Source organism: Ruminococcus sp. AF17-1AC, assembly GCF_003461385.1.
GTDB lineage: Bacteria > Bacillota > Clostridia > Oscillospirales > Ruminococcaceae > Hominimerdicola > Hominimerdicola aceti.
Genome location: NZ_QTWZ01000011.1, coordinates 1 through 57,671, shown reverse-complemented (window position 1 = coordinate 57,671; position 57,671 = coordinate 1). Strand labels below are relative to the sequence as shown.

Sequence of the window (57,671 nt, the reverse complement as noted above, 5' to 3'; positions counted from 1 at the left end):
CACTATTGCAAAAAAAGCTTTACTGAAAACCTGTGCTACTGACAACGTGATTATAAACAAAATAAAGGAGTACAGCCCATTATTGAGCAGTACTCCTTTTGAAAAACTAAACTATTTCTCTTAGAAGCTTAACAGCCTCTGGCATATCGTTTGCCTTAAACGCATATGTTCCCGTTACTAAAGTGTCTGCACCCGATTCTTTAAGCAAACCGGCAGTTTCGAGATTTACGCCACCGTCAACCTGAAGTCTAATATCCCTTTCCGTCTGGTCAATTAGATATCTCACTTCGCTTATTTTTTCAAGAGTGTCAGGAATAAACTTTTGACCGCCAAAACCTGGGTTTACTGTCATAACGAGTACCATATCAACAGATTTAAGAAATGGCTGGATCGCACTTACAGGTGTTGCAGGCTTAATGGAGATACCTGCCTTGATCCCCCTCGAATGTATTTTGTCAATAACAGCTTGCGGATCATCAGCCGCCTCATAATGAAAAGTTATAAGGTCAGCTCCAAGATCTGCGTAGTTATCAATATATCTGATAGGATCACAAATCATGAGATGAACGTCTACTGGAACAGTTATGCTTTTGCCCACACTTTTCAAAAGCGGTTCGCCAAAACTTATATTTCTCACAAACATTCCGTCCATGACATCATAATGAATCCAGTCAACACCAGCGTCCTCAGCACGCTTTATCTCGAACGCAAGGTTTGAAAAGTCGCAGGCAAGCAGCGACGCAGAAACGATAATATCCAATTGAAAACCTCCGTTAATTCAATATTTTCCCACTTAATATTGTCCTATAATTTCAATTTCTATTATACAACACCACTGGGGCATTGTCAAGCTTGTTCGTCAAGAGTTAATGTATAAGCTGGAATAAATTCATCAAGAAAAACATTTGCTTCAGGAATATTCATTGCGACAATAGCTTCAAGTGTAGATTTTTCTGCTGATGCAAAATCAGTATTTCCCATTTGTCTTTCTTCAAGGCACTTTATAAGTGCAGAAAGCTTATCAGCCGCTTTAACAAGAGTCCATGCTTCTTCTTCCTGTGGAGTTTTACAGAAAAGCGGCTCAAAGTCCTCTTTCAGATCATCAGGAAGATAAGACACCAGAGTATTTTTGGCTTTCTGCTCGATCTCATCATATGCGCCCTTTATCTCATGGCTGTAATATTTTATGGGCGTAGGCAAGTCACCTGTGATTATCTCGGTGACATCATGATACATAGCAAGCAGCGCACATCTCTCAGGAGAAACATTACCGTCAAATCGCTTATTTCTGATAAGTGCAAGCACATGTGCGATAAAAGCAACTTCAAGGGAATGCTCGCTAATATTCTCATTGATCGTGTTTCTCATAAGTGCCCAACGATTTATATATTTCATACGGGATATCACTGCGAAAAATTTACTTTCTGACATATCAACACTCCTAAACTATACACAAAAATCGGGACGATGCTTTTCATCGTCCCGAAAAAATTTCTGATCTTATCTTACAATTGTAAGAAGAACACCAGCAGCAACGGCTGAACCGATAACGCCGGCAACATTAGGACCCATAGCGTGCATCAACAGATAGTTTGTAGGAACTTCCTGCTGACCGACCTTCTGAGAGATACGAGCTGCCATTGGAACGGCAGATACACCTGCTGAACCGATAAGAGGATTGATCTTGTGACCTGAAAGAACATACATAAGCTTACCAAGAAGTACGCCGCAGGCTGTACCAAGCGAGAACGCTACAACGCCAAGTGCCATAACTTCTGCAAACTGAATGTTCATGATCTTATCAGCCTGAGTCGTTGCACCAACTGTTACGCCAAGGAAGATAGTGATGATGTTCATAAGCTCATTCTGAGCGGTCTTAACAAGTCTGTCGCAGACGCCACTCTCTTTAAGAAGGTTACCAAACATGAGCATACCAACCAGTGGAGCTGCTGAAGGAACCATGAGTGAGATAACGATAGTTACGAGGATAGGGAAAATAAGCTTTTCTACCTTAGAAACAGGTCTTAGCTGACCCATTACTACTGAACGCTCTTTCTTTGTTGTAAGAGCCTTCATGATAGGCGGCTGGATAATAGGAACAAGAGCCATATATGTATAGGCTGCAAGTGCAATAGTACCAACACCGATATTACTGTTTGACGTAAGAAGTCTTGAAGATACATAGATAGATGTAGGGCCATCAGCACCGCCGATGATAGCAATAGAACCACACTCAGCTGCACTCATTCCGAATAGAGCCGCACCGATGAATGTAAAGAAAATACCGCCCTGTGCAGCAGCACCCATAAGAAAGCTCTTAGGGCTTGCGATCAGCGGACCAAAGTCTGTCATAGCACCGATTCCAAGGAATATGAGTGGTGGATAGATCTGAAGCTTAACGCCCATGTAAAGAATATCCAACAGACCACCCTTTTGAAGTATCTGACCGTAATCTATATAGTGGTCATTGCCTGCAACCGTTTTATAGTTCCAGAAGTCCGGATGATACATCTCAGCGTATGGCAGGTTTGTAAGCAGCATACCGAATGAGATAGGCAAAAGCAGAAGCGGCTCAAAGCCCTTTGCAATAGCCAGATACATAAATACGAATGAAATAAGTATCATTACGATATTTTTCCAGCCGCCGTCTACGAGGAAACCCGCAAAACCCGACTGTGACGCCAAAGACGCCATGGTATCAAGAAATGAATTAATTATTGACATCTATTATCACGTTCCTTTCACGTCAACTGCACTAAAATGGTCTTGTATTGTCTATTATGCCTGCGGTAGACCATGCAGGTCTTTGAGGCTTGGCAGTTTTAACGCTCTTAAGAACGAGCTTCTTGCCCTCTGCACTGCTCATAGCCGAAATTGCGGCCATGATAACAGCAACTGTTTCTTCTTCAATGCCGTCTTCTACAACAGGAGCAGCAGCCTTTATTGGCTCTGGCTTAGCAACAGCCTTTGCAGCTTCAGCAGCTTTTTTTGCCTCTTCAGCCTTTCTTGCAGCTCTGCTGTTGATAACGTCAAATATCTTGCCGTATATCGACACAAGCAGAATAAGCAGAACAAGTCCGATAAATACCACAACTATACCCGTGATAACGACAGAGGCAACAGTTCCAGCACCCAGATCTTTTTGGTCAGGACTGATCGTGCTCTTTGCCGCAACCATCTGAGCTGCAGTGTTAAGAAAATTGATCATAAAAATTCTCCTTACTGTAAGTATAATAAAACTTAATATTATTATACACCAAAGCCACACAAATAGCAAGACTTTTTCCCACATTTTTTTCACAAAATTATCTCCAAGTCAACACCTATTTTTGTTATGATTTCTGATAAAAGTGCATAAATACGCAAAAAACTTATATCTTGGGCACACTTGCAAATATCATGTTAAGATGTTATAATATCTTTACATAATAATGTTACGGAGATGATATTTTGTCTGACAAATTTTTGAATTGGCTTGAGGAATTTACCCCACATCTTATAGCGGCGGCTGTTATTTTTCTTTTAGGAATACTTCTTGACAAGCTTGTTTTGAAGGTCATGCACAAAGGTTTGAGCATGCGTCGAACAGACGTGACTATACATAAATTTCTCACATCTGTGGTACACACTGTATTGCTTATTATAATAGTAGTAATGTCACTTTCTGCACTTCAAGTACCTATGTCCTCCATAGTCGCAACTATCGGTGCGGCAGGTCTTGCTATCGGTCTTGCTCTTCAAAACAGTCTTTCAAACGTTGCAGGCGGCTTTATCATACTTTTTTCAAAACCTTTTAAATGCGGTGATTATGTAAAAATAGGCGACTCAGAGGGAACTGTTGACGCTATCTCTATACTTTACACCACCCTAAAGACCCTTGAGAATAAGATGATATTTATACCAAACGGAGTTGTATCACAATCGACTATTACGAATATAACTGCTGACGACAAACGTCGCCTTGAACTGAAATTCTCTATCAGCTACAATGACGACCACAACAAGGCAATGGCTATTCTTAGAGAAATGCTCAATGATGAGCCAAGGGTAATAAACGAGCCTGACAAGCCGCTTGTGGCTGTTTGCGAGCATGGCGCAAGCGCAATTATTCTCATCATGCGTGTATGGATACCGACCGATGCTTACTGGGAGATACGATACAAATTTCTCAAAGAGGCAAAGGAACGCTTTGACGCAAACGGCATTTCCATACCATTCGACCAACTTGACGTACATATATCAAAATAACAAAAGTCCGCAGGCGAGCGTCTGCGGACTTTTTACCTCATATCTTCCCTGTTCTTATATAAAAATCTGTTCACATCAATACTGTCTGCAATTGGCAGCTTGGTTTTGTCACAGTATGTTTTTTCAAGACTTTCAAGCTTCTCTGCTATTCTAAGCTGACCGTCAAGCGCACTTTTTATACACTCTGCAAAAGGACTTCCGCATAGATCACTGTAGGTCTGACAAAACTCCTTTGAATACGCCTTGACAAAAAATCTTGCTTCTTTTATAATATTTCCGTCAGTTACCATTGTTATCCTCCAGACTTGTGAGCAACCCTGAACGCTGATTTTTCAAAGCCGCTGTAAGCTTTTGCATATCTTCCTTTAGCTGCGGCTCTTTTATCTCACTCACATAATGCTCAAACCTGTCTATCATGCAGTTTTCAGACACGATAAGTCTTTTTATCGCCGCAAACTGTTCCTCAGTTATCATAAAGACCGCCTCCCGATATTATTATACCGAAGGCGGCCTGTTTTATTCTTTGTGTTTTTCATCAAGAAGCGTTGTGGCTATTGCAGCACAAAACACCTTTTTCGCACCCATCTCTTTTAACAGCCTGCTACAGACATTGAGAGTTGCACCTGTTGTGTAAACATCATCAAATAGCAGGACATTTTTACCTTTTATGTCAGCGTGTTTCGCTAGAGAATAATAAACATCCTCCGCATGAGTTTTTCGTTGAGCGGCAGTCAAAGTATGCTGTTCTGCGGTATCCCTTGTCCGTCCAAGCAGACGATGATCTTTTCTTATCCCAAGCTCCATAGCCGTAAAGTGTGCAAGCTTTTGTGCCTGATCGTATCCCCTTTTACGGCGTTTTGATCTGTGCATTGGCACTGATGTGATGATATCCGCCTGCTGTGCGATACCATTTTCTCTGAGCACATTACCCAGAAGCTTCGCAGAATATTCCGCAAAATTAAGCTGTCTGTCGTCTTTAAGCTGATGTATTGCTTTCACGCAGATATCCTCATATCTCATAAGAGTATAAATGCTATCAAAATGTAGTGAATCATGATCCAGGCACTTATCCTTGCCGCACTTTTCGCACAATATTTCTTTATGAAAAGGGAGCTTACATTCACAATTTTTGCACAAAAGCTCGTCCCATGTTATAAAACTTCCACATATAGGACAACGATTAGGATAAACAAAATCAAGCAGAAATTTATATATCAAGCGTCTGCTGACCACTGTCGTCACCCTCCACAAGCTCCATTAGCATATTTTTAAGCGCAGTATACCTCAAAGTGCGTTTATTATTATCTATCATAAAATCAACACGCTTTTTCGAGCCAACTATTATAAGCATTCTTTTAGCTCTTGTCACAGCCGTATAAAGCAGATTTCTGTAATAAAGCTTGTCAAATCCACCGAATACAGTGAGAATGACAACATCAAACTCAGAACCTTGGCTTTTGTGCACTGTTATGGCATAGGCAAGCTCCAGATTATCCAGCATTTGCTTGTCATAGACAGCTATTCTGCCCTCAAAATCTATAGTCACAGTTTTAAGTATCTTGTTCACTGCAATTATTATGCCTATATCGCCGTTAAAAATGCCTGCGCCACTTTCGGTCTTGTCCTCGGTTATATACTTTTTCCAAAGAATGTCATAATCATTCTTGGTCTGCATGACCTTGTCACCTTTTCTAAAAGTATAAACAGGGGTCTTGACCTCTGATTTTCCTACGGCAGGAGGATTAAGCTCCTGCTGTAGACGCTTGTTTAGCTCCACAGTACCCGCAGGACCTTTACGTGTAGGCGAAAGCACCTGAATGTCGTCTATAGGCGAGTAATCATAGGCTTTTGGCAGCCTTGTTTTGCAAAGCTCCACCACAAGATCCTGAAGTTCTCCATATTCAAGCCGTTGCATAAAAAAGAAATCCTTGTCCTTGCTGGCCAGGTCGATATGCTCGCCGTTTACTATCTTATGAGCGTTCATAACAATCTCAGACTCCTGTGCTTGTCTGAAGATCTCTTTTAGTGTTACAACAGACATTACTCCGCTGTCAATAATATCCTTTAACACATTTCCTGCACCTACTGACGGAAGCTGATCGCTGTCCCCCACCAGAACGAGCTTGCAGGTAACGCTTATGGCTCTCAAAACGGCTTCAAAAAGGCAGGAATCCACCATTGACATCTCGTCGATTATCAAAGCGTCACAATCGAGAAGATTGTTTTCATCATGTATAAACGCAAGTGTATCACCGCTTGTATGCTTCACTTCAAGAAGCCTGTGGATAGTTTTTGCGTCAAATCCCGTAAGGTCAGAAAGCCTTTTTGCGGCTCGGCCTGTTGGTGCGCATATCATAACGTTAAGCCCTTGCTGCTGATAAAGAGAAATTATAGCATTGAGCGTTGTGGTCTTTCCTGTACCCGGCCCTCCCGTCAGCACAAGAAAGCCCTTTGACAGTGCAAGATTTATGGCTTCACGCTGTATTTTTTCATATTGTATGCCATTATTTTCCTCTTCGAGATCAATCACTTCGGAAAAGTCTATCTTATTGTCATAAGAGATCTGCCGCATTATGGCAAGTCGCCTTGCTATGTAGTCCTCAGCTTTGTAAAAATCTGCAAGCATAACAAAACGTCTGCCATGCTTATCGTAATAGTAGAGGTTTTCCTCCTCAGTTTCATCCTCGATTACTTTTTTTATAAGCTTTTCATCAACATCAAGATAACTCACCGCTGTTTTCACAAGACTGTCTAAAGGCAGGCAGGTATGACCTTGGTCAGCGTTTTGTCTTAGAATATATGTAATGCCTGCCTTTATCCTGCACTCGCTGTCAGCAGGGATATCAGACTTTGCCGCAACTGCGTCCGCACGGGAAAATGACAGATCGACGCCCTGAATACAAAGCACATAAGGGTTTGATTTTATGATCTGCTCGGCAGTGTTGCCCCAACGCTTCCACGCCTTTATGCCATATGAAGTTTCGATCTCAAACTTGTTGAGATATGACATAAGCGACCTTGCGGCAAAAGTTGTTTTAAACTCCTGAGATATTTTTTCCGCTTTTTTCACTGTTATCCCGTCTATCTCCGTGAGCCTGTCGGGAGTATTTTCTATTATGTCAAGGGTATCGTCCCCGAACTTGTTCACAAGCTTTTTTGCAAGTACAGGCCCTACGCCTGATATAGCACCGCTTGCAAGATAACGCTGAATCGCTGCAGAGGTAGTAGGCAAAGAACGCTCAAAGATATGCACCTTGAACTGCTCGCCGAACTTCTGATGTGAAGTGAACTCCCCTGTTACAACGAGATCTTCGCCCTCCTCAACGTCACCCATTTCGCCAACAACTGTGATAAGGTCATTGTCACAGTTAAGCATAAGCACACAGAAGCCTGTGTCCTCACTTTTAAATATTATGCTGTCAACCTCACCCTTGAGGGTCTTTAAATCTTCCATATTATTCTCCGAATGATCTATTTTTCATGGCATTTCAGCTCTCTGCGCTTGATAAAATCTGCAAGTTCAGTTATATCAACACAGTGAACGATGCTATAATCCTGTTCCAAACGCTTTGAAACATAATTTATCTCACTTTTGTCAAGCTGAACGAGGATTATTTCTCTTCCATAATATTCAGGCTGAAAAAACTCCTCCCAATAACAGCTTTTTACCATATGTTCAAGCTCATGTGTATTCTTTTTGCATGGGATAAGCAAATATCCTCCACGCTTGCCAACATTTCGCACCTTATAACATTTCACCCAAAACCAAATAACGACCGCCAGCACAAGAGCCAGAAGAAGTATAAGATTCAACACAAGATCACCTCCACATATTATTAGTACATTTTATGCGGAAAGCAGATTTTGTGTCATATGATTCATTTTACACCTTTTTGACGAAAAAAGCAAGATTTTTATGCAAAACAAAAAAGCTGCCCCGAAGGACAGCTTGAATTATTTACTTTATCTCAACTGAAGCAGCCCAATCCTTGAACTTATCTTCATACTTTGACTTATTTTTCTGCTCGCAGAGAAAATCAAAAATGTAGTAACCACCGTTGCCCTCTGTTATAGAACTCATGCCGTAATAATGTTTATCTCCTATGCTCTGGGTATAATAAATATATTTTGAATCCCTGCCTGTTATTTTTAAAGTAGTTGTGCCGTTTTCAAGAAAAAAATCAAAGATATCAGAAGCAGATTCACCCTTGCCATAGCCGTAAAGTGCCAAATCAGAATATGAGAGCTTGACAGCGTTTATGCCCACCTCGTTGTTGGAGAAGTTATCAAGGGCATACAGATTTTTACTGCTGGATTTCTCAATATCCGCAGGAGCGGTCATTGTATATCCCGTACCCTGCAATGTTTTCGTAGCTGTGTTTTTGTAAAAATATCTCACGCCGAAAGCCACCAAGAACGCAAGGATAAACACAAGAACTGTCATCAAAGGCTTTGGTATACCCTTTTTAGCAGATGTAACAGGCGCTATCTTATAAGGCTCATATGCACTGCCGTATGGAGTTTGAGCATTGCCATTCTGCGGAGGCGGATAACTCTGCTGAGCGTAGCCGTTCTGTGGCTGACCATAAGATTGCTGACCCTGAGCATAATTCTGCTGAGGTACTGCATTCACAGGCTGTGCACCTGTAGTGTTGCGCTTGCCAAAGCCAACATTCTCACCAAGGTTTGATGTGTCGATAGAATCCATATAACCGCTTGTTTCAGACTTCACAGCCGACCCACAATTAGGACAAAAAGCGTCAGTATCACTGATCTTTGCCGAACAAATAGGACATTTCATATTCTTTTCTCCCTCATATAATTTATGTTCTTATTCTAACATATGCTGTTCATTATGTCAATAATTTAACAAATCGGTTTTATAAATTTTGTATTAATTGATATGGATAGTGCTTGCCCACTTTTCAAATTTCGGGTCATAGAAATCCTTTTCATCAGCCTTACAGCCAAAAACAAACCAATAATATTTATAACCTGACTTTTTGCATAAAGCATAGTTATAAACTTCGTCGCCCGTTTTTGCACGATAGGTCATTTTAAGCTTGTTACCATCAGCATACACTTCTTTATAGCTGCTTCCAAACTGACTTTTCAAATTGCCCTTCATGTAGGTGACAAACAGTTTCTCAGTAAGAATATCCGTTGTTTCGCCGGCAAGTGAAGAGTAATCAAGGATCATATACTGAAAATCGCTATCAACATCGGCGTACTTTCCGTTAGCTTTTACAGTTCCATCTCTGCTCTGTGCCGCATAATCTGTTGTGGTCTCCTTTTCAAGTGACCTTGGCAGTTCAACGCTAAAGTTCTCCTCTCTAATGGTATGGGTTGAAACATTGTGATAGTACCAATATCCAAAACCGATAGCTGCGCCCACAAACAATGCCAGCAAAAGGATAAGCACCTTTTTGCCTATAGACATATTCTTTCCCACTGCTCTCACATTGCTGTTAAGACCATTGTCAAAGCCATTGTTAAAGCTATTATTGAAACTATTGCCATACCTCGGCTGTGCCGAATTTACCCCTGTCATTTCAATAACTCTTGTGCCACAATTCTGACAGCAAATGCTGTTAGGCAGAATATCGCACCCGCATACTGTACATCTCATAAAGATACCCCCTATAAAAATTTATTACTTTTATATTAACATACTTCTTCTTTTTTGTCAACAAAAAAAAGCGGACAGCACATAGCCGCCCGCTCTTAAAAACTTATTACTTAGCGTTCTTCTTAGCCTCGATATCAGCAAGAGCGTCTTTTCTTGAAAGATTGATCCTGCCCTGATCGTCGATCTCCATTACCTTAACAACGATCTCGTCGCCAACAGAAACAACGTCCTCCACCTTTTCTACTCTTGATTTGTCAAGCTTAGAAATGTGTACCAAACCGTCCTTACCAGGAGCTATCTCAACGAAAGCACCGAAGTTCATGATCTTTACTACCTTACCTCTGTAGATAGCACCTATCTCAGGGTCATTAGCGATAGTATTGATGATATTGATTGCCTGCTCAGCCTTTTCCTTGTCGATACCTGAAACGAATACGCTGCCATCCTCAGATATGTCTATCTTAACGTCGCACTCAGCAGAGATCTTCTGAATTACCTTTCCGCCTGAACCGATAACTTCTCTGATCTTGTCAACCGGTACCTTTGTTGCCAGCATCTTAGGTGCCCACTTGCTTACCTCAGCACGAGGAGCAGGGATAGCCTTGAGCATTATCTCATCAAGAATGTACATTCTTGCTTTTCTTGTCTTTTCAAAAGCACTTGCGATTATCTCAGGTGTCAGACCGTCGACCTTAATATCCACCTGAATAGCTGTGATACCGTTCTTTGTACCGCCTACCTTAAAGTCCATATCGCCGTAGAAGTCCTCAAGACCCTGAATGTCTACCATTGTCATCCAGCTGCCGTCCTCCTTAGTGATAAGACCGCATGAGATACCTGCAACAGGCTCTTTGATAGGAACGCCTGCGTCCATAAGTGCAAGTGTAGAACCACAGATAGAACCCTGTGATGTAGAACCGTTTGAAGAAAGCACCTCAGATACGCATCTGATAGCATATGGGAACTCTTCAACAGAAGGGATAACCGGAACAAGTGCTCTCTCAGCAAGTGCGCCGTGACCTATCTCTCTTCTTCCCGGGCCTCTTGAAGGTCTTGTTTCACCAACAGAATATGAAGGGAAATTGTACTGATGCATATATCTCTTGGAAGTTTCCTCGTCGATACCGTCAAGCTTCTGGGCGTCTGAAACAGGGCCAAGAGTTGCGATAGTCATGACCTGTGTCTGACCTCTTGTAAAGATACCTGAACCGTGTACTCTTGGGAGAACGCCAACTTCAGCAGCAAGTGGTCTTATCTCATCTATACCTCTGCCGTCAACACGCTTGCCCTCATAGAGCCAGTTTCTAACTATCTTCTTCTGGAGTTTATACATAACTTCGTCAAGAACAGCAGTGTTATCCTCGCACTGCTCGTCGAACTTCTCATGAACAGCGTCGATTATTGGCTGGAGTCTTGCGTCTCTTACATTCTTATCATCTGTATCAAGAGCGACCTTTACCTGCTCGCCTACCATTGCTTCAACAGCGTCGAACAGATCATGGTCAACTTCCATTGACTCGAACTCGAACTTAGGCTTACCGATCTGAGCCTTGATATCGTTGATGAAAGCTACCATTTTCTTTATCTCTTCATGACCTGTCATGATAGCCTTGAGCATAAGGTCATCAGGGATCTGGTCTGCACCTGCTTCGATCATAACTATCTTTTCAGCTGAACCTGCAACAGTCAGGTTAAGTCTGTTCTTAGCTCTCTGCTCAAGAGTTGGGTTGAGCACCAGCTCGCCGTCAACGTAACCTACGTTGATAGAAGCAACAGGTCCGTTCCAAGGGATATCAGAGATAGAAAGTGCAATAGATGTAGCTATCATACCTGTGATCTCAGGTGAGTTGTCAGGGTCAACAGAAAGAACTGTCATAACAACTGAAACGTCATTTCTCATATCCTTTGGGAAAAGAGGTCTGATAGGTCTGTCTACACATCTTGAAGCAAGGATAGCCTTGTCAGAAGCCTTGCCTTCTCTCTTTGTGAAAGAACCTGGTATTCTGCCTACTGCATACATTTTCTCCTCAAAGTCAACTGAAAGTGGGAAAAAGTCAACACCCTCTCTTGGCTTTGCAGAAGCTGTAACGTTAGCCATTACAACCGTTTCACCGTATCTTACCCAGCAAGAGCCGTTAGCAAGTCCGCAGGTCTTACCTGTTTCAACTACTACAGGTCTGCCTGCATATGTCGTTTCAAAAGTTTTGAAATTCTCAAACATTGTCTTTCCTCCATTTTAGAAATTTAGTTTTTCTGTATGGTGAAAGCATTAGCAATAAACAGGACATACGAGCTTCATACATTCTGTTTAATGCTAAGTTACCTTTCACCTACAGTTCAAATAAACACCAAAAGGCAGTGGCAATAAATGCCTCTGCCTTGATGTCAGTTACATGATTACTTACGGATACCCAGCTTTTCGATAGTAGCTCTATATCTTTCGATATCCTTCTTCTTGAGGTAGTTGAGAAGATTTCTTCTCTTACCGATCATCTTGAACAGACCGCTTCTTGAGTGGTTGTCCTTCTTGTGTGTCTTGAGATGTTCTGTAAGGTCGCTGATTCTCTTTGTAAGGATAGCGATCTGTACCTCAGGTGAACCTGTGTCTGTTTCGTGGGTTCTGTTAGCTTCGATAACAGCTGTCTTTTCGTCTTTTCTAAGCATTTTTTGTACCTCTTTCGTTAAAATATTTCCGATGTAAAAGAATATGGCAGGTAACTTTCCCACTTACGGGCGTGACCCATATTCTGTTGCATGGATATGTTGCAGTAAGCAACTCATATATTATACATTATTTCAGACAAATTGTAAATAGTCTTAACAGAAATTTTACAACTATTCTATGCCGTGATGAGCCTTGCCTGCTGTGAGTGTGTTTCTCATAAGCATTGCAATGGTCATAGGGCCAACTCCGCCCGGAACAGGTGTGATAAATGAAGCCTTATCCTTGCAGTCTTCAAAATCAACGTCACCGCAAAGCTTGCCGTTTTCATCACGATCCATACCAACGTCGATAACTACTGCGCCCTCCTTGATATAATCAGCGGTTATCATCTTTGGTCTGCCAACAGCCGCCACCAGTATATCTGCTCTCTGGCAAACTTCTTTAAGATCTTTTGTCTTTGAATGGCAGATAGTTACAGTGCCGTTATTATGCAAAAGCAACATAGCCTGTGGCTTACCAACGATATTGCTTCTGCCAACCACTACGCACTCTTTGCCTGCAATGTCAGTGCCTGTTGACTTGATAAGCTCCATAACGCCGGCAGGTGTGCATGGAAGAAAGCTATAGTCGCCAATCATTATTTTGCCCACATTTACAGGATGGAAAGCGTCAACGTCCTTGTCAGGTCTGATGTTATTTATTATCACCTTATCGTCAAGGTGCTTTGGCAGAGGGAGCTGAACGAGTATTCCGTCCACTCTGTCGTCATCATTGAGCTTTTTAACAAGGTTGAGAAGCTCTTTTTCTGTTGTTTCCGCAGGGAGAGCATACTTGAATGAATTAAAGCCCACAGTTTCGCAAGCCTTTTCCTTGTTTCTTACATAGACCTGTGAAGCAGGGTCATCACCGACGATGACCACTGCAAGGCCTATCTCTATGCCCTGCTCTTTAAGCTTCTCAGTTTCAAGTCTTATTTCTTCCTTGACCTTGGCTGATACTGCCTTGCCGTCAATTATCTGTCCCATTTATTCTTCCTCCGTATCCTTTTCATCTGTATCTTTTACTTCGCTGTCTTCGTCGTTATCGTCACCAAGGATAGACTTATACTCTGTCTCGGCTTTGGTGTGTGACTCCTTGTCCTTTTCCTCGGCTTCTTTAAGCTTGTCTTTTTGAGCCTGCTTGCCGAATTTTTCGTCATATTCTTTTTGCAGCTCAATAAAGCTTTCGCCCTTATCCTTAGCCTCTTTTATCTTATGTTTAAGCTCTTTCTTTTCCTGCTGCATATCATTATAGCTGTTATACTGTTCAAGCTGTGCCTTTGAAAGCTCTGTATCAACAAACAGTTTATAGTCGCTGTTTCTCTTTGTGATACCTCTGAACACGATTATAAGTACAAGTGAAGCAAGAACACAAGTGCCTGCAACAAGCTGTGATACTCTTATGTTTCCAAGATAGAGCGAATCTGTTCTCAGACCCTCGATGAAAAATCTTCCCAGACCGTACAAGCCTGTGTACATAAGGAATACTTCGCCGTCAAACTTGCGGTGTTTAAGATAGAAATGCAGGATTATAAATCCAATAAGACACCAAATAGATTCATAAAGGAAGCATGGGTGGATAGGGTCAAGAGCCGACACTTTGCCGCCAAGCTCGTCATAATGATTTGAGATATATTCCATTGTGGTGTTGCTTATCATGCCCCAAGGAAGCTTTGTATTTGCACCGAAGGCCTCCTGATTGAAGAAGTTGCCCCAGCGTCCGATACACTGACCGATAAGAAAGCATGGTGCGACCACGTCAAGAAGTGCAGTAAGCTTCAGCTTTCTTATTTTTGCGATTATTCCACCTACAAGTATCGCACCGATAAGTCCGCCGTAGATAGCAAGACCTCCGTCACGAATATCGAAAAACTCTGAGAATTTCATGCCCTCTGTATTAAAGATGATATAATAAAATCTTGCGCCAAAGATAGCTCCAATAAGTCCGCCGATAACGGCATCTGTCGCTCTATCAGGGTCGATGCCTACGGTCTTCATTCTTCTGAAGCCGTATATCATTGCAAGAAGAATACCGATAGTTATTAAAAAACCATACCAATATATCTTGAAATTCGTGCCTGGCACTGTAAAAAGCACTCTGTCGATATCAATACCCTCTTTGAAGATATTGTCACCCTTTCCGAAATTGGGGAAATAAACTCTGTTTGGAAACTCTCTGAGTTTTTCCCTTATTGCGTCATTTGCCGAAGAGTCGGCAAGAAACTGCAATGCTGTCATAAATTTATCATTCCTTTCACTGAGTCTGTGGCTCAAAATACCTACTTATTATCTACCACGGAGATAGACGACTTTTCAGGGTCGAACATTTCTCTTACGGCGTTTTCGCAATCCTCCACAGTCATTTCTGCAAGAACCTGTGCTTCATAGAAAGCGTCAGAGTTTTCAAAATAGCTTTCTGCAAGATAATCTGCTGCTCTTTCAGGATTATTCATTCCTCTTACTATTTCGCCGTACATAGAACGCTTTATCATATCAAACTGCGACTTGTCAAAGCCCTCTGTCTTTACACGTTCTATCTCCGCTAGATAACGGCGATAAAGCTCTTCGGGGTCATGGGATTCACCTGATATTATTGGAGAGAATACTCCGCCGCTTGTGAACACTTCGACACCGAACTGCGAATTTATCAGTCCGTCGTCAAAAAGCTGCTTATAAAGTGGCGAAGACGAGCCTATAAGCAGATGAAGCGCAACTGACGCTGTTCCAGCCTTTTTGAAAAGTTGTCTGCCCTCATAAGGCTTGCACTTGAAGCCGATATTGAAAAGTGGCAGACCCACAGGGAAACTCTGAAATATCTTTTTCTGCGCTACATTCTCAGGCTCATCAGGAAGCTTTGTTTCAAGCTCCATATTCTCGCATGGCTTCAACATTTTATCGCATATTTCCATAACCTTATCCTCGTCAACATTTCCTGCAATGGCAAGGACCATGTTGTGAAGATTATAGAAAGTGTAGTAACACTTATAAAGAAGATCAGGGGTTATCTCAGCGATAGTATCAACAGTTCCTGCAATATCTATCTTTATAGGGTGATTTACATACATTGCTCTCAGCAGATTATAAAAGCACTGTCTTTCAGGAGAATCTGCACACATTTTTATTTCCTGACCGATTATTCCCTGCTCTTTGGCTACAGACTGCTCTGTAAAATATGGCTTCTGAACAAAGTCAAGAAGTATTTCAAGAGAATCCTCCCAGTTTTCCGAGCAACTGAACGTATATGCCGTTTCATCAAAAGACGTGAAAGCATTTGCGTTGGCACCAGTTTTTGCATATAAGTCAAAAACATCTGTGTCCTCGTTTTCAAAAAGCTTATGCTCAAGAAAATGGGCTATGCCCTCAGGCACGGTGATGAAATCTTTGCTGTCCTTGGTCTTGAAACAGTTGTAAATTGAGCCGTACTTTGTGGCAAATATGGCTTCTGTAGTTGTGAATCCCTCCATTTTCCACACAAGCACGTCAAGTCCTGACGGGTGATGAAAAACGCTGTAGCTCTCGCCCAGCCGCTCGCTCTTTACGATCTCCTTATTCATCACAGTCCTCCTTTTCCTCTCCCCTGATAACGAAAACAGTATCAGGCTTAAAAGTCTTTGCACAGCTTATTATGTCCTCACGGGTGATTCTCGCTATCCTCTCGTTTATCTCCTCAGGGGTGAAAGCCGTGTTTCGTGTGTTCTGTGCAGCATACCAACCCATGATATCATATATGCTGTCATAATTTGACTTAAAGCCTCCGCAAAGAGATTTCTTTGTGTTTTCAAGCTCCTCATCTGTAAAGTCACCGTCGCATATCGCCTCAAGCTGTTCTTCGATAGCTTTTTTTGCCTTTTCTATGTTACAGCTTTCAACGCCACTATCGATAAAAAGAGTGCCCTTTCTGTCGGCATAAGCGGAGGAACAATAATAGCAAAGACTAAGCTTTTCTCTAACATTTGCAAAAAGCTTTGAAAAAGGCGTAGCCCCGAGAAGCATACAGAAAAGCTTTGCGGTGTAGATATCCTCATAATCAGACTTGAATGCCATGACCATTTTGCTTTGGCTTACCTGCATTTTAAGCTCTCTATAAACAGGCTCTGCCTTTGCAGGTGAATTGTGTCTGTAGTCTATCTTCTCCACAGGTGAAACTCTTATAAGAGCAGCCATTTCATCTCTTATAAGCTTTTCCGCAGCAGACGTGTTTCCACCGCCTGATATGGTTATCTCTATCTTTGCACTTTCAAGAAGCTTTTTGTGTTGTCTTAACAAATCCTCCTGAGTTATGTTCTCAGCAAGCTCCACAGTTCCGATTGCAGACACAGCCGCAGGTTCGCCCTCAAAGATAAGCTTTTTAGCCTGCAAAAGTGCATAGCCACGCTTGTCATTGACAGTGGCAACAATAGCGTCGATAAGCTCCTGCTTTCTCAAAGTAAAATACTTCTCACAGAACTTTCCGTCAACAAGGTGCGGTCTGAGCAGACAGTTCAAAAGCTGTCTTACAACCTGAACGGATATTACTTCGCCGTCTATAGTATAATCGTCGCCGATAAAGCTTGCAGACAGACCGACAGACTGATAGTCGCCTATGGTACCACAGTTGGTGCCGATACTTGAGCCGTAAAGTCCTGTTAGTGTAGATGTAAGCTTTGTTCGTGAAGGTATCTCCGCATTTGATGTCACAAGCACTGTTTGAAGCATTGCATTTACGCAGGCTGTTTTTTCGTTCAGCGGTGATATAAATGCTATCTTCACGCAGTTTGACTTGAATTTCTTGTCATATATTCTTGTAAGAGATATCCCTCTGCCGAGTTCTTCCCTACTATAAGATACAGCCATTTGATTACTCCTTCAAGCGTTTTCACGCTAAAATTTTTCGTGATAACACGATAATAATATAGTATATCACATTCCTGTGCAGATTTCCATACTTTTCACAAGAATTTCATAAATACACTTATTCTATTACCGTATAAATGAAATTTTCCCAGTGAAGCATTGTTCCCTCGTCCGTTTCGTCAGGCAAAAGCGCTCTTGCCATAAGAAGATCTTCGCCTGTGTCCACATTGAGAAGATGTGCATAATCGCCGTCAATTTTTGTTACCTTATATGTTCTTGGCTCCATTTTTATTCTCCTTTTCTGTCCATAAATACCACGTTTTCAGCACCCAGTCTGTTTTCAAGTTCGATGAGCAGTTCGGGACACATTTTCACAGCATGAACAGACTTTATGCCTGTCATTTTGCGTATATCGCTGAAAAATACCGCAAACTTTGAACCAGTCTGTGCTTTGTATTTCTCGGCTATAGTTCTAACAGCCTTTATGCCCTCTGCATCTCTTGAAACAAGCCTTACGCAAATATCCCTTTGAAGCTGTAATGAGCAAAATCTATCGACAGGCTCGAGCATATCCGCAAGTATCTTAGGTTCTTCTTCCTCTTTGCATGATATCTTGCCTTTGACGTGTAGAAGCGCTCTGTCTTTTATAAGGCCTCCCATAGTTTGAAAAACTGACGGAAAAACCACTATCTCTAATGTTCCGAACTTGTCTTCAAGCTCCACAAAACACATCATATCGCCTTTTTTGGTCTTTAGCATTTTTCTGCCCCTGACCATTCCTGCATAGTCTACTTCCGCCCCATCAGCGAAACGTTTATCTGCCATTCCGCCCTCGTCTGTACAGGCTTTTATGAGCTGTGCAGAGGTGACGCACCTTGCGGCTGAGATCACACACTCAAAGCGGTCTATAGGGTGGGCTGATATATACATACCAAGAGCTTCATGCTCAAATTCAAGAAGCTGCTGTTCGTCGAACTCGCCGCAGCGTTCTATCTTCTTTTCCATTGGCAAAGCAGCACCCATGCCAAACAAATCAAGTTGACCCTCGATCACACTTCCGTCTGACCGAGTTACGCTTTTCATTATGTCCTCGCAAGCATTGAGATGTTCACGTCTGGTGTATCCAAAACCGTCAAAAGCTCCACTCTTTATAAGTGCTTCCACTGTTCTCAGGTGGATATCTCTGCCCGAAACTCGTGTACAAAAGTCTTGAAGCGAACGAAACGCTCCACCTGATTTACGCTCAGAAACTATCCTGTCGATAGCCCCCTCGCCAAGTGACTTCACCGCAAGAAGCGCAAAACGTATTCCCTCAGGCTCTGCCACAAAACCGCTTTCACTTTTATTTATATCCAGCGGCAAAATTTTAACGCCGCTTTTGCCAACATCTGCGATATATCCGTAAAGCTTATCGGTGCTGTCAAGAAGCGTGATAGTCATAAGTGCCGCCATGTATTCTTTATAGAAATGACATTTTAAATACGCTGTCTGATATGCGATAGTTGCATAAGCCGCCGCATGGGATTTGTTAAAGGCATAGCTTGCAAAAGAGGTCATTTCGTCAAATATCTCATTGGCAACATTAGCGGGCACACCGTTTGCCACTGCACCACAGCACTGCCCTTTCTCACCGTAGATAAACGCTTTTCGCTCGTTTTCCAAAACAGCCGCTTTCTTTTTAGCCATTGCTCGCCTTACGATATCCGCTCTGCCGTATGAATATCCTGCGAGCGTGCGGAATATCTGCATTACCTGCTCCTGATAAACTATACAGCCGTATGTCACTTCAAGTATGCCTTTGAGCAATGGGTGCTTATACACTATCCTGTCAGGTTCATGGCGGTTTCGGATATATGTTGGGATCGAGTCCATAGGTCCTGGGCGGTAAAGAGAGATAACAGCGATAAGGTCCTCTAATCTTTCAGGGCGAAGCTTCATGACAGTCGCAGTCATTCCTGCACTTTCAAACTGGAAAACGCCCTCCGTTTTGCCCTGTGACAGCATTTCATATACCTTTTTGTCATCAAGAGGTATCTTCTCCAAGTCAAAATCAGGGTGAGTTTCTATCACCTGCTTTCGGCAGTGGTCTATAATGGTAAGGTTGCGGAGTCCGAGAAAATCAATTTTAAGAAGTCCCAATCGTTCAAGCACTGTCATTGTATACTGTGTGGAAACTTGTCCGTCACGAGAATAGAGAGGAACGTAAAAGTCAACCGGCTCTTTTGTGATAACAACGCCTGCTGCGTGGGTAGATACGTTTCGTGGCATACCCTCCACGCTCATGGCAATATCAAGAAGTTGTTGTATCTTCATATCAGTCTTATAGAGAGAACTAAGCTCAGATATATTCTCTATGGAATATTTAAGTGGCTGACCTCTCGGTATCTTCTTTGCAAGCATATCTCCTGTCTGATAAGGCAGACCCATTGCTCTTGCCACATCTCTCACTGCCTGCTTTGCTGCAAGCGTACCAAAGGTCGCAATCTGCGCCACATGGTCAGAGCCGTATTTCTCCACAACGTAATCAATGACACGCTGTCTGCCTTCCATGCAGAAATCTATATCAAAGTCAGGCATGGAAACTCTTTCGGGATTGAGAAAACGCTCAAAGAGCAGATCATATTTCAGCGGGTCTATACCCGTTATGCCTATGCAATAAGCACACAGACTTCCTGCACCTGAACCACGTCCGCAGCCAACAGGTATACCGTGGGTCTTTGCATAGTGAACAAAATCCCATACTATAAGATAATAGTCAGTATATCCCATTCTCGTTATAACGTCAAGCTCATAGTCAACACGTTTCAAAGCCTCTTTTGTAGGATTTTCATAACGTTTATAAAGCCCTTTCATGCACATATCACGAAGAAACTTTTCGTTATCTGAAACACCGTCTATATGGAAATACGGAAGCTTTGTTTTGCCAAACTCAAAGCTTACATTACATCTGTCAGCTATATTTACTGTATTCTCCAGCGACTCAGGCTGAGAGGGAAAAAGCTCCGCCATTTCTTCTGCTGACTTTACATAAAACTCGTTTGTCGGAAATTCAAGCCTGCTTGGGTCGTCTAGTGTCGTGCCTGTTGAGATACACATTAGCACACGTTGTGCATTAGCGTCTGAACGTCTGAGATAGTGTGCGTCATTAGTGCAGACCATCGGTATTCCTGTTTCTCGTGAAAGCTTTATAAGCATAGGCAATATTCTCTGCTGGTCTGCAAACTTATGATTTTGAAGCTCTATAAAGTAATTATCCCTGCCAAATATAGCACGATATTTAAGAGCAGTCTGCTTTGCAGCCTCATAATCGCCATTGGTAAGCTTTCTGGGTATCTCACCCGCAAGACAAGCCGACAGACAGATAAGCCCATTGTGATATTTTTCAAGCAATTCAACATCTACTCTAGGTTTGCTGTAAAAGCCCTCTGTATATGCCGCCGACACAAGCTTTATAAGATTTTGATAACCCTCGTTGTTTTCGCACAGAAGCACAAGGTGGTAAGGCGAACTGTCTATCTTCGCTAGCTTGTCAAATCGTGTTCTTGGTGCAACATACACCTCACAGCCTATTATAGGCTTTATTCCATGAGCAAGGCACTCGTTGTAAAACTCCACTGCCGCAAACATATTTCCATGGTCTGTGACCGCAACTGCTTTCTGTCCAAGCTCCTTTACACGCAAAACAAGCTCCTTGATACGGCAGGCGCCGTCAAGGAGCGAATATTCACTATGAAGATGTAGATGTACAAACTCAGACATTTTTATTCCTCTTTCAGTGCAAGACCTTTTTCAACTCTTATCCTGTCAGCTATCTCTGCTATCTTCTGCAATCTGTGGTTTGCCCCCGAACGTGAGATAGGAGGATCTATGGCTGCACCAAGATCTTTAAGATTGAAGTCAGGATTATTATATCTAAGCTCAGCTATCTCCTGCAAATTATCAGGAAGAGAATAAAGCCCCACTGTCTCGTCTATAAGCTCGATATCGCTTATCTGCTTTTCCGCTGCTTTCAGCGACTTCTCTATATTGGCGTTATCGCAGTTCACCGCTCGGTTTATCTTGTTGCGCATATCTTTCATCATTTTTACGTTCATAAGTTCAAGCGAACACATAGGCGCACCCATAAGAGTAAGCATATCTATGATATTCTCAGACTCTTTTATGTAAACTATCTGTGCGTTCTTACGTTCAACGTGCTTTGGAGTGATATCGTAATTATCTATAAGCAGCATACCAAAATCATTGCAAAGCTCTATCGTTGGCATAACGAACTCCATATGATATTTTTTCTCAGGATTGTTCACCGAACCGCAGGCAAGAAATATACCAGCCACGAGCTGTGGATAAAACTTCTCTTTAGGCAGGTCAGCTTCTTCCAAACGCCTGCTCTTATCCATTCTGAAATAGTCAAGAAGCGTGAGCCTGTCCTCACGCTCAGGAATATCCAAAGCATAAAGCACAACGCCGTTTCGCTTTTTCTGCTCTGTGACTAACACTGCGTTTTCATTACCGGTTATCCTGCCGGTGTTCAACACGAAAAAGTCTGCTACCGCTTTGTTTTCAGTGAGAAAAGATATCTCATCATCTGACAGACAGTTACAGTACGTGAGCATACCCATCATGCACACGTCAGCCTTTGGCTTTGAATTTATCTTGCTGATTATTTCTTCTTTTGCTCTGTATGAAAAGGATACGTCCTCCAACTTTCAAACCGCCTTACTGATTATTTATATCTCTGTGTGTTATTCTTATCCTGTGACCTTGCTTTCTCAGATGCTCCGCAACTGCTTCTGCAAAGGTAACGCTCCTATGCTTTCCGCCCGTACAGCCGAACGCTATAACAAGCTGTGACTTGCCCTCTTTTTCGTAAAGGGGTATGAGATAGTCGATAAGATCTGTTAGCTTGCCTAGAAGCACTTTGGCTTCGTCAAAGCTCAAAACATAATCATAAACGTCCTTGTCAAGACCTGTTTTGTTCTTAAGCTCAGGTACATAAAACGGATTAGGCAGACACCTTACGTCAAATACAAGGTCGCCCTCGCTCATTGCACCGAACTTGAACCCGAACGACTGAACGTCAATATGCATAAACTCGTTGTTTCCAAGAAATATGGAATAAAGCCTTTCCTTAAATTGAGCTGTTGAGCTTCTTGACGTGTCTATATAAAAATCAGCCTGTGCTTTTATAGGTCTTAATATCTCACGCTCAGTTTCAATAGCTTTTCTTATGTTTCCATATGACACCTCGTCAAGAGGGTGCTTTCTTCTTGTTTCCTTGTATCTTCTCACGATAACGTCATCTGAGCTGTCAAGGAAAAGTATTTTAAGACTCACGCCCTCGCCCTGAAGCTGCTTTACTGTGTCTTGAAGCTTCAGAAAAAGGTCGCCGCCTCTTATATCAACAACAAACGCTACCTTGTCTATTTTTCCGTCAGACTGACTGCATATGTTTGCAAACTTTGGGATAAGTTCAGGCGGCATATTATCAACGCAGTAATATCCTATATCTTCAAGCACATTCACGGCACTTGATTTTCCCGATCCTGACATACCGGTAATTATCACAAACTGCATAACGTTCATTCCTTTCTTACAAAGCTGAAAAAATCATCACTTATTGATCCCTATTTAAATTATTCCTTGTAAGGTATTATCTTTACCTCACATTCAAGAAGATAGCCTGTCTGCTCTTTGACAATGTGCTGAACGTGTCTTATCACCGACATAATATCTTCAGTTGTTGCACCACCCTTGTTCACCACAAAACCGCAGTGCTTTTCAGACACCTGTGCTCCTCCCACTGTGTATCCCCTCAGACCACAGTCCTGAATGAGCTTTCCTGCAAACTGTCCCTCAGGTCTTTTAAAGGTCGAGCCTGCACTTGGATATTCAAGTGGCTGTTTTGAACGGCGTCTGCCCATAAGCTCCACCATTTTGTCCTGAATATCGTCATACGCTCCTGCCTCAAGTCTGAACACTCCTGAGGTTATGACTTCGCCGTTTTTCTGATAACAACTACTGCGATAGCTGAGAGCCATTTTATTTGCCTCTGTAGTATGTACAGTACCGTCAGCCCTCACGGAGTTCGCAGAGGTTATAACGTTTTTAATCTCACCGTCATAAGCACCTGCGTTCATGTATATAGCACCGCCCACAGTTCCCGGTATGCCATAGGCAAACTCAAGTCCTGTGAGGTTATGCTCAAGAGCGAATCTGCACAGCTTTATAAGGCTGCACCCAGCCTCGGCGTATATGGTGTTTTCGTTCATCATTTTTATCTCGTCCACTGACTGACCCATGAGGAACACCACGCCCTCATAGCCCCTGTCATCAAAGAGAAGATTTGAGCCATTTCCAACAACAATATATCTTACGTTCCATTCGTGTGCGGCTCTAACAAGTTTTGCAAGGCTTTCCTCTGAGCTTATATCCACCATTGCGGTGCACGCTCCACCGGTGCGGAATGTGGTATGCTTTGAAAGCGGCTCGTTGTAGACAACATTACATTCAAGCTCTGAGGCAAGATCAAGCAGCTTTTGTGTATTCATATATATCTGTAAAACGCCCTTGTGAGGGCTTCTCCTTTCATCGTTTTAAATATCGAGGTTTGGTCTTTTCGCAAGGACATATTCCCTTATCTTTTCCCAATCACTGTTCATGATAAGCTTCTCAGGAAAATCAAGTTCCTCTGCTATCTTTGCCACTTTCGGTGTTTGACCGATAAGCTGACAGAAATGGCAGTCTGAATCAAAGACCACAGGCACTTCATACTTTTTGCAAAGCTTCAAAAGCTCCACTACGTTTCTTCCGGGCGACCTTTTGCACGCAAATGAGCTTTCGTTTATCTCCACAAGCTTACCGTACTCCTTGAACGCCTTTACGCCCTTTTCATAATCGAACATAAAAGGTGCGGTGGTGCAGTGACCTATAACATCCACCTGAGGGTTCTGTGCGACTTTCAGCCAGCTTTTAGTGTGGTTCTCAGGTATCGAGGGAGTATAGCAGGCACTGTGCATAGACGCCACCACCCATTCAAGTCCTGAAAGCAGCTTTTCGTCAGTATCAAGCTCGCCGTCATCGCTCACAACGTTAGCCTCTATACCTCTGAGGACGGTTATCCCGTTTATCTTTCTCGGCAGTATGCCAAGGTTCACAAAGTGCCAGATATGTGGCGAATCAGGCATTTTCATGGCATGGTCTGTCATTGCTATGCCTTTCATTCCGTATTTTTCAGCCCACTGGCAGTTCTCTGTTATGGTGGAGTAAGCATGAGTTGAAGCTATAGTGTGCGTGTGCATATCTCCCTGTAAGTGCATTATGATCTATCTCCTATTTAAAAAAAGTATATGCGTGTTTTTAGAAATTATCCCAGTTCTTGACCTTGTCTTTCTTGTCCATTTGCAGACCAAGATTCTGCAAAAGTTCAGCGGCAGCGTTATAACCCATTTTCTTCTGACGGTTGTTCATAGCCGCAACTTCCAGAATAACAGCAAGGTTTCTGCCCGGCTTTATAGGAATGGTAAGGCTTGGTATTTTTATACCAAGGATAGTAGTATACTCGTTGTCTACGCCCATTCTGTCGTATATCTTTGTGCTGTCCCAAGGCTCAAGCTCTACAATAAGGTCTATCTTCTCGCTTACCTTTACAGCACCCATACCGAACAGACGTCTTGTGTTGATGATACCGATACCTCTCAGTTCGAGGAAGTGACGAATATTATCAGGCGATGAGCCGACAAGCGTTCTGTTTGATGTCTTTCTGATCTCAACGGCATCGTCAGCCACAAGTCTGTGACCTCTCTTTACAAGCTCGATAGCTGTTTCGCTCTTACCAACGCCGCTCTCTCCCACGATAAGGATACCCTCGCCGTATACTTCGATAAGAACGCCGTGGCGTGTTATTCTCGGAGCAAGTTCAACGTTCAAATAGCCGATAAGTGCGGCGATAAAAGCTGTTGTGCTGTCCTGAGTTCTTGCGATAGGCACGCCGTATTTCTTGGCTATCTCAACCATTTCAGGATAAAGCTCATGACCTCTTGCCACGATAAAAAGCGGTATCTTTGTAGCAAAAAGAGCGTCTATCCTCTCATATCTTGTTTTCTCGTCAAGTGAAGCAAGATAAGCAAACTCCATATTTCCGCATATCTGAACACGCTCTGCATTGAAATACTCATAAAATCCCATAAGCTGAAGTCCAGGTCTGTTACAATCATTCTCAGTAACAACAAGGCTGCTGATGTTCTCAGGAGCATAGATTATCTCCATATTAAGCTGTTTGATTATCTCCTCGACAGTAACGCTGAATATCTCTGCCATTGAATATCATTCCTTTCCAGTCAAATCTTATATTCTAAGTAAACCTTTGTTATACATCTCCTGTGCGGCAAGCATAACGCCTGCTTTGCCTGTTGGGTATGTGATACCGCCCTGAAGCCATGCGGCAAACGGCGGTCTTATAGGTGCGTCTGCGGAAAGCTCTATGGAAGCACCCATTGTGAATGCTCCTGCCGCCATTATAACCTTGCTGTCATAACCCGGCATATCCCATGCCTCAGGGGTAACATAGCTGTCAACCGGTGAGCCTTTCTGTATTCCCTGACAGAAAGCCACGAGGTTCTCCTCGTTCTCAAGAAGAATAGATGCAATTATATCCGTTCTTGTTTCGCCGCTTTCAGGGAGGGTCTTATAGCCAAGCTTTTCAAAGAAACGGCAGGCGAAAACGGAAGTTTTCAGTGCTGATGCAACCACCTGTGGTGCTAAGAAAAAGCCAAGGAGCATTTCTCTGTTCTGGTTAAGTGAACAGCCAACCTCCTTGCCCATGCCAACGCAAGTGAGCCTGTCGGCACACTTTTCCACAAGGTCTGCTCTGCCGCAGATATATCCGCCTGTAGAAGCAATTCCACCGCCCGGATTTTTTATAAGCGAGCCTATTATGATATCTGCACCAACGCTCAGTGGCTCTTTTCTTTCAACAAACTCACCGTAGCAGTTATCCACCATGACGATTATATCAGGGTTTGCTTTCTTCGCAGTTTCTGCTATCTTTCCGATTATCTCCACTGTCGGTGACGGTCTGAGAGAATAGCCTCTTGAACGCTGGATATAGGCTATCTTTGCGCCAACGGCTTTCTTTGCTATCTCGTCATAATCAGGGTACATCTCGTTCACCAAGTCTACCTGCTCATACTTCACGCCGAAGTCAACAAGTGAACCGTTGCCCTTTTCGCCTCTGATACCGATTATCTCCTCAAGGGTATCATATGGCTTTCCAGTGCAGGCAAGCATTGTGTCTCCGCTTCTAAGCACTCCGAAAAGCGCTGTTGACAGTGCATGAGTGCCGTTCACAAAGGTGTGTCTTACCAAAGCATCCTCGCCGCCAAGTGCCTGAGCGAACACCTTGTCTATGGTATCTCTGCCCATGTCGCCGTATCCGTAGCCTGTTGTGCCTTTAAGACAGCCCTCGCTCACACGGTTGTCTATAAAAGCTTTCAGCACTTTCTGTCCGTTATACTCGGCATTGCTGTCTATCTTTTCAAACATCTCCCTGCACTCATTCTCTGCCTCGGATGCAAGAGATAAAAGCTTTGGGTCTATATCAAATATACATTCATTCATTTTCAATTCTCTCCAATACAAGATCTATTCCGCAGGCTTTAAAGCCTATCTCCTCATAATAGCTCACTCTATGGGGTCTTGCAAATAATCTGACCTGAAAGCCGTCCTGTGTGAGCTTTTCACCTATCCAATACAAAAGCTGTCTTGCATGGAACTTTCCACGCTCCTCAGGTATCGTTCCAACGTGTCCCACAAGTGCCACTCCGTCTATGATATACTGTATGGTGGCGGTGGTGTAATCACCCAGCAGGAACGACTGCGAAAGTCCTCTTCTTACTCTGTGGGAAGTATCCGTAAGCCACAGTTCATAGGAATTTTTTATGGCAGGAAAGCATGGTGCAAGTATCCTGAAAACATCGTCGAGTTTTGGAAGCTCGTTCACGTCAAGGGGCGGGATATCGTTTTTCGCAACAAAGCTGAACTCCGTCCGTTTGTCACCCTTATACTCCGTCTTAGTTAGCTCTGCAAGCTTATCTGAATACTCCGCCTCAAACTCCACGGCAGCAGGCTTATTCATAAGGATAAACCCCGCAAGCTCGCCCAATACCTTATCGTCAAATCTCTTATCCTTGAAAGTCGATATCATCATAGAGGCGTTGAATACTGATATGATACCAAGCTTTTCTCCGCTTTCCTCAACGGCATAGAAATGCAGAAAATCATACCCTGTGCCGTATGCCGCAAAGTGCGACTTTATACGCCTTGTATAATTGTTAGGTTTAAGACCGCTCAGCAGTTCTGAGCTGATCTCTTTGGTTTCATAGATCATTTGTTATAAGTCCTATCCAAGATCAATTTTGTAAGAACATAAGCGTTCTCAAAGTCCGCCTTATTTATCACGCAGCTTGGAGAATGAAGATATCTGCAAGGGAGTGACACTGCGGCTGTCTTTACGCCGCCACAGGAAACGTGTATCGCACCTGCATCATTTCCTCCTGCCACCATTGTTTTGGTCTGGCATGGTATGCCGTTCTCCTCCGCCGCATAAAATGCAAGCTCATAAAGCTCACGGTCATACATTGTGTGTCTGTCCATATATGAAACAACAGGACCTTTTCCAAGCTCACATACCCTTTTCTCTCCAGAAGCCGATGGAATATCCGCCGCAGTTGTGGATTCAAGCACCACAGCATAATCAGGCGCAACAGTAAACGCCGCACAGGTAGAGCCTCGCAGACCTATCTCTTCCTGCACCACGAAGGTGAAATATGTGTCATACTCTACGCCCTCTTCTATCATTCTGAGCATTATTGCACAGCCTGCTCTGTCGTCTATAGCCTTGCACTTCACGAAGCCCTCGCCGAACTCTACAAAATCGGAAACAAATCTCACACTGTCCCCAAGGCGCACAAGCTTTAAGGCTTCCTCACGGCTGTCAACACCTATATCTATGGTAAGCTTATCAAAAGGCACAGACTTTTTTCTCTCCTCGGCAGTGAGATTATGGATAGCCTTTCCGCCAACAACGCCAAGGACGTTATTCCTGCCGATTTTGACACGTCTGCCGAAAACAACTCTTGGGTCAACACCGCCAACTGATGACACTTTCAGCGTGCCGTCAGAATTCACATAGGTGACTATCATGCCAACCTCGTCCATATGAGCAGACACCATTATCTTGCTTTTAGGCGTCTTTTTGCCCTTACAGAAAGCTATGACATTGCCAAGGTTATCCACCCTTATTTCAGCTTTATCGCCTATTTTATCTATTATATATTCTCTTACTGCCCCCTCGTCGCCTGAAATGCCGTCAAGGAGACAGAGGTCTTTCAGTTTATCCAACATAAATATCTACACTCTTTTCAGATATTCTGCAATAAGCAGAGCCGTATTATCAATATCATTTATATCAACTATCTCCACAGGCGTGTGCATATGCTTTTCCGGAATGGATATGGTAACGGCTTTTGTTCCGCTTCCGCTCACGCCGATAGCATCGGCATTTGTGCCTGTTTTTCCACTCATGACTTCAAGCTGATATGGTATGCCCTTTTCTTCTGCAAGGCTAATAAAGCTATCTGACATCTCTCGTGAAAGGGACGGAGCAATGCCTATCATCGCTCCCTTGCCCATTATGCCGCATTCTTCCTCGTTCTCATAATGGGTCTTTGCAAAGGAAACGTCAACCACCACTGCATAGTCTGCATTGATATCAAAAGCTGTTGTTTTTGCACCACGCTCGCCAACTTCTTCCTGAGTTGAAAAGCACACTGCGATATTATAAGCTGTCTGCTCGCCCTCGATAAGCTCAAGGGTCTTTAGGATAGCCGTACAGCCTGACCTGTCGTCAATTGCTTTAGATGTGACACGGCTTCCTGCGAGCCTTTCGGCTTTGTTTTCTATAAGCACTCTGTCACCAAGGGAAACATACTTTGCTGCATTTTCACGGCTCGTAAAACCTATATCTATGAAAACGCTGTCAAGGTCAGGTGCGACAGAGCTGTCTTTTTCAAGGTGAGGCGGAGTTGAAGTCACGATGCCCGTGAGCTTTTCTTTGCCGTAAACTGTCACCTGCTGAGCCAAAAGAAGCCTTGTATCAAGACCGCCGCAGCCTGATATTTTCAAAAATCCGTCCTCTGTGATGTATGTGACTATCATGCCTATCTCGTCTATATGGGCGTCAAGAAGCATAACAGGCTTGCCGTCCTCCCAGCTTCCAACCTTGCAGATAACACTGCCAAGAGCGTTATCCAAGGTGACTTCGCCATACTCTCCAAGGAGCTTTGCCGCAGCCTCAGCCGCTGAGCCTTCCGCTCCCGATACACCTGCCGCAGAGCAAAGCTGTGACAGTATCTCAAATGTATCCATAATACATATCCCTGCTTTTTATAAAATTAGAGTTCGTTCACAAGTCGCTTGAAATGTCTGCCTCTTGCCTCAAAGTTTGGATAGAGGTCAAAACTTGCACAGGCTGGTGAAAGTGTGACAACATCGCCCTCTTCAGCCATTTTCTGTGCTGTGAGGACCGCCTCTTCAAGTGTCTTTACTCTTACTATCTTAAGACCGCTTTCAGGATAGAGCGGACTTTCTGTAACAGCCTTTTCTATCTTGTCTGCTGTCGCGCCAAGAAGAATGAGTATCTTTACGTTCTTGTTCACAGGTTCTGCAAGAGGTTCAAAAGGTATCTTCTTGTCATAGCCGCCTGCGATAACAATAAGCTTCTGATTAAATGAATTAAGTCCTGCGATAACTCTTGTAGGGCTTGTTGCGATAGAATCGTTATACCACTTAACACCGTCTATCTCTCTTACAAATTCAATTCTATGCTCAACGCCACCGAAGTTCTTTGCTACCTGAACTATGCTCTGGATAGATACCTCGCCCCATACTGCGGCGATAGCTGTGAGATAGTTCGCAACGTTGTGGATACCAGGTATCCTTATATCGTCCTTGTGCACTATCTCTGTAGTTCTGCCCTTTTCCGTGTAGCAAAGCATACCGTCGTCATTAAGATATGCGCCTGTCTGAACAGGGTGCTTTAGAGAGAATGTGACAAGCTTTCCTCTTACGAGGTCTGCAAGCTTTATTGTTTCCTCGTTATCCTCATTGAGTACAGTTCTTGAATATCCGTTCTGATGAGCGATAAGGTTAGCCTTTGCACCGATATACTCCTCCATTGTTCCGTGAACATTCAGATGGTTTGGAGTGATATTTGTGATTGCGGCAACATTTGGCGACTGTCTCATTGAGATAAGCTGGAAGCTTGAAAGCTCAACTACTGCAACGTCGCTGTCGGACATTGTTTCAACGATAGGCAGAAGAGCCTTGCCGATATTTCCACCGATATGGACACGCTTGCCCTCGGCTTTGAGCATTTCGCTGATAAGGGTAGTTGTAGTAGTCTTTCCGTCTGAACCTGTTACGCCGTATATCTTGCATGGGCAGAGGTCAAAGAAAGTTTCCATTTCTGATGTAATGGCAACGCCTGCTTTTCTTGCCTTTGTGATAGTTTCATCATTATAGTACATACCTGGTGTTCTGAAAACTATATCGCAGTTAAAGATGATATCAAGATAATGCTCGCCCAATGAGAACTCACAGCCCTTTGCGGAAAGCTCCTCATAGATAAGCTCATCAAATTCGTCCTCTGTCTTTTTGTCGCAGACAACGCATCTTATGCCCTTTGAGAGAAAAAGCTTTATAAGCTCAAGGTGGCTTACGCCCGTTCCTATGAACGCTACTCTCTTATCTTTTATTTCCATGAAATATCTTTGTGCTTTTGTCATATCATTAACTCCTTCAATAATTCTGTCAGTTGTGTGCAATATACTGCACACATACCTATTCTATTTTATTATATATCATTTTATCCAAAAACGCAAGGACTTTTTTATATATGCAAAAAAAGTTTACCTGTCGTGCGGTTAGGAAACGTTTACTTGATTTTTGTGTCTAAATGTGCCGCAGTAACAGTGTGTTTTTTGTGAAAAGTGAGAAAAATTTATTATTTGCGAAAAAACTATTGTAAAATCGGGATTTATAAAGTATAATATATGTATATTGGTATGTTTCGTACTGACCTGAGGTCAGACAACAATTAGTATTGGAGGATATGATAATAATGGGTAATGCTGACAATGTATTGTTCGACAATGACTCAAGAGTTGCACCGCTTGGCCTTATCGCTATGGCAGGCGCTTCCGAGCTTGGCAAGAAAGTAGACGGTTATCTTACAAAATGGGCTAACGAAAACGAATTTGTTAAGGATACTTTCCTTGTTGAGGCTGTTTGTCCTAGATTTTCTTCCGGCGACGGCAAGGGTCTTATCAAGTCATCTATCAGAGGCGACGATCTTTTCATTCTCTGCGACGTAGGAAACTACAGCTGCACATACAACTATTTCGGCAGGGAAAACAGTATGTCGCCTGACGATCATTATCAGGATCTTAAAAGAATAATCCAGGCTGCAGGCGGTAAGGCTCACAGAATAAACATCATCATGCCTTCCCTTTACGGCGGCAGACAGCACAGAAGAAACTACAGAGAATCTCTTGACTGTGCAGTTGCTCTTCAGGAGCTTCAGGCTATGGGCGTTTCAAATATCCTTACTTTTGACGCTCACGACCCAAGAGTACAGAATGCTGTTCCGCTCATGGGTCTTGACAACATAATCCCTTCCTATCAGGTTCTCAAGGCAATGTTTAAAAACCTTTCAGATTTCAGACCTGACAAGGATCACTTCATGATAATCTCCCCTGACGAGGGCGCTATCAACAGAAATATGTACTACGCTTCTGTTCTGGGCGTAAACCTCGGTATGTTCTATAAGAGAAGAGATTATTCAACTATCATCGACGGCAGAAACCCTATCGTTGCTCACGAATACATGGGTAATGACGTTGCCGGCAAGGACGTTTTCATCGCTGACGATATCATCTCATCAGGCGAGTCAATGCTGGATATCGCTGTAGAGCTTAAAAAGCGTAAAGCTAACAAGATCTACTGCTATGCTACTTACCCAATTTTCACAAATGGTCTTGAAGCATTCAACAAGGCTTATGCTGACGGCATCATCGACGGTGTATTCGGCACAAACCTCACATACAGAACACCCGAGCTGCTTTCAAGCCCATGGTTCTACGAGGTAGACTGCTCTAAGTATATCGCTTACTTCATTGCATCACTCAATCATGACAAGTCAATTTCACAGGTCATCGACCCACACACAAAGATCGAAGCTCTGCTGAAAAAATACGGCATAAAGTAAATTCAATACACAACGATAAAGTTCGGGGCGGACGGCTGTCCCGAACTTTTTTTATATGAGGAGAAGATAAAATGATATTTGCAGGGATAGTTGCAGGGGGCTGTGGCTCTAGGGTAAAAAGTGCGGTTATACCAAAGCAGTTTATAGAGATAGGCGGAGTGCCTGTTATCGTTAGAACAGTGAGAGCGTTTCTTGCAGTAGAGGAGATAGATATGGCTTATGTGGGCATAAAACCTGACTGGCACGAATACACTAACGAGCTTTTTGAACGCTTCGGGATAGACAAAGAGCGTATAAGAGTCATAGACGGCGGAGCTGACAGAAACGGCACAGTAATGAACATAGCTGAGGCAATAGTCGCTGAACATGGTGAGAATGAGAGGGACATAATACTCACCCATGACGCTGTAAGACCATTTGTGACGGAGAAGATAATAAAAGACAATATCAAGGCGATGAGGGAACATTCCGCCTGCGGAACTTATATGCCTGCGGTTGATACCATAATAAGATCTGACGGCGAAAAGGTCAGGGAAACGCTTAACAGAAGCGAGCTTTATCAGGCGCAAACTCCGCAAACTTTCAGACTTGGGGATCTGAGGAGGAATTATTATTCGCTTAGCGAGGAGCAAAATAAAAAGCTGACGGATACTTGTTCTGTGTTTACAGCTTGCAATGAGGATATATACCTTGTCGTCGGGAACGCATTGAATTTCAAGATAACCACAGACAGCGATCTAAGAATGGCGAATGCACTTGCAGAGTTAAGTGAGAAATAAATCAAGGCGGTGTTGGAGAACGATCTCTGCACCGCTTTTTTCTATAGCCTACCTTGCTTTGTGCGGTTTTCAGCATAAATAAGATCACGCCCAAAACGAATATTCTCACAAAGCTTGTCAATAATAACAAACGAAAAGTTTCGCAAAGCTTATCTGTTGTTCAAAAAGTCAATAGCCATGCCTGCAGGCAGTACACCTTTTGTGCATACCTATAAAATATATTAGATATGACTAACTAAGATTGACATACGGCTTCGCGCGTGGTAAAATAAATGTGGTTAGTAGTTACTAACCTAGTGAGAATAGATCATGCAGACTTCTCTATGATGACAAGAGCGAAATGTCATCAGCCCGAATGGTGGTGCGTTCGGGTAGTCTGCATAATATTAAAAAGGAGCTTATATTATGAACTATCTTGAGATCGTAAAAGTAATCGGACGTGAAATTTTGGATTCCAGAGGAAACCCTACTGTTGAAGCTGAGGTATATCTCGCAGACGGAACAGTGGGCAGAGGTACTGCACCAAGCGGTGCGTCAACAGGCGAGTTTGAGGCCCTTGAGCTTCGTGACGGCGATAAGGGCAGATATGGCGGAAAGGGCGTAACAAAGGCAGTTGAGAACATCAACACTGCTATAAATGACGCTGTATGCGGACTTGACGCTTCTGACATCTATGCCGTTGATAAGGCTATGATAAAGGCTGACGGCACTAAGGATAAGTCAAAGCTTGGTGCTAACGCTATCCTCGCTGTTTCTATCGCTGCCGCAAGAGCGGCTTCTATCTCTCTTGATATTCCTCTCTACAGATTTCTCGGCGGCATTTCAGGAAACAGACTTCCTGTTCCTATGATGAACATTCTTAACGGCGGCGCTCATGCTGCAAACACTGTTGACGTTCAGGAATTTATGATAATGCCTGTGGGTGCACCAAGCTTTAAGGAAGCTCTCCGCTGGTGCGCTGAGGTTTTCCACGCTCTGGCTGCCCTGCTTAAATCAAAGGGACTTGCGACATCTGTTGGCGATGAGGGCGGCTTCGCTCCTGACCTTGCAAGCGACGAGGAGGCTATACAGTATATACTCGAAGCTGTTAAGAACGCAGGTTATGAGCCGGGTAAGGATTTCATGATAGCAATGGACGCTGCTTCAAGCGAGTGGAAAGGCTCAAAGAAAGGCGAGTACGTTCTGCCAAAGGCCGGCACAAAGTTCACTTCTGCTGAGCTTATCGAACACTGGAAGAAACTCGTTGAAAAATACCCTATCATCTCTATCGAGGACGCTCTCGACGAAGAAGACTGGGAGGGCTGGCAGCTTCTCACTAAGGAGCTTGGCGGCAAGGTTCAGCTCGTTGGCGACGACCTGTTCGTAACAAATACAGAAAGACTTGCAAAGGGCATCAGCCTTGGCTGCGGCAACTCTATCCTTATCAAGCTCAATCAGATAGGCTCAGTTTCTGAAACACTTGAGGCTATCAAAATGGCTCATAAGGCAGGCTACACTGCGATTTCTTCACACCGTTCAGGTGAAACAGCAGACACAACTATCGCTGACCTTGCAGTTGCTCTCAATACCTGCCAGATAAAGACAGGCGCACCAAGCAGAAGCGAACGTGTTGCAAAGTACAATCAGCTTCTCAGAATTGAGGAAGAACTTGGCGAAAGCGCAGTTTATCCACAAATGGGCGCATTTAACGTAATCAGATAGTTTTTTGTCATATAAGGATCAAGCTACAAGCTTGAAAAAAAGCAGTCCACAGGGGCTGCTTTTTTTGTTGTATAAATGCAGTGTAGGGGCGTCCTGATGTCGCTCGCTCATCACCACTTGCTTGTCCATTTATCATCACATATAACAGACATAAAAAAATCACGCCCTAACAAAGTAAGGCGTGATCTTGACTAAGGATATTTCCCTAGTGGTGAGCTATCGGGGATTCGAACCCCGGACCCTTTGATTAAAAGTCAAATGCTCTGCCAACTGAGCTAATAACTCATATCGTCCTGCAACGACTTAATTATTATACCAATTTTCCGCCCATTTGTCAAGGGGTTTTCGAGAATTTTTTCACTTTTTCCAAACTGCACATATTTATTCCCCATTTGGCATACTTTTATGCGTTTTCTAACAAAAAAACGCCCCTGAAAAACAAGGGCGTTTTATCTGCAAAACTTTAAGATCAGTTTATCTTGTTGCCGCAGTTAGGGCAGAACTGATTTCCAGCCGGAACTTTACCTCCGCAAGTAGGGCAGAACTTTTCACCCTGTGGTGCGGCCTGAGCCTGTGGCTGTACGTATGTCTGCTGAGCGTTCTGCTGTGGAACAGAACCTGCATACTTCTTAAAAAGTGTGTAGATACCGCAGATAACAAGAAGAACAAATGCTATCCAGAACAGCACATACATGAATGTGTAGAAACCGCCTGCAAGCTTGCTCATACCTGAAAGATAGCTTCCTGCTGCATATGTAACTGCAAGACCCAGAACAACACCTGCACCAGTAGTTACCGGCTTGAGGTACTTGTCAGCAATTTTGAAAAAATCGTTCATTAGAGAATGCCTCCTAATTTAATAATATATATTTATTATACAATCGTTATGTCATAAAGTCAATAGATTCGAGTAAAATTTTTCACTTATTTACGTTTCTATTTGTTTGCTGTAATGACAGAAATAAGCATAAAATTGCTATTTTCTTTACCCTCTGTGTCAATAACTATCTCAACAGTGTGTTCTCCCTTTGCTCCGCTGTATATCTCCTCAAGACAGCAAAGGTCTCCCCAATCCTCGTCAAAGTTGGCGTCAAGAAGAACCTTGTTCTGCCTGTCACCGTCTATGACAGCATATGCAACAGGCGCAGGCTTGTTGATAGTCTTTCTGTACTGCACCATTATAATACCGCCGCTCACGTTGAATTTAATACAGCTTCCCTGCTTGTGAGCTATCCAACCACCCTTGAATGGGTCACTCCACTGCTCTGCCGCATGAGTATCAGGCTCAAAGCCCTCCATAACAGGCGAACAGCTATAGTTCTGAAATCGCTGTGCGTCCTCATATCTGCTTGCTGTAAATGGCTCAGGAAGTGCAGGCTTCTTCTCTGCACCGAGCTTTTTATAGTATGAATATTCTGTATCAAGCAGATTGCAGATAAGGTCAGCTATCATCTTGTGACCTAAGTCTGTAGGGTGGAGCATATCCGCTGTGTAGTCTGCAAGACAAACGTTGCCAAGCTGTATCTCAGGGAAAATGTAGTTTCTTACGCTGACGATAGGCAGGTCATAGTGCAGACCGATAGCGTTATGTATACCCTGTGCATTTGTGCCTGTATCGTAAAAAAGATTGTTTATAAGCACAACCGCCTTGACGCTCTCAGCTTTCAGCAGACGTCTTACAAGGCTCTCGTATGTTTCCATAAATAAGGGCGAACTGCTGTCGTTTACCGAAAACTCAACGAAAACAAGGTCCGGCTGTTTGTCAAGGACGTGTTCCTGCACTCTTGCCACCCCAAACTGCGAGGTAGTTGCACCAATACCGGCATTGAAGTAGCTTATCTCAGCGTCAGGAAAATTCGTCTGCCACCATTTTGCACTGCGGTCAACATATCTTAACTCAGTTTTTGTAGCATTACAGCCCATTGTAATCGAGCCGCCCAAATAAACAATGTTAAGCTTTTTTTCATTCTCTATCTTTTTGAATACCTGTGGAAGATAACCCATACTGCCGATATTCATGATAGATACGTTTTTGTCCGTCATATCCATTTCTCCTTTTATTTCTATAATGGTCTATTATAGTATTATAGCATTTTTCAAAACAAAAGTAAATCATAACAGGCAAAAATATTTTGCTTTAAGCTACAAAAAGCGGTAATGTTTTTTGTTAAAATCGTGCAATGTAGATGTTGACGAAAAGTAATGATATGTTGTATAATAAAGAATAAATATACAATATGAAGAAAGAAGTGTTCATAATGCACGATTTTAAGGCACTCTGCCGTCAGGCGCACACATTAGTAATATTCAAGAGCTTACATGAAGTCCCTGTCTTTGAAAAGCTTCTTGACACACTTGCTGTATGCGAATCTGACAGCGACATGGCTATAGAAAAATACTCAGATTTTGTGGCTGAGCTTTTTGCTTACTCAGATAATCTTACAGAATATATGCTCAAGCTGGTTCTTGAAAATGAAAACCTTTTTATGCTCAAAAAGGGCGAGGGTAAGGAAACGGGTGCGCTTTTGGAAGAATGTCTTGCAAACGAACTTGCCGTTATCGAGGAGCTTTCACAGATACCATGCGATGAGATAATCTCAAAGATAGACTATGACGGATTTCTGCCGAGATATGCTACACAAAAGCTTGACTTCTCGCAGATATATGCCGACCGTATACACGCTATCGGTCAGTACGGCTATGGCATTTACTCACAGTATCATGTATTTGTTATCAAAGACGGCAAGATAGTTCCGGTGGAGTATCCTGACGATATAAAGCTTTCCGACCTGCACAATTACGAACGTGAGCGTCAGGAGGTCATCAACAACACTCTTGCGCTTTTGAAAGGCAAACCTGCCAACAACGTTCTGCTTTATGGTGACTGCGGTACAGGCAAGTCCTCAACTGTCAAGGCCATAGCAAACGAATATGCCTGCAAGGGTCTCAGACTTATCGAGCTTAAAAAGAAACAGCTCCATGAGATACCAGCCATTGTAGAAACGGTAAGCAAAAATCCATTGAAGTTCATTATCTTCATAGACGACCTTTCATTCACAGAGGACGATGATGATTTTGCGGCACTGAAAGCCATCCTCGAGGGCAGCGTTTCATCAACTGCGGACAATCTCTGCATTTATGCTACCTCAAACAGAAGACATCTTGTACACGAGACGTTCTCCTCACGAGAGGGTGACGAGATACACTTCAAAGACACTATGCAGGAGCTTCTTTCACTGTCAGACCGTTTCGGACTTACCGTTACATATCAGAAGCCTGACAAGAAGATTTACCTTGACGTAGTTGAGAAGCTTGCAAAGCAATACGAGCTTAAAACTCCTATTGATGAGGTGCTTCAAAAGGCCGAGGCTTATGCGCTTTCGAGAGCAGGACGTTCACCAAGAGTTGCAAAGCAGTTCGTTGAATACATGAAGGGCATGGAAGACTAATAAATATATTCAAGAGTAATTATCATGACTAAATCTGCAAGCTGGGGTGTAACGCTATTTGGATAAACCCATGCTTCAAATCACCTTTTGGCGATGCAGGCTATGACGTTGAGGACTATTACACTTTCGCTCCGCATTATGACACTAACGATGTTATTAAAGGCTCGGCCGCTGTATTTGTCGAAGAATAAAATAACATAAAAGAGGTCAGGGACACATTTCACATTCCTTGACCTCTTTTGTTATGCCGTCTAAAGTTTATCCGCCGTTGTCAGAGCATACTCCGAAACTCCGTTGGAGTTTTTCCAAAGTGCATTTTAAACCGCTTCATAAAACCATATTCATTAGTATAACCGCACCTCTCAGCCACTTCCCTTACGCTGAGATTTGTCGTTGCAAGAAGCTGACTGGCTCTTTCCATTCGTGCGCTTATAACGTCTGTCATGACGCTCACTCCAAACATTTTCTTATACATATGCTGAAAACTTGACCTGCTTATACCCATATCCCATGCCATGCTTCCTACGTCTGCGATGTCCTCAGGCATTGCGTATATGTATGCTCTAAGCTGCATAAAGCGGCTGTTCCTGTCAGTAATAATACATGACTTTTTGTCTGTACATTTTAACTGTCTTGCAAGCTTTAACAAAAAGATTTCCATATAGCACCGTGTTACTTCCTCATGCTCACCTTTCATAAGCTGATACTCATATGCTACCGAGCGTATTATCTGACTAAGCTCATCAATGTTTCCAAGATAAACCAGTGTATCTTTTGGAACATCAAGCCTTTCAAATTTTTCTTTATCGCCCTGCTCATAATTGAAATACAGCCAATCATCGGTATAAAACTCTTCTGCGGCATGGTATTTCACAGGGGTATCCGGTGAAAGCAGGATAAAAGAATTTTTCTCTGCCCTATGCTCGATACCATTTATAACGAACACCGACGGTTCTTTTATGAGCAATATAAGGGGACAGCCCACCCCGTGAGGGCAATCCATAATAAAATCTTTTCTATGGCGATAATTATAGCCGACCGCACCCACAAGCATTTTGATCCCTCCCTGCTTTTATCAACTTTATTTTACCACACCGCTACATTCTTGTCAACGAAAAAAGAGCAGACGCTTTGTTCTGCTCTTCTTTCACATAATTCTATAATAGTATTACAATTATCCCCAATAGGTTCTCCAGACATTGAAGTAACCCCAAGGAATTTTAAACGAGTAAGCTATCTTGCTGCTGTTTGTCTTGTAGCTTCTGTTGCACCAGAAGTAAACATTATAGTCATTAGCAATACCGTTAAGGTGAGTTTTGCCATATACTGCGCCAAAAACAGCCTGCTTTACTCTTCTGGAAACGTTTGAATAATTTGCTCCGTCCCTTGAGAGCTGTGCAGATGACATAAATCCGCCGCTTCTATAAATAATATCCTGAATATTGTTATATCTTGCATAGTAGGATCTCCACATTGCATTCTTTGTGTACTTTGCGGCAACATACTGGTTTGCAACACAATCTGCAACATAAACGATAGGCTTATCCCACTCTGAACCTGACATCTTGCCGACCTCATGATAAACTATACGGCACATTGCTTCCCAGCCTGCTTTGTTGAAGTCCATTCTTGCTGTCTTTATTGTTTGCGTTTTTGAATAAGCAGAAGCGGCAGAGCCGTTTACAGCCTTAACTCTGAACTGATAGGAAGTCGTTCTCTGAAGACCTGTAACAGTGCAGTTCGTATTCTTGACTGTCTTGTATTTCTTCCAGCTCTTATATTTGCCGCCCTTGATGTACAGCTCATAGCTTGAAGCACCTCTTACCTTGCTCCAATGCACCTTGATAGTGTTTGTCTGCTTGTTATACGGATGAGTGAAGTCACTTCCATAGTTGATCTGAGCGGTCATCTTAGGAGTTGAAAGCTTTGCCGCAGCAGCATCGGCACTAAAGCCCTCTGTCATTACCAAAAATGTCATAAGTGCTGCAATGAACATAACTATCACTTTCAGTGACTTATTCTTTGCTGAAATAAAACTTGCTGAATGATCCATTAATAATACGGCTTTACAACGCATACACGCTGCATTGCCAATTCACACCCTTTCTTTTAATTAGCGGCGGTCATGTCTGTGCCGCTATTTAATTTTATTACGGTCGATTAAAATTATGTATCAATCTGTAACGATAACGGTTAAGAAAGTTACAAAGTGATTACAAATTACTACACTATTGTAACACGTCCAATTGCATTTGTCAAGCTTTTTTATAGTTTTTTTGATTTTTGTTTATAATTTGAAGCAAAGAATATAAAAATTGTACTAATATTTCAGCACATTGAATATTAATTTACTGTATCAGCAAGAGTTCACGCACAATTATCACAAAGAAAATATGTGCAGAATATGAACAAAATCAATGGATCAACCACAGAGATCCTGCTGTTTTTAAAAAATCTGTGGGGAAAGAGGCAAAATAATGAAAAAATATTTACCTGAGGGCAAGATCTTCAATAGCCCTGAAAACCGATATTATCTTCAAAGCGAACGAACAATGGCTGAGGCAATGGCTCAGGGATTGATACTGGAGGGTCATGCTGTGCTTTGTGACAGCGAACACAACATAATAGTAGAGCTTCCCTTTGGCAAAGGAATAATCCCAAGATCAGAGGGAGCAATCGGAATACAAGAAGGCAAAACAAAAGACATAGCATTACTTTCTAGGGTTAACAAAACGGTATGCTTCAAGGTGACAGATATTGTTCACGAAAAGGGCGAGGTCATATGCAGGCTGTCAAGGCGTCTTGCACAAGAAGAGTGCATTGAACGATATATAAGTACACTCACATCAGGGGACGTTATACCGGCAAAGGTGACACACCTTGAGCCTTTCGGGTGCTTTGTTGACATAGGCTGTGGTCTTCCTTCACTTATACCAATAGACGCCATATCCGTCTCACGCATCACCCACCCCAACGACAGATTTTTCAACGGTCAGGACATATATGCTGTGGTAAAAAGCTGTGACGAGGACAGGATATGCCTTTCTCACAAGGAACTTTTAGGCACATGGGAAGAAAATGCAGCATTGTTCTCCACAGGAGAAACCGTAGGCGGGATAGTGCGCTCCATTGAACCATACGGTATTTTTATAGAGCTTGCTCCGAACCTTGCAGGGCTTGCAGAACCAAGAGAAAATGTGCGTGTGGGGCAGGCAGCAAGTGTTTACATAAAAGCTCTTATCCCCGAAAAAATGAAAGTCAAGCTCATTATCGTAGACGTATTTGAAAACAGCGTTTTTCCCTCAAAGATAAACTATTTCATCACCAGCGGCAGGCTCACAAAATGGGTCTATTCCACCAATGAATGTTACAAAAATATATGCTCTGAATTTGTGTGATAATCGTACATATTTTTGTACTTGTAATTTATTTGTACTATAATTTGTACTTGTTTTCACAGCAAAACAAGATATAAAAAAGGCATTGGCTTCCAATTGAAGCCAGTGCCTTTTGACTTGTTAGAATCATTAAGAGGAATACCCTTTTTTCAACAGGTCAACTATTCTCATAATATTTCTCCCTATATTTTTTCAGAGCGTTTCAAGAAGCTCTGCGATCTTTTCTTTTTGAGCAAGCCCGTCAGAAAAAGCGGTCGCACCGCCAGCGGCAGTGCCAAGTTTAAGAGCATATTCATAATCGCCATGCAATATACCGGCGGTAAAGCCTGCCACCATTGAATCGCCTGCACCAACGGAATTTTTTACCTTGCCTTTACATACTCCACAGCGATGTATTTCACCGTTTTCGTCAATAAGCATTGCGCCGTCCCCTGCCATTGAGATAAGCACGTTCACAGCGCCCATTTCTTTAAGCTTACGTGCGTATTTTTCTATCTCCTCATCATTAGTGAGTGTCACTCCGAACATCTCGCCAAGCTCGTGGTTGTTAGGCTTGATAAGGAAAGGTTTATATTTAAGCACGTTGAAAAGCAGGTCTTTTGTTGCGTCCACAACTGTTCTGATATTCTTGTGTGCGAGCCTTTCCAGTATCTTCTCATAGATATTTGACGGCAGTGAGGCAGGTATGCTTCCTGCAAGGATAAGCGTGTCGCCGTTCTGAAGCTTATCAAGCTTTGCAAAAAGCTTATTCACAGCCTCGTCATCTATATCAGGCCCCTGACCATTCAGCTCTGTTTCCTCAGCGGATTTTATTTTCACATTTATACGGGAATTACCGTTTTTGAGATGAACAAAATCTGTATCAATTCCCATTTCCGCTAATCCGTTCTCGATAGCTTCACCTGTGAAGCCTGCAGTGAAGCCAAGTGCCTTTGACTGAATGCCCAGCTCTCTAAGAACTACAGACACATTTATACCCTTGCCACCGAAATACATCTCTTCCCTATCTGAGCGGTTGGTAGACCCAAGCTTCATTTCCCCTGTATGAACAACATAGTCGATAGCAGGATTGAATGTTACAGTATATACCATTTTACATTACCTCCTTGATATATGCTTTTGTGAGATATTTATTGTCCTGAAGCTTGTGGGTGATCGTCACTTACCTTCTGCTAATTTATCGTCGTCGCTTCTTAAAATGCAGAGTGCGACAACAAGTCCTGTCAAAGCGACAAACACCGCTTTAGTTTCAAGCAATTCTGTGACAAATGCACCCACTGCCGCTCCGCCGATAAAGCAAAGGATTATGCCATAATACTGCATTGCATTACTAAGCTTCTGCTTATCCTTAGTTTTCAAATACTGAAACAGATTATCCGTACCGCTTCTAAGATTGCCAGTACACATCGTGGTAGCGAAAGGCTTTCCGTCCATTTTCCTAAAGCCCTCCACCTGCATTGCACAGGTAAAAGAAACCAGGATATTCGCCAATGTGTTAAGCGTACCGGCAGGGATAAATCCCACAATAGTCAGCACCACAAGCTCCACACCGATTATGATCCTATGCCAATGTATCCTCGGGTGTTCATTGAATTTCAGCTTCACAGCTTCCACTATCAGCACGCCAAGCATAAAGGACAGTATAGGCATGAGATAAAGAAAGACCTTCAGCCAGCTTCCCTCTTTGATATTGATAGCCAACAACACCATGTTACCTGTCTGTGCATTTGCAAAAACATGGTCACGGCTGATGTAGGTATAAGCGTCAAGATAGCCGCCCACTATTGCGAGCATTACTCCAACGCCGTAAAACTCAGCTATATGTCTGCCGTTCTTCATTGTGAAGCCCCCAGTGGCTCAAGTTCGTTAAGATCATATGGCGTTTTCTGATAAATGCAGTAGTTGAGCCAGTTTGAATAAAGCAGATTAGCTGAACAGCTCCAATTGAAAATAGGCTTGTTTTGCGGATCATCGTCAGGGAAATAGCTATATGGTATCTGTATAGGCAACCCCTTTTCCTTATCTCTGAAATACTCTTTTGCAAGGGTCTCACGATCATATTCCCAGTGGCCGAACAGGAAAAACTGTCTTTGCGTCTTATCTGAAACAAGATGCACACCAGCCTCGTTTGACACTGCCACCACTATAAGATCGTCCACCTTTTCGATATCTGCACGACGCACCTCAGTATGACGTGAGTGCGGACAATGGAAAACATCTCCAAAGCCTTTAAGAATAATGCTTTCGGGATAGTCGATATGGTGCTTGAAATTGCCAAACATCTTCTCTTTCAAAGGATATTTGGGAACTCCATAATGATAATAAAGCCCAGCCTGAGCGCCCCAACATATGTGGATAGTTGAGAAAACATTGGTCTTTGACCATTCAAAAACTCTGCAAAGCTCGTCCCAGTAATCAACGTCTTCATACTCCATTTGCTCAACAGGCGCACCGGTGATTATAAGACCGTCATATCGGTTATCGCACACCTCGTCAAAGTTCTTGTAGAAAGCAAGCATATGCTCGATAGATGTGTTCTTTGACATATGGCTGCTCATCTGAATAAGGTCGATGTCAACATGAAGAGGTGTGTTGCTCAAAAGACGCAGAAGCTGCGTTTCTGTCGCAATTTTGTCAGGCATGAGATTGACAATAGCGATCTTCAAGGCACGAATGTCCTGATGAGCGGCTCTGTCATCGGGAATAACGAATATATTCTCATTTTCCAACGTTTGAAACGCAGGAAGGTCATTTGGTATTTTAATTGGCAAAGTATATCCCACCTTTTAATTATACTCTAAAAGACTATTATAACACGATCTCTGTTAAAAATCAACCAAAAGAGAGATTTATTCATATATTATTGAGAAAAAAGGGAGCGACCTAAGCCGCTCCCTTTGTGTATCAACAGTATATAGATCCGTACAATTATTCGTAAAGTGGATATTTCTTGCAGATAGCGTTTACCTTTTCTCTGATCTCGTCAGCCTTATTGTCAAAGTCTATTGCTGTGAGATACATACACTCAGCAATAACGTCCATGTCCTCCTCAACAAGTCCCCTTGTGGTAACTGCCGCTGTACCAACTCTTACACCGCTGGTTACAAATGGCTTCTCAGGGTCGTTAGGGATAGCATTTTTGTTTACAGTGATGTAAACCTCGTCAAGCTTCTTCTCAAATTCTTTGCCTGTGATGTGGAATGGTCTGAGGTCAACAAGCATAAGGTGATTGTCTGTACCGCCTGATACGAGATTGAATCCTCTGTCAAGAAGTCCCTTTGCAAGAGCCTGTGCATTCTTTACGATCTGCTCACCGTATGCCTTGAACTCAGGCTTGAGAGCCTCGCCAAAGCAAACTGCCTTTGCAGCGATAACGTGCATAAGAGGGCCGCCCTGTGTGCCCGGGAAAATAGCAGAATTTATCTTCTTTGCTATATACTCGTTGTTTGTGAGTATAAGTCCTCCTCTTGGTCCTCTCAGGGTTTTATGTGTTGTTGTTGTAACAATGTCAGCATATGGTACTGGCGACTGATGACAGCCTGCGGCAACAAGTCCTGCAATATGCGCCATATCTACCATAAGATATGCACCAACAGCCTTTGCTATCTCAGAAAGCTTCTCAAAATTGATAGCTCTTGGATAAGCGCTTGCACCTGCAACAATAAGTCTAGGTCTGCACTTGTTAGCCTGCTTGTAAAGAGCCTCGTAGTCGATATAACCCTCGTCATTTACGCCGTAAGGAACAAAATTAAAATACTTACCTGAAAGGTTTACAGGTGAGCCGTGTGTAAGGTGTCCGCCAGCGTCAAGGCTCATACCCATAACAGTGTCGCCCGGCTTAAGAAGAGCAAAATAAACAGCAGTGTTAGCCTGAGCGCCAGAATGTGGCTGAACGTTAGCATACTTAGCACCAAAAAGCTTGCAGGCTCTTTCAACAGCTATATCCTCCACAACGTCAACGCACTGACAGCCGCCATAATATCTCTTACCAGAATATCCCTCAGCATACTTATTAGTAAGCACAGAACCCATTGCAGCCATAACGGCAGGTGAAACGATATTTTCGCTTGCGATAAGTTCAAGATTTCTTCTCTGTCTTGCCAGCTCGGCTTCCATTGCTTCGCCGACTTCTTTATCGACATTTTCAACAAAGCCGATAGTATCCATTATTTTCATCGAAATTACTCCCATCATAAAATTTTACGGACATTCCGTTCTCTTTTATTATAGCGTATTTTTCTTTTCATGTCAACGAAAATTTTTTTATAGTGAGGAATGAGGAGTGAGGAGTGAGGAATTAAGGTATCGCCTGCGGCGATTAATTTTTGTAGAATATGATCTACAGCCACAAGAACGCTTCACTCTTTTCGTTTTTTCCATTTCTCACTTCTTTATCTTCTCCCAATACGCTTTCGCCATTTGCTCCGTCTTATTCTCACCATACTGATAATAAGTCCTCCCCACAAGCTTATCAGGCAGATACTGCTGTTTTACCCAATGGTTTGGATAGTCATGAGGATAAAGATAGTGCTGTCCTTTGATAACAGCACCCTCGCCGTCAAAATGCTTATTCTGCAAGTGCCGTGGATAATCTCCGAAATCACCGTTTCTAACATCTGCTAAAGCTGCGTCTATTGCTGATTCAGCAGAATTTGATTTTGGAGCAGTGGCAAGAAGAACCACAGCTTCCGCCAATGGTATCCTTGCTTCAGGCAGTCCCAACTGCAATGCCGAATCAACGCAGGATTTCGTCACTACCGCCGCCATTGGATACGCAAGTCCAATATCCTCGCTTGCGATAACAAGCAGCCGTCTGCACAGAGAAATAATATCCCCCGCTTCCATAAGCCGTGCGGCATAATGAAGTGCGGCGTTCTCGTCAGAACCTCTTATGGACTTCTGCAAAGCCGACAGAATATCATAATGCTCGTCCCCTGCACGGTCATAGCGCATATTGCTGCGCTGAGTAAGAAGCTTCACATTATCAAGGTTCACGGTGAGCTTTTCACCGTCATTATCTGCCGAAAGTATGCAAAGCTCCACTGTATTTATTGACTTTCTCACATCACCGCCGCAGCCCCTTGCGATATGCTCCAACACACCATTTTCAAGACGCAGTTTCAGTCCCAGCTCATCAGCCATAAGCTGAAAAGCACGCTTTATTGCAGGCAAGATCTCCTCCGAAGTCAGCGGTTTGAACTCAAACACAGTTGAACGGCTGATTATGGCATTGTACACATAAAAATACGGATTTTCAGTGGTAGAAGCGATAAGAGTTATCTTGCCGTTTTCAATGTATTCAAGAAGAGATTGCTGTTGTTTTTTGTTAAGATACTGTATCTCGTCAAGATAAAGCAAGATACCATTAATGCCGCTGAGCGTTTCAGTTTCAGCAACTATCTGCTTGATATCAGCAATAGAAGCACTTGTGCCGTTAAGCTTATGCATAGTCATATTAGCATTATTTGCTATCATTCTTGCGACCGTAGTTTTGCCAACACCTGACGGACCGTAAAAAATCATATTTGGTATTTTACCGCTTTCGATAATACGCCTGAGAGGTTTATTTTCGCCTAACAGGTGGGTCTGTCCCACAATATCATCAAGGGTCTTGGGTCTAATTCGTTCAGCCAAAGGCACACTCATTTTATGATCTCCTTAAAAAGCAATTAGTCTAAAATGTTCTGAATATCCTCTAAATGAAGCTGATAAGCCATGCTGTTTATCTTTTTAAGCAGGTAGGTTTTTGCAACAAGAACAGCTTCCTGATATTTGGTGTTTTCCATACCAAGGCAAATACGATAAATAATGAATTGATTAGAGGAGATTTTCATGATAATGTGATTATTGCCCTCGAAAGTACCACGGCAAATGGAGTTGGAGTTGACGAAGTTCCAAAGGTCGGAGTAAGTGAGAGCAGTGACTTCATCAGTAATAAACTGTTGGATAAGTTCATTCATATGGATACCCCCTATAGTGTATTTTCTTTAGTATAGCACATATTTCCGCATAATTCAAGGGAAAATGCGGTCAAAGTGGGGAGTGTCGTCCATTAGCTTCATGACCTCGTATCGTAAACAACAAAATGTAGACGTCCCGATATCGAAGTGTCGAATTTTTTTGATTGTGACAAATTTATGCAAGCGACCGAAACGAGCGAACAATGCTCGTCCCTACCACAAATTGTGCGTTTTCTCAAAGTTTGTGCAATAAATTACAAGATGTAACGTCCAAAAAGCGGGCTGTCGAGGGTGCCAGCCCCTACATGGTTTGTTAAACAAATAAATAATGTGCGGATAACGCAGATATGCAACAAAAAAAGAGGCAGAATACTCCGCCTCTCATTTATCTGTACAAAGATTTGTACTATTTTTTCTTTCTGGCCGAGCTTACCGCACGAGTTATCTCAGGCTCTGCTTCGCCACGAACACATTCAGCCGTTATCTTTATGCCAACTATCTCATCATCAGACGGCGCTTCAAACATGAGCTTTGTGAGTATCTTCTCAACTATCGCCCTAAGTCCTCTTGCTCCTGTCTTTTCTTCAATAGTCCTCTTGGCTATCTCTCGCTTTGCGTCCTCTGTGATCTCAAAATCGATGTTGTCAAGCTTGAAAAGCTTCGTATACTGCTTGATAAGCGAGTTCTTTGGCTCAGTGAGTATCCTGCAAAGTGCGTCCTCGTCAAGCTCGTCAAGAACCGTGATAACAGGAAGTCTGCCCACAAGCTCCGGTACGATACCGAACTTAACAAGATCGTGTGGTACTACCCTCTTCATGATGTTGTTATCGTCCTCTTTGCTCTTGACCTTTCCGCCAAAACCAAGTGATGATGACTCTGTACGCTTCTTGATAACACTGTCAAGTCCCTCAAAAGCTCCGCCACAGATAAACAGAATGTTTTTGGTGTCTATCTGTATGAACTCTTGATGTGGGTGCTTTCTGCCACCCTGTGGAGGCACATTGGACACACAGCCCTCTACTATCTTTAGAAGTGCCTGCTGTACACCCTCACCGCTTACATCTCTTGTGATAGAAACGTTCTCCGACTTTCTTGATATCTTATCTATCTCGTCGATATAAATAATACCGTTCTGAGCCGCTTCAACATTATAATCTGCCGCCTGAATAAGCCTTGTAAGCACGTTTTCAACATCGTCGCCTACATAGCCTGCCTCTGTGAGCGTAGTAGCGTCAGCAATAGCAAAAGGCACGTTTAGAAGCCTTGCCAAAGTCTGTGCAAGCAAAGTCTTTCCTGTTCCTGTTGGTCCAAGAAGCAAAACGTTGCTTTTCTGTATCTCTACGTCATCATCGTCATTAAGTGACAAAATTCTCTTGTAATGATTGTATACCGCAACAGAAAGAGCTATCTTTGCGTCCTCCTGACCGATAACATAATCGTCAAGAACTGCCTTTATCTCCGCAGGCTTCTTTAGGGTTATGCCGCTGTCAGCTGCATTTTTACCCTTGCCGCGCTGCTTCGTTGTAGGAAGTCCCTCCTGCTCAGCCAGAACATTATAGCAATAAAGTACACACTCGTCACAAATGTGGCTCGTGCCTGCTGAAAAAAGTGTTCTAACCTTGTCCTCAGGCTTGCCGCAGAACGAGCATTTTCTTATTGTATCATTAGCCATTTATTTCACCGAACCTATCTGTTAGTTATTACCTTGTCGATAAGACCGTATTCAAGAGCCTCCTGAGCTGTCATATAATTGTCACGCTCAGTGTCGATGTTGATCTGCTCGATAGGCTTGCCTGTGTTCTGGGCAAGTATCCTGTTGAGCTTCTCTCTGGTCTTTACCATGTGGTCAGAATGTATCTTTATATCTGTACACTGACCAGAAATTCCGCCGCCTGCGATAAGAGGCTGATGAATGAGTATCTCACTGTTTGGCAGAGCAAATCTCTTACCCTTTGTGCCGCTTGAAAGCAGGAATGAACCCATTGAAGCAGCCATACCCATGCATATAGTTGACACGTCACACTTGATATACTGGATAGTATCATAGATAGCCATACCGGCTGTGATAACTCCTCCGGGGCTGTTTATATAAAGGTCGATATCCTTTTCAGGATCCTGTCCTTCAAGATAAAGCAGCTGTGCCACTACTACGCTTGCCACTGCGTCGTCTATCTGGTCGCAGAGCATGATTATTCTGTCATTGAGCAGGCGGGAATAAATGTCATAGCTTCTCTCGCCTCTGCTTGTCTGTTCCACTACATAAGGTACCAATGCCATAAAATTGCCTCCTTAATCTATTTTCGCCCGCATAAGGTCATGCGGGCGAAAGCATAAATTATCTTACTTTATAACTGCTGCGTCCTTGATAAGGTCAACAGCCTTGCCAACTGCAATATCCTTCTTAAGGTCGTCGTCATGGATAAACTGCTTGATCTGGTCAACGTCAAGCTTGTAAGCCTCAGCAAGCTTATCGAACTCAGCCTTAAGCTCGTCCTCAGTCACCTCGATATTCTCAAGCTTTGCGATCTTTTCAAGTGCAAGTCTGAGCTTGACCTGCTTCTCAGCCTGCTCAGCATATGCCTTCTTTACAGTGTCGATAGTCTGACCTGTATACTGCATATAGAGATCAAGTGAGATGCCCTGTGGTGCAAGTCTCTGCTCCAGCTCGCTGATCATCTCGTTTACTCTGTTGTCAAACATGACCTGTGGGATCTCAGCTGTCATGTTCTCGATGACCTTATCGAATATCTTAGCCTCTACCTCGGAATCAGCGTGCTTCTCGTTAGCTTCCTCAAGCTTCTTCTTAACGTCAGCCTTGTATTCGTCAACTGTATCGAACTCTGTTGAATCCTTTACCATATCATCGTCCAGCTCAGGCATAACCTTCTTTGATATGCTCTTGAGCTTGATCTTGAATACAGCAGGTGCGCCTGCAAGTTCCTTTACCTGATACTCCTCAGGGAATGTTACGTTGATGTCGAACTCCTCACCGGCGTTGTGACCAACGATCTGATCCTCAAAGCCAGGAATGAACTGACCGCTTCCAAGTGACAGTGTGAAATCTTCTGCCTTACCGCCCTCGAAAGCAACATCGTCCTTGAAGCCCTCGAAGTCGATAACAACGTCGTCGCCGTTTTCAGCCGCTCTGTCGTCAACTGTTTCAACAGTAACGTTCTTCTCTCTGAGAGCGTCAAGCTGCTTGTTGATATCCTCATCAGTTACAGGATTGACAACTTTTTCAACTTCTATACCCTTATAGTCCTTAACTTCAACCTCAGGCTTTGTGATGCAAGTTGCCTTGAGCTTTACACCGTTTTCCTTGCTGATCTCAGTTACCTCTACCTCCGGGCGAGTAACAAGTTCCAGACCGGACTCTTCAACTGCGCCGTTTACAACAGGAGCGTACAGAAGATTTACAGCGTCCTCAAAAAATACCTGCTCGCCGTATTCCTTTTCGATAAGCTTTCTAGGAGCCTTACCCTTACGGAAGCCAGGCATAGCGATATTCTTTCTTGCTTTAAGATAAGCTTTCTCTATTGCAGCCTCAAAATCCTCAGCAGAGATCTCGATCTCAAGCTCGTACTTATTGGTTTCAACATTGTTTGTAGCTTTTAAACTCATTTATTATTCCTCCATTATATAAATGTATCTTATACATTATAGCACAAATATATTGTCATTTCCAGCATTTTTTTATAAATTGTCACTTTGCACAATTTTCGTTATGTCCAATGGGTCAAAATGCAAGAAATCACTAGCTATAAGCCGATATTCCACTCCGTCACGAGTGCCGTTTATTGCATAAGCGTGGGCTCTTCCGTGAAGGTGTCCGTAAAAACACTTTTTTATGCCGTATTTATGAAGCACTTCAAGCATATCATAATTGCAGCTATTACCGAAAAGCGGCGGATAATGCAGAAACACCACAGGCTCTAAGCCTGCCTTTTGTGCAGACTCGATAGAGAGTGCAAGTCTGCCTGCTTCCCTTGCCAGAACCTTCTGATCTGCAGGTTCACCATTATCGCTTATCCAGCCTCTTGTTCCGCATATGCCGAAGCCCTCATAGCTGTAATGATTATTATGCAGGATATTTATGGTATCAAAACCGTTTTCTGCGAAAAATTTATCCATTTTGTTCTTGGTGTTCCACCAATAATCGTGATTGCCCTTGGATATTATTTTTCTGCCGTTGAGCTTATTTATGAACTCGAAGTCTTTTTTCGACTGCTCAAAATTCATTCCCCACGAGATATCACCCGGTATCACCACAGTGTCCTCGGGACGAACTTTGTTCTGCCAGTTTGTTTCAAGCTTTGTCACATAGTCAGACCAGCCGCCGAATATATCCATTGGTTTATCTGTACCCAGCGACAAATGCAAGTCGGCAATGGCAAATAGGCTCACGGTTTTTCCTCCATTCCAGAAACTTCATGTATTATCCCGACCACTCATGCACATACTACTTTTGCAGCAAAAAGCTGCAGAAGGAGCGATGTACAAATGGAGAAGGATAGAATTTACGGTATCCACTGCAACGTAGACAAATGCGTTTACAACAGCAACAACTGCGAATGTACCGCAGGCAAGATCAACGTAGGCTGTACCTGCACCGACCCTGACTGCTGTGACGAAACAGAGTGCAAGACATTTAAGGCAAGAGGCTAATTCCCCTCGCCATGGTCAGTGGACATACGCTGTGCGCTGACCTCCGCCCGACAATAGTCGGACGGGTACATATCAAATACCCAGAGCTGAGTAGATGTAGTCCTTCATATCAGCCTTGTCGATCACCTTTGTGAATCTTACTTCCTTATCTTTAAGCGCAGCAAGTGAAGCAGGAACAGGTATCTTTGAAACCTCGGCAAGCTCGTCAACAAGACCGAACTCGTCAGCGTTTGTATCCTTACCGATAGCTGCGAGAACAGAACCTGAGAACTTATATGGGCTTGCTGTTGAAGCGATAACAGTCTTTGTCTTGTCGCCTGTAGCAGCCGCATAGTCCTTGTATACCTTCACTGCAACGGCTGTGTGAGTGTCGCAGGTGTAGGAATACTCGTCATAGATCTCCTTAATGCAAGCCTTTGTCTGCTCATCGTCGCAGCAGCCTGCATAGAACTCGTCAGCGATAGCCTTCTTCACTTCGTCTGTTACCTCATATCTGCCTGTCTTAGAAAGGCTGCCGAACCACTCTCTTATCTGAGCGTCGTCAGAGCCGCTGAGGTGATAGAGAAGTCTTTCAAGGTTTGAAGAGATAAGGATATCCATAGAAGGTGAGATAGTTGTATGGAACGGACGATTTCTGTCATAAATACCTGTCTTTATAAAGTCTGTGAGGACGTTATTTGCGTTTGAAGCGCAGATAAGCTTATTAACAGGAACACCCATATGCTTTGCATAGTAGCCTGCGAGGATATTACCGAAGTTGCCTGTTGGAACAACTATATTTATCTTGTCGCCAAGCTCGATCTCGCCGTCAGCAACAAGCTGAGCGTATGTAGATACATAGTAGATTATCTGTGGTGCAAGTCTGCCCCAGTTGATAGAGTTTGCAGAGGAGAACATCATGCCGTTCTCAGCGAGCTTATCGGCAGTTTCCTTGCTTGTGAAGATAGTCTTAACACCTGTCTGAGCGTCGTCAAAGTTGCCCTTGATAGCGCAAACGCCAACGTTGCCGCCCTCCTGAGTTGTCATCTGCTTTTTCTGCATAGCTGAAACGCCGTCCTCCGGATAGAACACCAGTATCTCTGTACCCTCAACGTCCTTGAAGCCCTCGAGAGCAGCCTTGCCAGTGTCGCCTGATGTAGCAACGAGGATAACTACCTTCTTGTCAACGCCAAGCTTCTTGATAGAAGTTGTGAGCAGGTACGGCAGTATCTGGAGAGCCATATCCTTAAATGCACAAGTTGGACCATGCCACAATTCGAGCATATAAGTGCCGTCAAAAAGGTGAGCAAGCTCTGCAATATTGTCTGTGTCGAAATTCTTTGTGTTGTAAGCACCCTCTACGCAGTAACGTATCTCAGCCTCTGTGAAATCTGTGAGGTACTTTGAGAAAACGAAAAATGCTCTCTCGGCGTAGCTTTTTTCGCCAAGAGCCTTGATATCATCAAGTGTTATGGCAGGTATCTCAGACGGAACGAAAAGACCGCCGTCCTCAGAAATGCCCTGTGCTATCGCCTGTGCAGACGAAACCTTTACTTCGCTGTTTCTTGTACTTTTGTAAAACATAAACAACAACCCTTCTTGTTTTAGATGTCCGACAGGTGTCGGCTATTTACAGACCATTTGTTCAGATAACGTCTAACATTCCACGTCACGGGCGAACAGTGTTCGCCCCTACAGACACAGTTCGTTCGGCATATCCGACCCATGGTCTTTATTTCATACTTGCATCAAAAGCGTTCACATAATATCTCAGCTTTTTGACTCTGCCGTTCTCCAGCTCTACCGCCGCAACATCGAACCGACAGCACACAGGCTCTAAAATCCCCTTACAAAAAGCCTGTGCTGTCTGAACGATATGCCGCTGCTTGACCGGATCAACTGCCTCTTCAGCGGAGGTAAGAGAGCCATGCTCCCTAGTTTTGACCTCCACAAAAGCTATGATATCCGCTTTCTCTGCGATTATATCTATTTCACCGCCTCTGACGGTAAAATTCCTCTTTATTATCTCATACCCGTGTCTTACAAGAAAGCCGCAAACTGCGTCCTCCCCGATATTGCCCGCCTTTCGGCGCTGGGTATGGTCAATGCCCGTTTTTCTTTGCATAATACTTTTTGAGAAAACTCATTCTATGTATCCCGCAAGGGCCATATCGGTCTATCATCTCATAGTGGAGCTTTGTGCCATATCCCTTATGCTTCTCAAACCGATACTCAGGATATTGTTCAGCCATTTGCTCCATATACCTGTCCCTTGCGACCTTTGCAAGAATTGAAGCCGCCGCCACTGCCTGACTTTTGGCATCTCCCTTTACCACCGCTATGGCAGGACATTCAAGCCCCTCAGGGGTCTTATTGCCGTCTATAAGGCAAACGTCAGGCTTTGTATCCATATCCTCCACCGCTCTTTTCATTGCAAGCATTGCGGCGTTAAGTATATTTATATCCTCTATCTCTTCCACTGTTGCGGTCTGTATAGAAAAGTCAACTGCTTTTTCCATTATCTCATCAAAAAGCTCCTCACGCTTTTTCGCTGTAAGCTTTTTGCTGTCGTTTATCCCCTCTATAACTGTGTCCTTATCAAATATCACAGCCGCCGCAAACACATCTCCTGCAAGAGGACCTCTGCCAGCTTCATCGCAGCCGCACACCACGTTATGATCTTTTCTTATCTCGTTGTCAAACTCACTGAGCGTCATATCAATACCCCTTCGGCTTTTCAAGAGTAAGTCTGCCGAGAGTGCCGTTTCTGAACTCGTCCATAACTGTAATGGCTGCCCTTTCGGTATTGATCTCTCCGCCAGAAACTAAAAAGCCACGCTTTCTGCCTATTCTTTCAAGAAGCTCAAAGCCCACAACACAGCCGATAGTTTCCTCGTCAGCAGGCTCTATATCATCTGTTCTGATGCCATAACGTTTCTCGATAAGCTCAGGATAGTTCTCTTTCAAAAACTCCAGCAGACGGCAGGCAAGATATTCCATGTCCATTATATCGTCCTTGACTGCACCTGTAAATGCGAGCCTTTCGCCAACAAGCTTATCCTCAAACTTAGGCCACAGCACGCCAGGCATATCCAAAAGCTCAAAGCCCTCGTCAAGCTTCACCCACTGTTTGCCTCTTGTAACGCCGGGTCTGTCCTCGACTTTTGCAAGCCTTGACCCTGCAAGTCTGTTGATAAACGAAGATTTGCCAACGTTTGGTATACCGACTATCATTATTCTTACAGGTCTGCCAGACATACCCTTGGCATTCCATTTCTCAATATCGTCCTTTAAAAGCTCTTTGAGCTTTCCATAAAACTTGCTTACGTTCCTGCCACTCCGACAATCTGTAGCAAGAGCAGTTATTCCCTGTTTTGCATAATAGTCCAGCCACATTGCCGTTACCTCAGGGTCGGCTGAATCAGCCTTGTTGAGAAGCACAAGCCTTGGCTTTGAGCCTACGATACGCTTCATTTCAGGGTTTCTGCTTGAAAACGGGATACGAGCGTCAGTTATTTCCACAACTGCGTCCACAAGCTTTAGGTTTGACGCCATAATGCGGCGTGTTTTTGCCATATGTCCAGGAAACCACTGAACGTGAGATACTTCGCTCATATCTTCCTCCTTACTCTAACTCAATCTACCTTACCAATGCCCTCGTCATTGCCTGCCGCAAATCGAAACAGAACTCTGCCGACTATCTCGTCATAAGGCACATATCCTATTACACGGCTGTCTGTGGAATGATTTCGGTTGTCGCCCATTACAAAGCAACAGCCCTCAGGCACTTCATATTCATAAACTTCACTTTCTTTATTATAGTATCTTTCATCAAAATACTCGTCGTCAAAGCTGCCGTCGCACTTAATATAGCTCTCATCAAGCACTGCTCCGTTGACCTTGACTACAGCCGACTTGTTGTCTATCTCGACCTTTTGCCCTTCAACGGCAATGATACGTTTGATTATCCTATTGTCAAGAACTGACGAGTTGACCACAACTATATCCCCCTGCTTTGGCGTATAAAGCAGTTTTGATATAACAAGAGAATCATTTTCAAAAAGAGTGTCCTGCATTGACTGTCCTTGTACGTTAACTGTTCTGAACACAAAAGTAAAAACAAGCACGACCACGAACATTGCCATGACTATGATCTCAAGAAAGTCGAACAGATTATCAACAGCTCTTTTGCCCTGCTTTTTCAACTTACCTTACCAAAACTGTCGAATGGATAAAGCCTTAAAACTGCCTTGCCAAGCACGTCAGACGGGTCGATAAAGCCTATCCTTCTGCTGTCTGTGGAATTATTTCTGTTATCGCCCATGACGAACAGCTTGCCCTCAGGCACGTCATACTCAAAAACATTTTCTTCCACTTCATATTTCTCATCAAAGAGATTAGTGTTATACATAGCTTCCCTGATATTGTCATTTGAAATGACCTTACCGTTCACTGTAACGGTGTTGTTATTATAATCAACGACAACCTTATCTCCACCGGTGCCGATAACACGCTTGATTATAGTTTTGCCAAGCTTTTCGCTGTTGATAACAACAATATCGCCCTTTTGGGGTGTATAATTTATGTGAGTGATTATAAGTCTGTCCTGATCCTGCAAGGTCTCACGCATAGAAGGACCCTGAACAAGAACTATCCTGAAGAAAAAAGTAAATATCAGGATCACCATAAACATAGCGAACACGAAAGATTCAGCCCATTCAAAGACCTCGTCCATAACATTCACGGGCTGTTTTTCCTTTAGGTCGTCAGGGGCGGCTTTTTTAGCCTTGTCAATATCCTCCTGAGAAACGTCGCCGAATTTTTTATTATCGTCCATAAAAGCCTCGATCCTTTATCCAAAGGCGGCAAAAGCCGTCAAATACTCATATAGATTTATTATATCAAATTTCAAAACAAATTACAAGGGGGTAAGGAAAATTTCTTTGAGATAGGTGTAGTGCTACAATAGATATTGGACAAAATTAAGAAAAAAGAAAAGAGAGAT

58 protein-coding genes and 1 tRNA gene (1 of these 59 running past the window's edge) are annotated in these 57,671 nt (G+C 43.2%); 9 read left to right on the top strand and 50 right to left on the bottom strand.

What is annotated here, in order from left to right; genetic code table 11:
• Positions 1 to 124 carry the 3' end of an adaptor protein MecA gene (locus DWW81_RS08720; protein ID WP_181982709.1) on the top strand. Its footprint begins 413 nt before the window's first position, so the window shows 124 of its 537 coding nt (coding positions 414-537); its start codon lies beyond the left edge, outside the window; it ends in the stop codon at positions 122 to 124.
• On the opposite strand, the gene rpe is transcribed toward DWW81_RS08720, so the two are convergent.
• From rpe to DWW81_RS08700, 4 genes are all read right to left on the bottom strand, one after another.
• Positions 107 to 760 (bottom strand): ribulose-phosphate 3-epimerase, encoded by a 654-nt coding sequence (gene rpe / locus DWW81_RS08715; protein ID WP_022286755.1) that lies wholly within the window; start codon positions 758 to 760, stop codon positions 107 to 109. The two genes, DWW81_RS08720 and rpe, sit on opposite strands and share 18 nt — an antisense overlap.
• An 86-nt stretch (positions 761 to 846) precedes the next feature.
• Positions 847 to 1,431: a 5'-deoxynucleotidase gene (gene yfbR, locus DWW81_RS08710; protein WP_117897434.1), complete on the bottom strand. Its 585-nt coding sequence runs from the start codon at positions 1,429 to 1,431 to the stop codon at positions 847 to 849.
• A 69-nt stretch (positions 1,432 to 1,500) separates the two neighbouring features.
• A complete protein-coding gene (locus DWW81_RS08705) occupies positions 1,501 to 2,724 on the bottom strand; it encodes a sodium ion-translocating decarboxylase subunit beta (RefSeq protein ID WP_117876119.1) in 1,224 nt (407 codons plus the stop codon).
• A gap of 31 nt (positions 2,725 to 2,755) precedes the next feature.
• Complete coding sequence (locus DWW81_RS08700; protein WP_117856387.1) at positions 2,756 to 3,208, bottom strand: OadG family transporter subunit; 453 nt, start codon at positions 3,206 to 3,208, stop codon at positions 2,756 to 2,758.
• Between the two features lie 242 nt (positions 3,209 to 3,450).
• Here DWW81_RS08700 and DWW81_RS08695 point away from each other — a divergent pair, with 242 nt between their 5' ends.
• Entirely contained in the window at positions 3,451 to 4,248 is a 798-nt protein-coding gene (locus DWW81_RS08695; protein ID WP_117897435.1) for a mechanosensitive ion channel family protein, read from the top strand.
• Positions 4,249 to 4,280: 32 nt separating this feature from the next.
• Here DWW81_RS08695 and DWW81_RS08690 read toward each other — a convergent pair whose 3' ends face one another.
• The 25 genes from DWW81_RS08690 to murD form a co-directional block, all read right to left on the bottom strand.
• Positions 4,281 to 4,538, bottom strand: coding sequence for a hypothetical protein (locus DWW81_RS08690; RefSeq protein WP_022286750.1), 258 nt, complete (start codon positions 4,536 to 4,538; stop codon positions 4,281 to 4,283).
• Positions 4,528 to 4,722 carry a hypothetical protein gene (locus DWW81_RS08685; RefSeq protein ID WP_022286749.1) on the bottom strand — a complete coding sequence of 65 codons (195 nt, stop codon included), beginning with the start codon at positions 4,720 to 4,722 and terminating at the stop codon, positions 4,528 to 4,530. Before DWW81_RS08685 ends, DWW81_RS08690 begins: the two co-directional genes overlap by 11 nt.
• A gap of 42 nt (positions 4,723 to 4,764) precedes the next feature.
• Positions 4,765 to 5,481, bottom strand: coding sequence for a ComF family protein (locus tag DWW81_RS08680; RefSeq protein ID WP_117934595.1), 717 nt, complete (start codon positions 5,479 to 5,481; stop codon positions 4,765 to 4,767).
• Positions 5,456 to 7,702 carry an ATP-dependent RecD-like DNA helicase gene (locus DWW81_RS08675; protein ID WP_117897437.1) on the bottom strand — a complete coding sequence of 749 codons (2,247 nt, stop codon included), beginning with the start codon at positions 7,700 to 7,702 and terminating at the stop codon, positions 5,456 to 5,458. Before DWW81_RS08675 ends, DWW81_RS08680 begins: the two co-directional genes overlap by 26 nt.
• 17 nt (positions 7,703 to 7,719) lie before the next feature.
• A complete protein-coding gene (locus DWW81_RS08670; RefSeq protein WP_117945381.1) occupies positions 7,720 to 8,064 on the bottom strand; it encodes a hypothetical protein in 345 nt (114 codons plus the stop codon).
• A 142-nt stretch (positions 8,065 to 8,206) separates the two neighbouring features.
• Complete coding sequence (locus DWW81_RS08665; RefSeq protein WP_117897439.1) at positions 8,207 to 9,049, bottom strand: zinc ribbon domain-containing protein; 843 nt, start codon at positions 9,047 to 9,049, stop codon at positions 8,207 to 8,209.
• A 93-nt stretch (positions 9,050 to 9,142) separates the two neighbouring features.
• Complete coding sequence (locus tag DWW81_RS08660; RefSeq protein ID WP_117897440.1) at positions 9,143 to 9,877, bottom strand: hypothetical protein; 735 nt, start codon at positions 9,875 to 9,877, stop codon at positions 9,143 to 9,145.
• 106 nt (positions 9,878 to 9,983) lie between these two features.
• A complete protein-coding gene (locus DWW81_RS08655; RefSeq protein ID WP_022286743.1) occupies positions 9,984 to 12,098 on the bottom strand; it encodes a polyribonucleotide nucleotidyltransferase in 2,115 nt (704 codons plus the stop codon).
• 176 nt (positions 12,099 to 12,274) lie between these two features.
• Entirely contained in the window at positions 12,275 to 12,541 is a 267-nt protein-coding gene (rpsO, locus tag DWW81_RS08650; protein ID WP_022286742.1) for a 30S ribosomal protein S15, read from the bottom strand.
• Positions 12,542 to 12,712: 171 nt separating this feature from the next.
• Entirely contained in the window at positions 12,713 to 13,567 is an 855-nt protein-coding gene (folD, locus tag DWW81_RS08645; RefSeq protein WP_117897441.1) for a bifunctional methylenetetrahydrofolate dehydrogenase/methenyltetrahydrofolate cyclohydrolase FolD, read from the bottom strand.
• Complete coding sequence (gene lgt, locus DWW81_RS08640) at positions 13,568 to 14,818, bottom strand: prolipoprotein diacylglyceryl transferase (RefSeq protein WP_117897442.1); 1,251 nt, start codon at positions 14,816 to 14,818, stop codon at positions 13,568 to 13,570. It lies immediately after the preceding gene.
• A 41-nt stretch (positions 14,819 to 14,859) separates the two neighbouring features.
• The gene (locus tag DWW81_RS08635; protein ID WP_117897443.1) at positions 14,860 to 16,134 is read right to left on the bottom strand and encodes a pitrilysin family protein; all 1,275 of its coding nucleotides are present in this window, start codon (positions 16,132 to 16,134) and stop codon (positions 14,860 to 14,862) included.
• Entirely contained in the window at positions 16,127 to 17,413 is a 1,287-nt protein-coding gene (locus tag DWW81_RS08630) for a pitrilysin family protein (RefSeq protein ID WP_117897444.1), read from the bottom strand. Before DWW81_RS08630 ends, DWW81_RS08635 begins: the two co-directional genes overlap by 8 nt.
• A gap of 118 nt (positions 17,414 to 17,531) precedes the next feature.
• A complete protein-coding gene (locus tag DWW81_RS13260) occupies positions 17,532 to 17,699 on the bottom strand; it encodes a hypothetical protein (protein ID WP_022286737.1) in 168 nt (55 codons plus the stop codon).
• A gap of 2 nt (positions 17,700 to 17,701) precedes the next feature.
• Positions 17,702 to 21,172, bottom strand: a complete 3,471-nt coding sequence (locus tag DWW81_RS08625; protein WP_117897445.1) for a DNA polymerase III subunit alpha — start codon at positions 21,170 to 21,172, stop codon at positions 17,702 to 17,704.
• Positions 21,173 to 21,174: 2 nt separating this feature from the next.
• A complete protein-coding gene (gene whiA, locus DWW81_RS08620) occupies positions 21,175 to 22,116 on the bottom strand; it encodes a DNA-binding protein WhiA (RefSeq protein ID WP_242989164.1) in 942 nt (313 codons plus the stop codon).
• A 13-nt stretch (positions 22,117 to 22,129) separates the two neighbouring features.
• The gene (gene rapZ / locus DWW81_RS08615; protein ID WP_038671699.1) at positions 22,130 to 22,987 is read right to left on the bottom strand and encodes an RNase adapter RapZ; all 858 of its coding nucleotides are present in this window, start codon (positions 22,985 to 22,987) and stop codon (positions 22,130 to 22,132) included.
• Between the two features lie 59 nt (positions 22,988 to 23,046).
• Positions 23,047 to 23,961: a UDP-N-acetylmuramate dehydrogenase gene (murB, locus tag DWW81_RS08610; RefSeq protein WP_117876129.1), complete on the bottom strand. Its 915-nt coding sequence runs from the start codon at positions 23,959 to 23,961 to the stop codon at positions 23,047 to 23,049.
• A gap of 45 nt (positions 23,962 to 24,006) precedes the next feature.
• Positions 24,007 to 24,729, bottom strand: a complete 723-nt coding sequence (locus DWW81_RS08605) for a phosphatase (protein ID WP_117897446.1) — start codon at positions 24,727 to 24,729, stop codon at positions 24,007 to 24,009.
• 40 nt (positions 24,730 to 24,769) lie between these two features.
• On the bottom strand, positions 24,770 to 25,729 hold the full coding sequence (gene hprK / locus DWW81_RS08600; protein WP_022286731.1) for an HPr(Ser) kinase/phosphatase: 960 nt from the start codon (positions 25,727 to 25,729) through the stop codon (positions 24,770 to 24,772).
• 27 nt (positions 25,730 to 25,756) lie between these two features.
• Complete coding sequence (locus DWW81_RS08595) at positions 25,757 to 27,028, bottom strand: methionine gamma-lyase family protein (protein ID WP_117897447.1); 1,272 nt, start codon at positions 27,026 to 27,028, stop codon at positions 25,757 to 25,759.
• Positions 27,021 to 27,797, bottom strand: coding sequence for an N-acetyltransferase (locus DWW81_RS08590; protein WP_022286729.1), 777 nt, complete (start codon positions 27,795 to 27,797; stop codon positions 27,021 to 27,023). Before DWW81_RS08590 ends, DWW81_RS08595 begins: the two co-directional genes overlap by 8 nt.
• On the bottom strand, positions 27,794 to 28,813 hold the full coding sequence (locus tag DWW81_RS08585; protein ID WP_117897448.1) for a M42 family peptidase: 1,020 nt from the start codon (positions 28,811 to 28,813) through the stop codon (positions 27,794 to 27,796). The genes DWW81_RS08590 and DWW81_RS08585 overlap by 4 nt, the downstream gene beginning before the upstream one ends.
• A gap of 6 nt (positions 28,814 to 28,819) precedes the next feature.
• Positions 28,820 to 29,836, bottom strand: coding sequence for a M42 family peptidase (locus DWW81_RS08580; protein WP_117897449.1), 1,017 nt, complete (start codon positions 29,834 to 29,836; stop codon positions 28,820 to 28,822).
• Positions 29,837 to 29,862: 26 nt separating this feature from the next.
• On the bottom strand, positions 29,863 to 31,254 hold the full coding sequence (gene murD, locus DWW81_RS08575; RefSeq protein WP_117897450.1) for a UDP-N-acetylmuramoyl-L-alanine--D-glutamate ligase: 1,392 nt from the start codon (positions 31,252 to 31,254) through the stop codon (positions 29,863 to 29,865).
• A 335-nt stretch (positions 31,255 to 31,589) separates the two neighbouring features.
• On the opposite strand from murD, the gene DWW81_RS08570 reads away from it, so the two are divergent.
• The 3 genes from DWW81_RS08570 (at position 31,590) to eno (ending at position 35,215) form a co-directional block, all read left to right on the top strand.
• A complete protein-coding gene (locus tag DWW81_RS08570) occupies positions 31,590 to 32,735 on the top strand; it encodes a ribose-phosphate pyrophosphokinase (RefSeq protein ID WP_181982500.1) in 1,146 nt (381 codons plus the stop codon).
• Between the two features lie 71 nt (positions 32,736 to 32,806).
• Complete coding sequence (locus tag DWW81_RS08565; protein WP_117897451.1) at positions 32,807 to 33,514, top strand: IspD/TarI family cytidylyltransferase; 708 nt, start codon at positions 32,807 to 32,809, stop codon at positions 33,512 to 33,514.
• 405 nt (positions 33,515 to 33,919) lie between these two features.
• Complete coding sequence (gene eno / locus DWW81_RS08560; protein WP_117897452.1) at positions 33,920 to 35,215, top strand: phosphopyruvate hydratase; 1,296 nt, start codon at positions 33,920 to 33,922, stop codon at positions 35,213 to 35,215.
• Positions 35,216 to 35,424: 209 nt separating this feature from the next.
• Here eno and DWW81_RS08555 read toward each other — a convergent pair.
• The 3 genes from DWW81_RS08555 to DWW81_RS08545 form a co-directional block, all read right to left on the bottom strand.
• Positions 35,425 to 35,500: transfer RNA gene (locus tag DWW81_RS08555), tRNA-Lys, on the bottom strand.
• Between the two features lie 184 nt (positions 35,501 to 35,684).
• Positions 35,685 to 36,053 (bottom strand): zinc-ribbon domain-containing protein, encoded by a 369-nt coding sequence (locus tag DWW81_RS08550; RefSeq protein WP_117897453.1) that lies wholly within the window; start codon positions 36,051 to 36,053, stop codon positions 35,685 to 35,687.
• 98 nt (positions 36,054 to 36,151) lie between these two features.
• Positions 36,152 to 37,258: an SGNH/GDSL hydrolase family protein gene (locus DWW81_RS08545; protein ID WP_181982708.1), complete on the bottom strand. Its 1,107-nt coding sequence runs from the start codon at positions 37,256 to 37,258 to the stop codon at positions 36,152 to 36,154.
• Positions 37,259 to 37,473: 215 nt separating this feature from the next.
• Between DWW81_RS08545 and DWW81_RS08540 the strand changes: the two genes are divergently transcribed.
• The gene (locus DWW81_RS08540) at positions 37,474 to 38,664 is read left to right on the top strand and encodes an ATP-binding protein (RefSeq protein ID WP_117876140.1); all 1,191 of its coding nucleotides are present in this window, start codon (positions 37,474 to 37,476) and stop codon (positions 38,662 to 38,664) included.
• Between the two features lie 32 nt (positions 38,665 to 38,696).
• Entirely contained in the window at positions 38,697 to 38,855 is a 159-nt protein-coding gene (locus DWW81_RS08535; protein WP_117897466.1) for an alpha-amylase family glycosyl hydrolase, read from the top strand.
• A gap of 80 nt (positions 38,856 to 38,935) precedes the next feature.
• Here DWW81_RS08535 and DWW81_RS08530 read toward each other — a convergent pair whose 3' ends face one another.
• Positions 38,936 to 39,718 (bottom strand): AraC family transcriptional regulator, encoded by a 783-nt coding sequence (locus DWW81_RS08530; RefSeq protein ID WP_117897455.1) that lies wholly within the window; start codon positions 39,716 to 39,718, stop codon positions 38,936 to 38,938.
• Between the two features lie 120 nt (positions 39,719 to 39,838).
• Positions 39,839 to 40,717 carry a fibronectin type III domain-containing protein gene (locus tag DWW81_RS08525; protein ID WP_242989593.1) on the bottom strand — a complete coding sequence of 293 codons (879 nt, stop codon included), beginning with the start codon at positions 40,715 to 40,717 and terminating at the stop codon, positions 39,839 to 39,841.
• 424 nt (positions 40,718 to 41,141) lie between these two features.
• Here DWW81_RS08525 and DWW81_RS08520 point away from each other — a divergent pair, with 424 nt between their 5' ends.
• Complete coding sequence (locus DWW81_RS08520) at positions 41,142 to 42,062, top strand: S1 RNA-binding domain-containing protein (RefSeq protein ID WP_022286716.1); 921 nt, start codon at positions 41,142 to 41,144, stop codon at positions 42,060 to 42,062.
• 192 nt (positions 42,063 to 42,254) lie between these two features.
• Here the strand turns inward: DWW81_RS08520 and pfkB are convergent, their stop codons facing one another.
• The 10 genes from pfkB to DWW81_RS08470 all read right to left on the bottom strand — a co-directional run bounded on the left by pfkB (position 42,255) and on the right by DWW81_RS08470 (position 52,426).
• Complete coding sequence (gene pfkB, locus DWW81_RS08515) at positions 42,255 to 43,154, bottom strand: 1-phosphofructokinase (RefSeq protein WP_117897456.1); 900 nt, start codon at positions 43,152 to 43,154, stop codon at positions 42,255 to 42,257.
• Positions 43,155 to 43,220: 66 nt separating this feature from the next.
• Positions 43,221 to 43,901: a YoaK family protein gene (locus tag DWW81_RS08510; protein WP_117891738.1), complete on the bottom strand. Its 681-nt coding sequence runs from the start codon at positions 43,899 to 43,901 to the stop codon at positions 43,221 to 43,223.
• Positions 43,898 to 44,833, bottom strand: coding sequence for a homoserine O-succinyltransferase (gene metA, locus DWW81_RS08505; RefSeq protein WP_117897457.1), 936 nt, complete (start codon positions 44,831 to 44,833; stop codon positions 43,898 to 43,900). The genes DWW81_RS08510 and metA overlap by 4 nt, the downstream gene beginning before the upstream one ends.
• Positions 44,834 to 44,990: 157 nt before the next feature.
• Positions 44,991 to 46,238, bottom strand: a complete 1,248-nt coding sequence (gene glyA / locus DWW81_RS08500) for a serine hydroxymethyltransferase (RefSeq protein ID WP_117897458.1) — start codon at positions 46,236 to 46,238, stop codon at positions 44,991 to 44,993.
• A 207-nt stretch (positions 46,239 to 46,445) separates the two neighbouring features.
• Positions 46,446 to 47,708, bottom strand: a complete 1,263-nt coding sequence (locus DWW81_RS08495; protein WP_181982707.1) for a replication-associated recombination protein A — start codon at positions 47,706 to 47,708, stop codon at positions 46,446 to 46,448.
• Positions 47,709 to 47,731: 23 nt separating this feature from the next.
• A complete protein-coding gene (locus DWW81_RS08490; protein WP_022286705.1) occupies positions 47,732 to 48,022 on the bottom strand; it encodes a hypothetical protein in 291 nt (96 codons plus the stop codon).
• A gap of 406 nt (positions 48,023 to 48,428) precedes the next feature.
• Complete coding sequence (clpX, locus tag DWW81_RS08485; protein ID WP_117897459.1) at positions 48,429 to 49,694, bottom strand: ATP-dependent Clp protease ATP-binding subunit ClpX; 1,266 nt, start codon at positions 49,692 to 49,694, stop codon at positions 48,429 to 48,431.
• 14 nt (positions 49,695 to 49,708) lie between these two features.
• The gene (gene clpP, locus DWW81_RS08480; protein WP_022286703.1) at positions 49,709 to 50,299 is read right to left on the bottom strand and encodes an ATP-dependent Clp endopeptidase proteolytic subunit ClpP; all 591 of its coding nucleotides are present in this window, start codon (positions 50,297 to 50,299) and stop codon (positions 49,709 to 49,711) included.
• A 63-nt stretch (positions 50,300 to 50,362) separates the two neighbouring features.
• The gene (tig, locus tag DWW81_RS08475; RefSeq protein ID WP_117891741.1) at positions 50,363 to 51,643 is read right to left on the bottom strand and encodes a trigger factor; all 1,281 of its coding nucleotides are present in this window, start codon (positions 51,641 to 51,643) and stop codon (positions 50,363 to 50,365) included.
• Positions 51,644 to 51,715: 72 nt separating this feature from the next.
• Positions 51,716 to 52,426, bottom strand: a complete 711-nt coding sequence (locus DWW81_RS08470; protein WP_117897460.1) for a metallophosphoesterase — start codon at positions 52,424 to 52,426, stop codon at positions 51,716 to 51,718.
• Positions 52,427 to 52,522: 96 nt separating this feature from the next.
• Here DWW81_RS08470 and DWW81_RS08465 point away from each other — a divergent pair, with 96 nt between their 5' ends.
• The gene (locus DWW81_RS08465; protein WP_117876148.1) at positions 52,523 to 52,687 is read left to right on the top strand and encodes a DUF1540 domain-containing protein; all 165 of its coding nucleotides are present in this window, start codon (positions 52,523 to 52,525) and stop codon (positions 52,685 to 52,687) included.
• 72 nt (positions 52,688 to 52,759) lie between these two features.
• Here the strand turns inward: DWW81_RS08465 and thrC are convergent, their stop codons facing one another.
• From thrC to lepB (DWW81_RS08435), 6 genes are all read right to left on the bottom strand, one after another.
• Entirely contained in the window at positions 52,760 to 54,250 is a 1,491-nt protein-coding gene (gene thrC, locus DWW81_RS08460) for a threonine synthase (RefSeq protein WP_022286699.1), read from the bottom strand.
• 148 nt (positions 54,251 to 54,398) lie between these two features.
• On the bottom strand, positions 54,399 to 54,791 hold the full coding sequence (locus DWW81_RS08455) for a YraN family protein (protein ID WP_117897461.1): 393 nt from the start codon (positions 54,789 to 54,791) through the stop codon (positions 54,399 to 54,401).
• Positions 54,769 to 55,383 carry a ribonuclease HII gene (locus DWW81_RS08450; RefSeq protein WP_117863751.1) on the bottom strand — a complete coding sequence of 205 codons (615 nt, stop codon included), beginning with the start codon at positions 55,381 to 55,383 and terminating at the stop codon, positions 54,769 to 54,771. The genes DWW81_RS08455 and DWW81_RS08450 overlap by 23 nt, the downstream gene beginning before the upstream one ends.
• A gap of 1 nt (position 55,384) precedes the next feature.
• On the bottom strand, positions 55,385 to 56,281 hold the full coding sequence (ylqF, locus tag DWW81_RS08445) for a ribosome biogenesis GTPase YlqF (protein WP_117897462.1): 897 nt from the start codon (positions 56,279 to 56,281) through the stop codon (positions 55,385 to 55,387).
• A gap of 20 nt (positions 56,282 to 56,301) precedes the next feature.
• Positions 56,302 to 56,871, bottom strand: a complete 570-nt coding sequence (gene lepB, locus DWW81_RS08440; RefSeq protein ID WP_117897463.1) for a signal peptidase I — start codon at positions 56,869 to 56,871, stop codon at positions 56,302 to 56,304.
• The gene (gene lepB, locus DWW81_RS08435) at positions 56,868 to 57,503 is read right to left on the bottom strand and encodes a signal peptidase I (protein ID WP_117863748.1); all 636 of its coding nucleotides are present in this window, start codon (positions 57,501 to 57,503) and stop codon (positions 56,868 to 56,870) included. The genes lepB (DWW81_RS08440) and lepB (DWW81_RS08435) overlap by 4 nt, the downstream gene beginning before the upstream one ends.
• Between the last annotated feature and the right edge of the window lie 168 nt (positions 57,504 to 57,671).

Excerpts from the sequence above, each read along its gene's own strand:
- rapZ (WP_038671699.1), bottom strand. The coding sequence starts at position 22,987 with ATGCAGTTTGTGATAATTACCGGTATGTCAGGATCGGGAAAATCAAGT.
- rpsO (WP_022286742.1), bottom strand. The coding sequence starts at position 12,541 with ATGCTTAGAAAAGACGAAAAGACAGCTGTTATCGAAGCTAACAGAACC.
- DWW81_RS08585 (WP_117897448.1), bottom strand. The coding sequence starts at position 28,813 with ATGTTGGATAAACTGAAAGACCTCTGTCTCCTTGACGGCATTTCAGGC.
- DWW81_RS08520 (WP_022286716.1), top strand. The coding sequence starts at position 41,142 with ATGAAAAAATATTTACCTGAGGGCAAGATCTTCAATAGCCCTGAAAAC.
- DWW81_RS08690 (WP_022286750.1), bottom strand. The coding sequence starts at position 4,538 with ATGGTAACTGACGGAAATATTATAAAAGAAGCAAGATTTTTTGTCAAG.
- tig (WP_117891741.1), bottom strand. The coding sequence starts at position 51,643 with ATGAGTTTAAAAGCTACAAACAATGTTGAAACCAATAAGTACGAGCTT.
- DWW81_RS08570 (WP_181982500.1), top strand. The coding sequence starts at position 31,590 with ATGGGTAATGCTGACAATGTATTGTTCGACAATGACTCAAGAGTTGCA.
- DWW81_RS08655 (WP_022286743.1), bottom strand. The coding sequence starts at position 12,098 with ATGTTTGAGAATTTCAAAACTTTTGAAACGACATATGCAGGCAGACCT.
- murD (WP_117897450.1), bottom strand. The coding sequence starts at position 31,254 with ATGACAAAAGCACAAAGATATTTCATGGAAATAAAAGATAAGAGAGTA.
- DWW81_RS08490 (WP_022286705.1), bottom strand. The coding sequence starts at position 48,022 with ATGAATGAACTTATCCAACAGTTTATTACTGATGAAGTCACTGCTCTC.
- DWW81_RS08550 (WP_117897453.1), bottom strand. The coding sequence starts at position 36,053 with ATGAACGATTTTTTCAAAATTGCTGACAAGTACCTCAAGCCGGTAACT.
- DWW81_RS08635 (WP_117897443.1), bottom strand. The coding sequence starts at position 16,134 with ATGAATAAGGAGATCGTAAAGAGCGAGCGGCTGGGCGAGAGCTACAGC.
- DWW81_RS08545 (WP_181982708.1), bottom strand. The coding sequence starts at position 37,258 with ATGACGGACAAAAACGTATCTATCATGAATATCGGCAGTATGGGTTAT.
- clpP (WP_022286703.1), bottom strand. The coding sequence starts at position 50,299 with ATGGCATTGGTACCTTATGTAGTGGAACAGACAAGCAGAGGCGAGAGA.
- DWW81_RS08630 (WP_117897444.1), bottom strand. The coding sequence starts at position 17,413 with ATGGCTGTATCTTATAGTAGGGAAGAACTCGGCAGAGGGATATCTCTT.
- lgt (WP_117897442.1), bottom strand. The coding sequence starts at position 14,818 with ATGACAGCATTGCAGTTTCTTGCCGACTCTTCGGCAAATGACGCAATA.
- DWW81_RS08450 (WP_117863751.1), bottom strand. The coding sequence starts at position 55,383 with ATGACGCTCAGTGAGTTTGACAACGAGATAAGAAAAGATCATAACGTG.
- murB (WP_117876129.1), bottom strand. The coding sequence starts at position 23,961 with ATGAATACACAAAAGCTGCTTGATCTTGCCTCAGAGCTTGAATGTAAT.
- DWW81_RS08605 (WP_117897446.1), bottom strand. The coding sequence starts at position 24,729 with ATGCACTTACAGGGAGATATGCACACGCACACTATAGCTTCAACTCAT.
- DWW81_RS08465 (WP_117876148.1), top strand. The coding sequence starts at position 52,523 with ATGGAGAAGGATAGAATTTACGGTATCCACTGCAACGTAGACAAATGC.
- DWW81_RS08660 (WP_117897440.1), bottom strand. The coding sequence starts at position 9,877 with ATGAGATGTACAGTATGCGGGTGCGATATTCTGCCTAACAGCATTTGC.
- eno (WP_117897452.1), top strand. The coding sequence starts at position 33,920 with ATGAACTATCTTGAGATCGTAAAAGTAATCGGACGTGAAATTTTGGAT.
- DWW81_RS08590 (WP_022286729.1), bottom strand. The coding sequence starts at position 27,797 with ATGATCTATGAAACCAAAGAGATCAGCTCAGAACTGCTGAGCGGTCTT.
- thrC (WP_022286699.1), bottom strand. The coding sequence starts at position 54,250 with ATGTTTTACAAAAGTACAAGAAACAGCGAAGTAAAGGTTTCGTCTGCA.
- hprK (WP_022286731.1), bottom strand. The coding sequence starts at position 25,729 with ATGGCAGAGATATTCAGCGTTACTGTCGAGGAGATAATCAAACAGCTT.
- DWW81_RS08595 (WP_117897447.1), bottom strand. The coding sequence starts at position 27,028 with ATGAATGAATGTATATTTGATATAGACCCAAAGCTTTTATCTCTTGCA.
- DWW81_RS08495 (WP_181982707.1), bottom strand. The coding sequence starts at position 47,708 with ATGAGTGTGCCTTTGGCTGAACGAATTAGACCCAAGACCCTTGATGAT.
- DWW81_RS08580 (WP_117897449.1), bottom strand. The coding sequence starts at position 29,836 with ATGGATACATTTGAGATACTGTCACAGCTTTGCTCTGCGGCAGGTGTA.
- clpX (WP_117897459.1), bottom strand. The coding sequence starts at position 49,694 with ATGGCTAATGATACAATAAGAAAATGCTCGTTCTGCGGCAAGCCTGAG.
- DWW81_RS08665 (WP_117897439.1), bottom strand. The coding sequence starts at position 9,049 with ATGAAATGTCCTATTTGTTCGGCAAAGATCAGTGATACTGACGCTTTT.
- DWW81_RS08705 (WP_117876119.1), bottom strand. The coding sequence starts at position 2,724 with ATGTCAATAATTAATTCATTTCTTGATACCATGGCGTCTTTGGCGTCA.
- DWW81_RS13260 (WP_022286737.1), bottom strand. The coding sequence starts at position 17,699 with ATGGAGCCAAGAACATATAAGGTAACAAAAATTGACGGCGATTATGCA.
- pfkB (WP_117897456.1), bottom strand. The coding sequence starts at position 43,154 with ATGGTATATACTGTAACATTCAATCCTGCTATCGACTATGTTGTTCAT.
- DWW81_RS08565 (WP_117897451.1), top strand. The coding sequence starts at position 32,807 with ATGATATTTGCAGGGATAGTTGCAGGGGGCTGTGGCTCTAGGGTAAAA.
- DWW81_RS08540 (WP_117876140.1), top strand. The coding sequence starts at position 37,474 with ATGCACGATTTTAAGGCACTCTGCCGTCAGGCGCACACATTAGTAATA.
- yfbR (WP_117897434.1), bottom strand. The coding sequence starts at position 1,431 with ATGTCAGAAAGTAAATTTTTCGCAGTGATATCCCGTATGAAATATATA.
- ylqF (WP_117897462.1), bottom strand. The coding sequence starts at position 56,281 with ATGAGCGAAGTATCTCACGTTCAGTGGTTTCCTGGACATATGGCAAAA.
- DWW81_RS08530 (WP_117897455.1), bottom strand. The coding sequence starts at position 39,718 with ATGCTTGTGGGTGCGGTCGGCTATAATTATCGCCATAGAAAAGATTTT.
- DWW81_RS08700 (WP_117856387.1), bottom strand. The coding sequence starts at position 3,208 with ATGATCAATTTTCTTAACACTGCAGCTCAGATGGTTGCGGCAAAGAGC.
- folD (WP_117897441.1), bottom strand. The coding sequence starts at position 13,567 with ATGGGACAGATAATTGACGGCAAGGCAGTATCAGCCAAGGTCAAGGAA.
- glyA (WP_117897458.1), bottom strand. The coding sequence starts at position 46,238 with ATGAAAATAATGGATACTATCGGCTTTGTTGAAAATGTCGATAAAGAA.
- lepB (WP_117863748.1), bottom strand. The coding sequence starts at position 57,503 with ATGGACGATAATAAAAAATTCGGCGACGTTTCTCAGGAGGATATTGAC.
- DWW81_RS08455 (WP_117897461.1), bottom strand. The coding sequence starts at position 54,791 with ATGCAAAGAAAAACGGGCATTGACCATACCCAGCGCCGAAAGGCGGGC.
- DWW81_RS08625 (WP_117897445.1), bottom strand. The coding sequence starts at position 21,172 with ATGTCTGAGTTTGTACATCTACATCTTCATAGTGAATATTCGCTCCTT.
- DWW81_RS08510 (WP_117891738.1), bottom strand. The coding sequence starts at position 43,901 with ATGAAGAACGGCAGACATATAGCTGAGTTTTACGGCGTTGGAGTAATG.
- DWW81_RS08685 (WP_022286749.1), bottom strand. The coding sequence starts at position 4,722 with ATGATAACTGAGGAACAGTTTGCGGCGATAAAAAGACTTATCGTGTCT.
- DWW81_RS08525 (WP_242989593.1), bottom strand. The coding sequence starts at position 40,717 with ATGGATCATTCAGCAAGTTTTATTTCAGCAAAGAATAAGTCACTGAAA.
- DWW81_RS08675 (WP_117897437.1), bottom strand. The coding sequence starts at position 7,702 with ATGGAAGATTTAAAGACCCTCAAGGGTGAGGTTGACAGCATAATATTT.